38 protein-coding genes and 1 pseudogene are annotated in these 45,082 nt (G+C 70.8%); 14 read left to right on the top strand and 25 right to left on the bottom strand.

The window, feature by feature from the left end; all coding sequences use genetic code 11:
- Positions 1-40 precede the first annotated feature (40 nt).
- From ligA to ACIA1L_RS00165, 7 genes are all read right to left on the bottom strand, one after another.
- A complete protein-coding gene (gene ligA, locus ACIA1L_RS00195) occupies positions 41-2,269 on the bottom strand; it encodes an NAD-dependent DNA ligase LigA (RefSeq protein WP_396070002.1) in 2,229 nt (742 codons plus the stop codon).
- Positions 2,270-2,378: 109 nt separating this feature from the next.
- The gene (locus tag ACIA1L_RS00190) at positions 2,379-2,732 is read right to left on the bottom strand and encodes a VOC family protein (protein WP_396070000.1); all 354 of its coding nucleotides are present in this window, start codon (positions 2,730-2,732) and stop codon (positions 2,379-2,381) included.
- Between the two features lie 99 nt (positions 2,733-2,831).
- Positions 2,832-3,854, bottom strand: coding sequence for a methionine synthase (locus tag ACIA1L_RS00185; protein ID WP_396070959.1), 1,023 nt, complete (start codon positions 3,852-3,854; stop codon positions 2,832-2,834).
- Entirely contained in the window at positions 3,823-5,001 is a 1,179-nt protein-coding gene (gene mnmA, locus ACIA1L_RS00180; protein ID WP_396069999.1) for a tRNA 2-thiouridine(34) synthase MnmA, read from the bottom strand. Before mnmA ends, ACIA1L_RS00185 begins: the two co-directional genes overlap by 32 nt.
- 139 nt (positions 5,002-5,140) lie before the next feature.
- Complete coding sequence (locus ACIA1L_RS00175; RefSeq protein ID WP_396069997.1) at positions 5,141-6,322, bottom strand: cysteine desulfurase family protein; 1,182 nt, start codon at positions 6,320-6,322, stop codon at positions 5,141-5,143.
- A 122-nt stretch (positions 6,323-6,444) separates the two neighbouring features.
- Positions 6,445-7,395 carry an electron transfer flavoprotein subunit alpha/FixB family protein gene (locus tag ACIA1L_RS00170; protein WP_396069995.1) on the bottom strand — a complete coding sequence of 317 codons (951 nt, stop codon included), beginning with the start codon at positions 7,393-7,395 and terminating at the stop codon, positions 6,445-6,447.
- A gap of 14 nt (positions 7,396-7,409) precedes the next feature.
- Positions 7,410-8,189, bottom strand: coding sequence for an electron transfer flavoprotein subunit beta/FixA family protein (locus ACIA1L_RS00165; RefSeq protein WP_396069993.1), 780 nt, complete (start codon positions 8,187-8,189; stop codon positions 7,410-7,412).
- A 436-nt stretch (positions 8,190-8,625) separates the two neighbouring features.
- Here ACIA1L_RS00165 and ACIA1L_RS00160 point away from each other — a divergent pair, with 436 nt between their 5' ends.
- Genes ACIA1L_RS00160 through ACIA1L_RS00150 form a run of 3 tightly spaced genes read left to right on the top strand, consistent with a single transcriptional unit; the run spans position 8,626 to position 9,708 of the window.
- Complete coding sequence (locus ACIA1L_RS00160) at positions 8,626-8,967, top strand: YidH family protein (protein ID WP_396070958.1); 342 nt, start codon at positions 8,626-8,628, stop codon at positions 8,965-8,967.
- Positions 8,964-9,314, top strand: coding sequence for a DUF202 domain-containing protein (locus ACIA1L_RS00155; protein ID WP_396069991.1), 351 nt, complete (start codon positions 8,964-8,966; stop codon positions 9,312-9,314). Before ACIA1L_RS00160 ends, ACIA1L_RS00155 begins: the two co-directional genes overlap by 4 nt.
- A gap of 55 nt (positions 9,315-9,369) precedes the next feature.
- Positions 9,370-9,708 carry a PLDc N-terminal domain-containing protein gene (locus ACIA1L_RS00150; RefSeq protein WP_396069990.1) on the top strand — a complete coding sequence of 113 codons (339 nt, stop codon included), beginning with the start codon at positions 9,370-9,372 and terminating at the stop codon, positions 9,706-9,708.
- 5 nt (positions 9,709-9,713) lie between these two features.
- On the opposite strand, the gene ACIA1L_RS00145 is transcribed toward ACIA1L_RS00150, so the two are convergent.
- The 4 genes from ACIA1L_RS00145 to ACIA1L_RS00130 form a co-directional block, all read right to left on the bottom strand.
- Positions 9,714-11,336, bottom strand: coding sequence for an acetolactate synthase (locus ACIA1L_RS00145; RefSeq protein ID WP_396069989.1), 1,623 nt, complete (start codon positions 11,334-11,336; stop codon positions 9,714-9,716).
- Positions 11,337-11,404: 68 nt separating this feature from the next.
- Positions 11,405-12,895 carry an Hsp70 family protein gene (locus ACIA1L_RS00140; protein WP_396069987.1) on the bottom strand — a complete coding sequence of 497 codons (1,491 nt, stop codon included), beginning with the start codon at positions 12,893-12,895 and terminating at the stop codon, positions 11,405-11,407.
- Between the two features lie 27 nt (positions 12,896-12,922).
- Positions 12,923-13,504, bottom strand: a complete 582-nt coding sequence (locus ACIA1L_RS00135) for a hypothetical protein (protein WP_396069984.1) — start codon at positions 13,502-13,504, stop codon at positions 12,923-12,925.
- 98 nt (positions 13,505-13,602) lie between these two features.
- Positions 13,603-14,376, bottom strand: a complete 774-nt coding sequence (locus tag ACIA1L_RS00130) for an enoyl-CoA hydratase/isomerase family protein (protein WP_396069982.1) — start codon at positions 14,374-14,376, stop codon at positions 13,603-13,605.
- Positions 14,377-14,465: 89 nt separating this feature from the next.
- Between ACIA1L_RS00130 and ACIA1L_RS00125 the strand changes: the two genes are divergently transcribed.
- From ACIA1L_RS00125 to ACIA1L_RS00110, 4 genes are read left to right on the top strand one after another with little or no spacing between them, the layout of a single operon-like run.
- The gene (locus tag ACIA1L_RS00125) at positions 14,466-14,930 is read left to right on the top strand and encodes a DUF6232 family protein (protein WP_396069979.1); all 465 of its coding nucleotides are present in this window, start codon (positions 14,466-14,468) and stop codon (positions 14,928-14,930) included.
- Complete coding sequence (locus ACIA1L_RS00120) at positions 14,927-15,286, top strand: hypothetical protein (RefSeq protein WP_396069976.1); 360 nt, start codon at positions 14,927-14,929, stop codon at positions 15,284-15,286. Before ACIA1L_RS00125 ends, ACIA1L_RS00120 begins: the two co-directional genes overlap by 4 nt.
- Positions 15,287-15,325: 39 nt before the next feature.
- A complete protein-coding gene (locus ACIA1L_RS00115) occupies positions 15,326-15,868 on the top strand; it encodes a PAS domain-containing protein (protein ID WP_396069973.1) in 543 nt (180 codons plus the stop codon).
- Positions 15,865-16,752 carry a methyl-accepting chemotaxis protein gene (locus tag ACIA1L_RS00110; RefSeq protein WP_396069971.1) on the top strand — a complete coding sequence of 296 codons (888 nt, stop codon included), beginning with the start codon at positions 15,865-15,867 and terminating at the stop codon, positions 16,750-16,752. Before ACIA1L_RS00115 ends, ACIA1L_RS00110 begins: the two co-directional genes overlap by 4 nt.
- On the opposite strand, the gene ACIA1L_RS00105 is transcribed toward ACIA1L_RS00110, so the two are convergent.
- Genes ACIA1L_RS00105 through ACIA1L_RS00095 form a run of 3 tightly spaced genes read right to left on the bottom strand, consistent with a single transcriptional unit; the run spans position 16,743 to position 19,717 of the window.
- Positions 16,743-17,681 (bottom strand): ribokinase, encoded by a 939-nt coding sequence (locus tag ACIA1L_RS00105; protein ID WP_396069968.1) that lies wholly within the window; start codon positions 17,679-17,681, stop codon positions 16,743-16,745. The genes ACIA1L_RS00110 and ACIA1L_RS00105 overlap by 10 nt on opposite strands.
- A complete protein-coding gene (locus ACIA1L_RS00100; RefSeq protein ID WP_396070957.1) occupies positions 17,653-18,498 on the bottom strand; it encodes an ABC transporter ATP-binding protein in 846 nt (281 codons plus the stop codon). The genes ACIA1L_RS00105 and ACIA1L_RS00100 overlap by 29 nt, the downstream gene beginning before the upstream one ends.
- A 37-nt stretch (positions 18,499-18,535) precedes the next feature.
- On the bottom strand, positions 18,536-19,717 hold the full coding sequence (locus ACIA1L_RS00095; RefSeq protein ID WP_396069965.1) for an ROK family protein: 1,182 nt from the start codon (positions 19,715-19,717) through the stop codon (positions 18,536-18,538).
- A gap of 178 nt (positions 19,718-19,895) precedes the next feature.
- Between ACIA1L_RS00095 and ACIA1L_RS00090 the strand changes: the two genes are divergently transcribed.
- The 4 genes from ACIA1L_RS00090 to ACIA1L_RS00075 all read left to right on the top strand — a co-directional run bounded on the left by ACIA1L_RS00090 (position 19,896) and on the right by ACIA1L_RS00075 (position 23,318).
- Entirely contained in the window at positions 19,896-21,416 is a 1,521-nt protein-coding gene (locus ACIA1L_RS00090; protein WP_396069964.1) for a glycoside hydrolase family 3 protein, read from the top strand.
- 69 nt (positions 21,417-21,485) lie between these two features.
- Positions 21,486-22,193: a hypothetical protein gene (locus ACIA1L_RS00085; RefSeq protein WP_396069963.1), complete on the top strand. Its 708-nt coding sequence runs from the start codon at positions 21,486-21,488 to the stop codon at positions 22,191-22,193.
- The gene (locus ACIA1L_RS00080; protein WP_396069961.1) at positions 22,190-22,615 is read left to right on the top strand and encodes a thiol-disulfide oxidoreductase DCC family protein; all 426 of its coding nucleotides are present in this window, start codon (positions 22,190-22,192) and stop codon (positions 22,613-22,615) included. Before ACIA1L_RS00085 ends, ACIA1L_RS00080 begins: the two co-directional genes overlap by 4 nt.
- Positions 22,596-23,318 carry a TetR family transcriptional regulator gene (locus ACIA1L_RS00075; RefSeq protein WP_396069960.1) on the top strand — a complete coding sequence of 241 codons (723 nt, stop codon included), beginning with the start codon at positions 22,596-22,598 and terminating at the stop codon, positions 23,316-23,318. The genes ACIA1L_RS00080 and ACIA1L_RS00075 overlap by 20 nt, the downstream gene beginning before the upstream one ends.
- A gap of 322 nt (positions 23,319-23,640) precedes the next feature.
- Here the strand turns inward: ACIA1L_RS00075 and ACIA1L_RS00070 are convergent, their stop codons facing one another.
- The 4 genes from ACIA1L_RS00070 to ACIA1L_RS00055 are packed head-to-tail and all read right to left on the bottom strand — an operon-like array spanning position 23,641 to position 27,815.
- Positions 23,641-25,785 (bottom strand): heavy metal translocating P-type ATPase, encoded by a 2,145-nt coding sequence (locus ACIA1L_RS00070; RefSeq protein ID WP_396069959.1) that lies wholly within the window; start codon positions 25,783-25,785, stop codon positions 23,641-23,643.
- 34 nt (positions 25,786-25,819) lie between these two features.
- Positions 25,820-26,806 (bottom strand): hypothetical protein, encoded by a 987-nt coding sequence (locus ACIA1L_RS00065; RefSeq protein ID WP_396069958.1) that lies wholly within the window; start codon positions 26,804-26,806, stop codon positions 25,820-25,822.
- The gene (locus tag ACIA1L_RS00060; protein ID WP_396069956.1) at positions 26,806-27,369 is read right to left on the bottom strand and encodes a SigE family RNA polymerase sigma factor; all 564 of its coding nucleotides are present in this window, start codon (positions 27,367-27,369) and stop codon (positions 26,806-26,808) included. Before ACIA1L_RS00060 ends, ACIA1L_RS00065 begins: the two co-directional genes overlap by 1 nt.
- A complete protein-coding gene (locus ACIA1L_RS00055) occupies positions 27,366-27,815 on the bottom strand; it encodes a GNAT family N-acetyltransferase (protein WP_396069954.1) in 450 nt (149 codons plus the stop codon). Before ACIA1L_RS00055 ends, ACIA1L_RS00060 begins: the two co-directional genes overlap by 4 nt.
- Positions 27,816-27,939: 124 nt before the next feature.
- Here ACIA1L_RS00055 and ACIA1L_RS00050 point away from each other — a divergent pair, with 124 nt between their 5' ends.
- Positions 27,940-28,725, top strand: a complete 786-nt coding sequence (locus ACIA1L_RS00050; RefSeq protein WP_396069952.1) for an alpha/beta fold hydrolase — start codon at positions 27,940-27,942, stop codon at positions 28,723-28,725.
- Between the two features lie 36 nt (positions 28,726-28,761).
- Here ACIA1L_RS00050 and ACIA1L_RS00045 read toward each other — a convergent pair whose 3' ends face one another.
- Entirely contained in the window at positions 28,762-33,726 is a 4,965-nt protein-coding gene (locus tag ACIA1L_RS00045) for an NAD-glutamate dehydrogenase (RefSeq protein WP_396069950.1), read from the bottom strand.
- Positions 33,727-33,939: 213 nt separating this feature from the next.
- Between ACIA1L_RS00045 and ACIA1L_RS00040 the strand changes: the two genes are divergently transcribed.
- Complete coding sequence (locus ACIA1L_RS00040) at positions 33,940-35,865, top strand: penicillin-binding transpeptidase domain-containing protein (RefSeq protein ID WP_396069948.1); 1,926 nt, start codon at positions 33,940-33,942, stop codon at positions 35,863-35,865.
- Positions 35,866-36,794: 929 nt separating this feature from the next.
- On the opposite strand, the pseudogene ACIA1L_RS00035 reads toward ACIA1L_RS00040, so the two are convergent.
- The 3 genes and pseudogenes from ACIA1L_RS00035 to ACIA1L_RS00025 all read right to left on the bottom strand — a co-directional run.
- A pseudogene (locus ACIA1L_RS00035) lies at positions 36,795-37,665 on the bottom strand (arginase family protein); the annotation flags it as partial.
- An 18-nt stretch (positions 37,666-37,683) separates the two neighbouring features.
- Entirely contained in the window at positions 37,684-38,625 is a 942-nt protein-coding gene (locus ACIA1L_RS00030) for a tetratricopeptide repeat protein (protein WP_396069945.1), read from the bottom strand.
- Positions 38,626-38,743: 118 nt separating this feature from the next.
- Positions 38,744-40,417 carry a methylmalonyl-CoA mutase gene (locus ACIA1L_RS00025; RefSeq protein ID WP_396069944.1) on the bottom strand — a complete coding sequence of 558 codons (1,674 nt, stop codon included), beginning with the start codon at positions 40,415-40,417 and terminating at the stop codon, positions 38,744-38,746.
- A 70-nt stretch (positions 40,418-40,487) separates the two neighbouring features.
- Here ACIA1L_RS00025 and ACIA1L_RS00020 point away from each other — a divergent pair, with 70 nt between their 5' ends.
- Positions 40,488-41,117 (top strand): Pr6Pr family membrane protein, encoded by a 630-nt coding sequence (locus ACIA1L_RS00020; RefSeq protein ID WP_396070956.1) that lies wholly within the window; start codon positions 40,488-40,490, stop codon positions 41,115-41,117.
- Here the strand turns inward: ACIA1L_RS00020 and ACIA1L_RS00015 are convergent.
- The 3 genes from ACIA1L_RS00015 to meaB all read right to left on the bottom strand — a co-directional run bounded on the left by ACIA1L_RS00015 (position 41,110) and on the right by meaB (position 44,968).
- A complete protein-coding gene (locus ACIA1L_RS00015) occupies positions 41,110-42,219 on the bottom strand; it encodes a sugar ABC transporter substrate-binding protein (protein WP_396069942.1) in 1,110 nt (369 codons plus the stop codon). The two genes, ACIA1L_RS00020 and ACIA1L_RS00015, sit on opposite strands and share 8 nt — an antisense overlap.
- 94 nt (positions 42,220-42,313) lie before the next feature.
- The gene (locus tag ACIA1L_RS00010; RefSeq protein ID WP_396069941.1) at positions 42,314-43,873 is read right to left on the bottom strand and encodes a diguanylate cyclase domain-containing protein; all 1,560 of its coding nucleotides are present in this window, start codon (positions 43,871-43,873) and stop codon (positions 42,314-42,316) included.
- 102 nt (positions 43,874-43,975) lie between these two features.
- On the bottom strand, positions 43,976-44,968 hold the full coding sequence (gene meaB, locus ACIA1L_RS00005) for a methylmalonyl Co-A mutase-associated GTPase MeaB (protein ID WP_396070955.1): 993 nt from the start codon (positions 44,966-44,968) through the stop codon (positions 43,976-43,978).
- Between the last annotated feature and the right edge of the window lie 114 nt (positions 44,969-45,082).

The raw sequence follows: 45,082 nt of genomic DNA, 5'->3' as shown, positions 1-45,082 counted from the left end.
CAGAGTGCCGGCTGGCACGGCCAGCCACCCCATCGGCCGGCTACTCCTTTGGCGGCTCCTCGGCCATCTCCGCCACAGCGCGAGCTGCCTCCGGCCCATCGGTCAACAGCACCGCGAAGCCTGCCTCGTCGAGCACCGGCACCTTGAGCTGCAAAGCCTTGTCGTACTTGCTGCCGGGGTTGTCGCCCACCACCACGAAGCCGGTCTTCTTCGAGACCGAGCCGCTCACCTTGCCGCCGCGTGAGGTGACCGCCTCGGTTGCCGCATCCCGCGAATGGGAGGCGAGTGTGCCGGTCACCACCACGGACACGCCTTCCAGCGGACGCGGACCGTCCTCCGTACGCTCATCGGCCATCTGCACCCCGGCCGAACGCCACTTGGCGATGATCTCGCGATGCCAGTCGACGGCGAACCACTCGCGCAGGCTTTCTGCGATGGTCGGGCCGACACCCTCCACAGCGGACAATTCCGCCAGCCGGTCCTCGGCGACCGCCGCTTCGATGGCCTCGATGGAGCCGAAGTCCCGGGCCAGCGCCTCGGCTGCGGTCGGACCAACGTGCCGGATCGAGAGGGCGACCAGCACTCGCCACAGCGGCCGCCGCTTTGCCTCGACCAGGTTCTCCAGCAGCTTGGCAGCGTTGCTGCCGAGAGAGCCGTCCTTGTTGACGAAGAAGGGCGCCCGGGTCAGGTCTTCGGCGGTGATGTGGAACAGGTCGCCTTCGTCCGTGATGATCTGCGATTCGAGCAGGGCCTGACCGGACTTGTAGCCGAGCACCTCGATGTCGAACGCCTTGCGGCTGCCCAGGTGGAACAACCGTTCCCGCAGCTGCGAGGGGCAGGACCGGGAGTTGGGGCAGCGGATGTCGATGTCGCTTTCCTTGGCGGGAGCGAGCGCCGTGCCGCACGCGGGGCATTCCGTCGGCATGACGAACGGCCGTGCGTCGGCCGGCCGCAGGTCCATCACCGGGCCCAGCACCTCGGGGATGACGTCGCCGGCTTTGCGCAACACGACGGTGTCACCGATCCACACACCCTTGCGCTCGACCTCGCGCGCGTTGTGCAGGGTGGCGAGCGCGACGGTCGACCCGGCCACGTGCACGGGCTCGAGCACCGCGAACGGCGTCACGCGCCCGGTGCGGCCGACGTTGACGTCGATGTCGAGCAGCTTGGTGGTGACTTCCTCCGGTGGGTATTTGAAGGCGATGGCCCAGCGGGGTGCCCGGCTGGTCGAGCCCAGCCGGCCTTGAATCGCCACCGAGTCCACCTTGATGACCACCCCGTCGATCTCGTGCTCGACGTCGTGGCGGTGCTCGGCGTAGTAGGCGATGAACTCTCGCATGCCCGCCAGGTCGTCGACGAGTTTCCACCGGTCGCTGGTCGGCAGTCCCCAGTCCTTCAGGGCTTCGTAGGCGTGGGATTGCGAGGTGGGGGTGAATCCCTGACGGGCGCCGATCCCGTGCACGACCATCCGCAGGCCGCGGGTGGCGGTGATGCGCGGATCCTTCTGCCGCAGGCTGCCCGCGGCGGCGTTGCGCGGGTTGGCGAAGGGTGCCTTGCCCTGCTCGACCAGTGCGGCGTTGAGGTCGGCGAAGGCGGAGCCGGGGAAGTAGATCTCGCCGCGCACCTCGAGCAGGTCCGGTGGGTTGTCGCCGGCCAGCCGCTCGGGGATCTCCCGGATAGTGCGGACGTTCGGCGTGACGTCTTCGCCGGTGCGCCCGTCGCCGCGCGTGGCGCCGCGGACGAGTCGGCCTTTCTCATAGGTGAGGTTGATGGCGAGGCCGTCGACCTTCAGCTCGCAGATCAGCTCGACCGGCCCGCCGGCGTCGCGCACGGTCCGCTCGGCCCACGCGCCCAGCTCGGCGTCGTCGAAGACGTTGTCGAGCGACATCATCCGCTCGGCGTGCTCGACCGGGGTGAACTGGGTGGAGAAGGTCCCGCCCACGTTCTGCGTCGGCGAATCCGGCGTTCGCAGTGCGGGAAACTCGTCCTCGATCGCGGTCAGCTCGCGCAGCAGCGTGTCGAACTCGGCGTCCGACACGGTGGGCGCGTCCAGCACGTAGTAGCGGTACTGGTGGTTGCTGATCTCTTCGCTCAGCTCGGCGTGCCGGGCACTGGCCTCGGGTGTCGGCTCGGCGCCGGCGGCAGCGACCTGCGCGGCGGTCGGCGGCGCACCGGTGCTGCCGCCGCCCTCGGCGCTGGCCTCCTCAGCGGCGGCAAGCTCTGCGGCGTCGGCCGCCGACTCTGCGTTCGGGGACTGCTTCTCGGGCACCGGGACCTCCGTGTTCGGCGTTCAGGAGGCACGTTAGCCGGACCCCCTGACAAATCCCGCCGACCCGCACGGCAACAGTCGCCACCCCGGGCACGCAAACCGGAAATCGCTACCAGACCAGGCAGAACGGGTGCCCGACCGGGTCGGCGTACACGCGGAACTTCTCCCCGCCGCCGTCGAGCCGCTTGGCACCCGCCGCCAGCACCCGCTTCTCTGCCTTGTCGACGTCGTCGACCCGAACGTCGAGGTGGAACTGCTGCGGGCGGTCATGGTCGGGCCACTGCGGCGGAAGCAGGTCGGTCGCCTGTTGGAAGGCGATGCTCGGGCCGTCGGAGTCGGTGCGGATCTGCACCCAGTCGTCGTCGTCCTGCACCACGTGCATGCCGAGCAGTTCGGTGTAGAACCGGGCCAGGGCGCGCGGATCAGGGCAGTCGATGACGACGGTGTCGAGACGTCCAATCATGTCTCGCATAGTGCCCGGCCACTGCTTCCGTCGAACCTCGAATGATCAGACTTTCCGCCCATCGACGGACAACGACCACGCGATCCGCCGGCGTCCGTCTCACACTTCGGCGAGTCGCCGTCCCGCGTCGCGGCAGGCTTTCAGCACGGTACGCAGGTATTCCGGGGTGGCGCCGGCGAGCCCGCAGGCCGGGGTGACCACCACCTGCTCCGGTAGGCGGGCGGCGGGGAATCCGAGCTTGCGCCACAGGGTGCGTACCCGATCGGCGATCTGGGCCGACGTCGGCGCGCGACCCGCGGACGGCGGCAGCGTGGGCACGGCCCCGGCGAAGAGGCCGATCCCGGCCTCGATCGCCTCGCCCAACGGATCGAGATCTTGCAGCAGCGCAAGGTCGAGCGCCACGGCGGCGGCCCCCGCATCCCGCAGGAGCGGCAACGGTACGCCCGGAGCACAGCTGTGCACGACCACCGGCACACCAGCCGCCTCGATCACCGTGCGCAACGCGCTGGCGGCGTCGGGGCCGTCGACGGCTTTGTAGGCACTCAGACCACTCTCGGTCGGCACCTGCCCGGCGAGCACCGCCGACAGCGACGGCTCGTCGAGTTGCAGCACCACGGTCGCGCCGGGCAGCCGCTTGCTGACGTCGGCGACGTGGCGACGCAGCCCTTCGGCCAGCGAATCGGTCACGTCCCGGACCGCACCAGGATCACGCAGCAGCCGGCCGCCGATGGGCAGTTCGAGGCTCGCAGCGAGCGTCCATGGTCCCGCGGCCTGCACCTTGACTGTGCCGGTGAAGCCGTCAGCGCGCTCGGTGAGCTGGTCGAGATCCCGCTCCAGCAGGTCGGCGGTGCGTCGCAGGTCCCGGCCGGCTCGTGGGGCGATCTGCCACCGTCCGGCGTAGAGCTGGACCGGCAGCTCGACGAGGAACCCGGTCCCGCGGCCGATCAGATCGGCGCCGGGGCCGCGTCCCGGCAGCTCGGCGAGGTGCGGCAGCTCGGGCAGCTCGCCGACGATCAGCCGCTGCGCCTCGGTGACATCGGTGCCGGGCAACGACCCGATTCCGGTCGCCGCACCCGCCGGCCAGGGAAAATCAGGCAACGGGAGCCGCCGACCCAGCCTCATCACCGCGACCACCGACCGAAACGCCCGGCTCCCGAGGCTCGACCGCCGACCCAGTGTCGGTGCCCGACGAGGAGTCGGCATGACCGGCGGTGATGGTTGCTGAGCCGAGGACGATGTCTCCGTCCGGGTCCGGCTGGTACGCCACGATCGCTTGGCCGGCTGCCACGCCGCGGGCCGGAGTGCGCAGCCGTGCGATGAAGCCCGCGTCGTCGACGGCAACCTCCGCGCCGACGACCTCGCCGTGGGCGCGGAGCTGGACCTCACACGCCAGCGGTGTGGCTACGCCATGCCAGATGGGGCGCTCCGCGGTCACCGTGCTGACCGCCAGATCCTCGCGCGGACCCACGGTGACGGTGTTGGTCTTCGGTGTGATCGACAGGACATACCGCGGGCGGCCATCGGGGGCCGGGACACGCAGGTCCAATCCCTTGCGCTGGCCGACCGTGTACCCGTAGGCGCCGGCGTGTTGGCCGAGCACCGCGCCGGTGCGGCCGTCGACGATGTCGCCGGGGGTTTCGCCCAGGCGGCCGGCGAGGAAGCCGCGGGTGTCTCCGTCGGCGATGAAGCAGATGTCGTGCGAGTCGGGCTTCTCCGCGACGGCAAGTCCGCGAGCGGCGGCCTCCTCGCGAACCTGCGCCTTTGTCGAGTCGCCGAGCGGGAAGATCGCCCGGTCCAGCTGCGCGCGGGTGAGCACGGCCAGCACGTACGACTGGTCCTTGGCGATGTCGACGCTGCGCCGCAGCAGACCGTCAGCGCCGAGGCGGGCGTGGTGACCGGTCACCACGGCGTCGAAGCCGAGGGCGATCGCCCGGTCCAGCACCGCGGCAAACTTGATCTTCTCGTTGCAGCGCAGGCACGGGTTGGGGGTGCGACCCGCGGCATACTCGGCGACAAAGTCGTCGACCACGTTCTCGTGGAACTGGTCGGCCATGTCCCACACATAGAACGGGATGCCGATGACATCCGCGGCCCGCCGCGCGTCCCGGGAGTCTTCGAGGGTGCAACAGCCCCGCGCCCCGGTCCGGTAGGTCTGGGGATTCCGCGCCAACGCCAGATGCACGCCGGTCACGTCATGGCCGGCATCCTGGGCGCGCGCGGCAGCGACGGCGGAGTCGACACCGCCGGACATTGCTGCAAGCACTCGCACGCCGGCAAGCCTAGCCCGCGCCTCCGACGCTCCCCCACCGCCTTCCAGCAGTGAGACCAGCGCCGCCCGGCAAGACCAGCGCCGCCCGGCAAGACAGCGCCGCCCGGAGCTGTGGGCGGGGCGGCGAGCCGGGTCGCTTTCAGGAGAGGCGTGGAGTTTTCCAGGCTGTGGCCCGTCGAGCCCGGTCGACCGCCCCGGGCAGCGCCGCCAGCAGGGCGTCCAGGTCGGCGTCGGTGGACGGGTGGCCCAGGGTGAAGCGCAGCGACGAGCGGGCCCGGTCGTCGTCCGCGCCCATGGCCAGCAACACGTGCGAGGGCTGCGCCACGCCTGCTGAGCAGGCCGAGCCGGTCGAACACGCGATCCCCTGCGCATCCAGCAACAGCAGCAGCGCGTCGCCCTCACAGCCGGGGAAGGAGAAGTGCGCGTTGGCCGGCAGGCGGTCGACCGGGTCACCGTTGAGGACCGCATCGGGTACGGCGGCGCGGACGCGGCGGACGAGGTCGTCTCTGCGGGCGGCGATCCGGGTTGCGTACTCCTGCTGGCTCTTGACCGCGGCCTCGACCGCGACGGCGAACGCCACCACGCCGGGGGTGTCGAGGGTGCCGGAGCGGACATCGCGTTCCTGGCCGCCGCCGTGCAGGAGCGGGGTGGCGGCGACGTCGCGGCTCAGCAGGAGGGCGCCGACGCCGACCGGCCCGCCCAGCTTGTGTCCGCTGACCGTGAGGGCGGCCGCGCCGCTGGCGGCGAAGTCCACCGGGATTTGTCCGACGGCTTGGACGGCGTCGGTGTGAAAGGGGATGCCGTGGCGGGTGGCAAGGGCCGCGAGGGCGGTCACCGGCTGGACTGTGCCGACCTCGTTGTTCGCCCATTGGACGCTGATCACGCTGATCTCGTCGCCGTGCGCGTCCAGCAGGGCTTCGAGGGTGGCTGGGTCGACGCGGCCGGCGCCGTCGACCGGCAGCCAGTCGACGGTCGCCCCCTCGTGGGTGCCCAGCCATTGCACGGCGTCCAGCACGGCGTGGTGCTCGACCGCCGACGCCACCACGCGGGTACGGCGGGAGTCCGCGGCGCGCCGGGACCAGTAGATGCCCTTGGTCGCCAGGTTGTCGCTTTCGGTCCCTCCGCTGGTGAAGATCACCTCGGAGGGCCGCGTCCCGAGGGCAGCGGCGATGCGTTCGCGGGACTCTTCGACGAGCCGGCGGGCGCCGCGGCCGGCTGCGTGCAGGGACGAGGGGTTGCCGACCTGCCGGGCCGCTGCGACGTACGCGTCGAGCGCCTCGGCGAGCATCGGCGTGGTCGCCGCGTGATCCAGGTAGGCCATCGCAGTGAAGCTTATGCCTTGACCCGTCAACCGATTCGCCGCGCCCGCCCCCAAGGACGCCGGGGGACGACAACGGCCCGTCGACCAACAAGGTCGGCGGGCCGTCGTGGCGGTACGCGGTGTTACTTGCGCTTGCGGATCTCGTCGCCGGCCTGCGGGACGATCTTGAACAGGTCGCCCACCACGCCGAAGTCGGCGAGCTCGAAGATCGGGGCTTCGGGATCCTTGTTGACCGCGACGATCGTCTTCGAGGTCTGCATGCCGGCCCGGTGCTGGATAGCGCCCGAGATGCCGAGGGCGACGTACAGCTGCGGGGAGACCGTCTTGCCGGTCTGGCCGACCTGGAACTGGTGCGGGTAGTAGCCGGAGTCGACCGCCGCGCGGGACGCGCCAACGGCGCCGCCGAGCAGGTCGGCGAGCTCCTCGACCAGCTTGAAGTTGTCGGCGTTGCCGACGCCGCGGCCGCCGGAGACGACGATCGAGGCCTCGGTGAGCTCGGGGCGGGAGCCCTTCTGCTCGGTGACCCGCTCGACGACCTTGGCCAGCTTGTCCGCGTCGGTGACGGCGACGGTGAGCTGCTCCACCTCAGGCGTGGCCGGCGCGGGGGCCGGGGTCAGCGAGTTGGGGCGGATGGTGACGATCGGCAGGCCCTTGGTGACCTTGGACTTGACGATCGCGGAGCCGGCAAAGACCACCTGGGTGGCCGTACCGTCGGCGGCCAGCTCGACCGCGTCGGTGAGCAGGCCGTTGTCCAGCTTGACCGCGAGGCGGCCGGCGATCTCCTTGCCCTCCTGGGTGGAGGCGAGCAGGACGGCGGCGGGCTGGACGCGCTTGACCAGCTCGGCGACGACGGTGGCCTTGGGGGCGACGAGGTAGCCCTCGACGTCCTCGCCCGTGGCGGCGTAGATCTTCTGTGCGCCGTACTCGGAGAGCTTGGCGGTGAAATCGCCCGCGTCGCCGAACACGACCGCCGATACCTCGCCCAGACCGCGGGCGATCGTCAGCATTTCGAGCGTGACCTTCTTGACGCCGGCAGCCTGGGAGGCCTCGACGACGACCAGTACTTCAGCCATGGTGGGACCCCTTCTCAGACGAACTTCTCGGTGGCGAGGTACTCGACGAGCTGCGCGCCGCCGTTGCCCTCGTCGGTGACCTTGGTGCCGGCGCTGCGCGGCGGCCGGGCGGCGAACTCGAGCACGGCCGACGTGGCGCCGGCGGAGCCGACCTCGTCCGCCGAGACGCCCAGGTCGGCAAGCGACAGGGTCTGCACGGGCTTCTTCTTGGCCGCCATGATGCCCTTGAAGGACGGGTAGCGCGGCTCGTTGATGGTGTCCCACACGCTGACGACGGCCGGCGTGGCCGCGGTGACGACCTCGTAGCCCTCGTCGGTCTGGCGCTCGGCGGTGAGCTGCGCGCCGTCGACGGTGAGCTTGCGGGCACCGGTCAGCGCCGCGATGCCGAGCCGCTCGGCGAGCATGTGCGGCATGACCTGGACCCGGCCGTCGGTCGACTCGGAGCCGCAGAGCACCAGGTCGGCGTTCAGCGTGCCGAGGGCGGCGGCGAGGACCTTCGAGGTCGCCACGGCGCACGAGCCGTGCAGGGCGTCGTCCTGCACGTGCACGGCCTTGTCGGGACCCATGGAGAGGGCCTTGCGGATGGACTCGGTCGCACCGGCGGGACCCATCGTCAGGACGGTCACCTCGCCACCGTGCGCCTCTTTGATCTTCAGCGCCTCTTCGATGGCGTATTCGTCCATCTCGTTGATGACGTTGTTCGCCGAGCTGCGCTCGACGGTGTTGTCGCTCGCGCTCAGGGTGCGCTCGGCACCGGAGTCGGGCACCTGCTTGACCAGTACGACGATGTTCATCGCGCTTCGACGACCCTCCTGTTTATGGACGCACGCCATGCAGCCGGTTTCGCGTTTCCTCCGAATGTTACCCGCCGGTAGCTTGTGGTTCCCCGCCACCGAGAGTGACTCACCTCACCCGCGGCGATTCCAAGATCGCTACAGTCGAGTCGAGGAGGTATTGCGACATGTCCGGACAGAGCACTCCTTCTGCGAGCGGGCCGGCCCCGCTCGAAGACCATCCTCCCCCACCGCATGCCCCGACCGGGCCGGAGGGAGCATGGTGCAGCTGCGGCAAGCCCCGCGAAGCCTGCCTCAGTATGGAGATCCGCCGATTGTGGCAGGACTTGAGCCATGAGATGGCGCACTCCGGACCGCCCGCCGGAGGCATTCTGCACCGATCAGGTCAATAATCGACGGCGTGCTTGTTCAGTGGTTCGACCCCCAGCGGACCCCGATGGCCGGCGAGAAACCGGATTACCGCTTCTCCCTGGCTAACGAGCGCACCTTCCTGGCCTGGATTCGTACCGCGCTGGCGCTGCTCGCCGGCGGTCTGGCTTGCGCCCAGTTCCTGCCACCGCTGCCCATCACCCACCTGCGGGAGATCATCGCGGTGGCGTTGCTGCTGCTCGGCGGGGTGGTCGCGGTCCGTGCCGTCGACCACTGGGCGCGTACGGAAAAAGCCATGCGCCTCGGCACCGACCTGCCCCGGTCTCGCTTCCCCGCCATCCTGGCCCTGATCGTCGCGGTCGGCGCAGTGCTCCTGGTCATCGCCGTCCTCATCAAGGCCTGGCGGTGACCGAGCCGGGAGACCGACGCCCGGCGACCGACCCCGCAGCTCAGCCGGAGAAAGACCCGGGAGCCGCCGCGGAACGCACCCGGCTTGCCTGGCGGCGTACCGGGATGTCCGCCGCTGCCGTCGCGCTGCTGGCCGCACGGCCGGCCTTCGCGCCCAGCGCGCGACCCGCAGTGATCTTGATCGCAGGGATCATGCTGGCCGGCTGGGCGGCCCTGGTCGCCCTCGGCTATCGGCGGGCACACGGACTGCGCCGGTGGCCGCCGCAACCGGGCCGCCGCACGGTGCTCTGCTATGCGCTGCTCACCGTCGCATGCTCCCTGCTGGGCACGGTTCTCGTCCTGTTGTGAGGACCGCTCGGCCCAGACCGTCGCCGTTCCCAGCAAGGCGCGTCATCATTGCTTCATGGTCCGGGTGTTCGTCTTCCTCGCTGCGGTGCAACTCGTCCTGCTCGTGCTCGCGCTGATCAGTGCGCTATCGGCCGATCGGGTCCGCGCCATGCCGCGCATCCTGTGGGTCCTCGTGATCCTGCTCGTGCCGCTGCTCGGCCCGCTCGCCTACTTCATCTGGGGCCGCCCGCTGCCGCCGCCGCGCGAGGGCGGGCCGGTGCGCCGCGCCCGGCCCCGCCCGATGTCGCCCGACGACGACCCCGACTTCCTGCGCTCGATGGACACCGAGCAGTCCCGCCGCGAACGGGAGCTGCTGGACCAGTGGGAACGCGACCTGAAGAAGAACGAGGAGTAGCGGCCCTAAGCCAGGTTGGACGACCGCGGGTACGCGTCCGCCGGGTCGGTGAGCACATTCACCAGATACGGCACGCCGGCAGCGAACGCCCGCTTCAGCGCCGGCCCGAGATCGCCCGACTTCTCCACGGTCTCACCGGCCCCGCCCAGCGCCGTCACGACGTCGTCGTAACGCAGGCCGGGTTGTAGGTCGGCCGCTACGTCGTAGCCGTACATGGCCTGCATGGGGTGCTTCTCCAGGCCCCAGATGCCGTTGTTGCCGACCACGATCACCACGGGCAGCTGCTGGCGGACCAGAGACTCGGCGTCCATCAGTGAGAAGCCAGCCGCGCCGTCGCCCATGAGCACGCAGATCTGCCGGTCCGGGTACGTGACGCGGGCGCCCATCGCGTAACCCATGCCGGTGCCGAGGCAGCCGTACGGGCCGGGGTCGAGCCAGGTGCCGGGCTGGGCGGGCTCGAGGTAGCGGCCCGCGTACGAGACGAAGTCGCCGCCGTCGCCGATGGTGACCGCGTCGGGGGCGAGGACTTTGCGGAGTTCGCCGTACACGCGGGCGGGTTTGATGGGGTCGCTTTCGGCGGCCATGGCTTCGGCGTCGCGGGCCTTGCCGGCGTCCTCGGCGGCGCGCAGGCCGCTGATCCACTCGCTGTGGTCGGCGCGGTCGCCGGTGTGGTCGGCGATGGCGGTGAGGATGCGCCGCAGGTCACCGGCGGGCGAGACGGCGGCCTGGACGTGGGTGGCGCGCTGGCTGGGCGCGTCGACGATGTGGATGACTTGGGCCGGGTCGAACTCGCCGAAGTTGAGCCGGAAGTCGAGCGGCGTGCCGATGACCGCGACGACGTCGGCGCCGCCCAGCGCGGGGCGGCGGGCCTTGGCGAAGGCGAGCGGGTGGCCGGGCGGCAGCGCGCCGCGGCCCATGCCGTTGGTGAAGACGGGGATCTGCAACGCTTCGGCGGCGGCGCGCAGCTCGGCGACCGCGTCGCCGCCCCACACGTCGGAGCCGGCGATGATGACCGGGCGCTCGGCCGCGGCGAGCAGGGCGGCAGCGCGGGCGACCTCGTCGGGGTCCGGCTCGATTGTCGGGATCTCGGGGTCGCCCGGCTGCGTGGCGTCGCCCGTGGAGAAGAGCACCTCCAGCGGCAGGTCGAGGAAGGACGGACCGCGGTGGGCGGTCAGCGCGGCGGTGAGCGCCCGCCCGATCTCGGCCGGGACCTGGTCGGTGCCGGGCACGGTGGCGGCGTACTTGGTGACCGGGGCGACCAGCGGGATGTGGTCGATCTCCTGCAGGCTGCCCGAGCCCCAGCGGAACGCCGGTGCCCGGCCGCCCAGGACGAGGACCGGCGAGGCGTTGAAGAACGCGCTGGTCAGGCCGGAGATGCCATTGGTGACGCCGGGGCCGGCGGTCAGCACCGCGAGGCCGGGACGGCGCTGCAACTTGGCGACCGCCTCGGCCGCGAAGACCGCGGACTGCTCGTGCCGCACGTCATAGAGCGGAAAACCGGCCTTGTGGGCGGCGTCGTAGATCGGGAAGACGTGACCGCCGGAGAGCGTGAACATCTCCGTGATTCCGTACGCCCGCAGCGCCGCCAGCGCCAGGTCCCCGCCGTGTCCCTCGATCATGTCCGCCATGCCCGCCTCCGACGTGTCCGAGTCCTGCCGAGCACGCTACCGGCCGGAGCGCCGAACGTGAACGAGACTCACCCCAGCAGGCGACGCAGATCCTCGATCAAAGTGGGCACGCTTCGATCGATCGGCACCTCTGCCGCGACGCTGAAGGCGACGACCAGCGCGGCCGCCGGCACGGCGACCAGCACGATCACACTGAGCGCCACCTGCACTCGCCGTAGAGCGCGGCGTGCGCGGCGGACTACGGGCAGTGGCTCGGCAGCGGGCGGGACGGAAATCGGCATCGGCGGAGCCGGCACGGTCGCGTCCGGGTCGATCTGCCAATGCTGCGTCGCGTCGGGCCACGGGTCCACGGCCACCGGCAGCGGCCCGGTCGTGCTCGGTGCGGGCGGATCGGCCGGGGTGGCGGCCGGCACGGAGGAAGTCGACACGAACTTCAGCTCCGAGGTGGGACCGGGTGCCGCGGGTTCCGAGGCCAACACCGCCGCCTGGGCCAGGATGCTCCCCTCGGCCACCACCAGCTCCGGCTGCTCGATCACCACGGGCGCTTCGCCCAACTCACGGTGCAGCAGCGTCGCCACCAGCGGGATGCGGCTGGCTCCGCCGACCAGGAAAACCCCGGCGAGCCGACCTGCCGGCAGATCCGCCCAGCGCAACAGGTCCCGGGTCACCCGGACGGTCTGGTCGAGGATCGGGCGGGCCAGCTGCTCGAGCTCTTCGCGGGTCACGTGCAGTTCGAGGTCGAGCAGCGGGACCATCACGTCCGCGGACTGGGTGCGGGAGAGCCGTTCCTTGGCGATGCGGACGTCGTCCCACAACTGCCGTTGCGCGCGGCGCTCCTCCAGCGTCGAGGGCTCGGTGAGCCGCTTCCAGGCCTCGGCGTCGCGCTCGGCGCAGATGACGCCGAGGTGCTCGACAACGGCCGCGTCCACGTCCAGCCCGCCGATGTCGTCGCGGCCGTCCACGGCCAGCACCTCGAACCCTTCGGCGGTCCGCTTGACCACGCTGGCGTCGAACGTGCCGGCGCCGAAGTCGTGCACCACCACCACCGAGCCGATGGGCACATCACGGCCCAGCACCTCGGCGAAGTACGTGGCGGCGGCGACCGGTTCAGCGACCAGCCGGGCACCCGCCAACCCTGCGCGCGCGGCGGCCTCGGCGAGCAGGCCGCGCCGGTTCGCGCCCCAGGTCGCCGGGCAGGTCAAGGTCAGCCGCGGCCGGTACGGCCCGACGGCCCGGTGCCACTCCTCGGCGACGCGCACCAGCACTCCGGCGATGAGGTCGACGACCGGCACCTCTCCCTCGCCCAGCAGCACCGTGTCGTCGTCGATCCGGCGCTTGGGGTTGGGTTCGAAACGGGCCGGATCGCGCCGGGCACTGTGCACGGCGTCCCGGCCAACCAGCAGGAGGCCGCTGGGCTCGGCGTAGACCGCGGAGGGCAGCAGCGGGGATCCGTCGACGAGGATGGGCCGGGCCCGCCCGTCCGGCCAGCGGGCCACCGCGACCGTGTTCGAGGTGCCGAAGTCGACGCCGAGCGAGTGCCGACCCTGGTCGATGGACATGCGCGTCAGTGTAGGCGCTCGGCGGTATCAGTCGATCAAGACCGAGGTCGGGTCGATCGGCTGCCAGCGCAGCTCACCGCCGCGCTCGCGGAGGCAGCGTACGGCCCGGCCGCCACGGGTCCGGCCGGTCGCGTCCTCTTCCTCGCAGGGCTGCCCGATGCGCGGCGTCGGGCGACGTCCGTCCTCCGGTGGCCGGGAGGGCAGCGGGGGCGGCATCGGCGGGGCGGGCGGTTCGGTGCTGGGGTCCGCCGCCGGGGTCGTCGTGGGGAGGGCGGTCCACTTCGGGGACGGCACGATCCGCACCGGCCCGGACGGTGCGGATGAGGTGGATGGCGCAGGGGGTGCGGGAAGGCCGTTCCGCGACAGCTGAGTCCCGGCTCGCCCGTGTGCGCTACGGGCGGACTCGCCGGGAGCCGGCTGGGTGACCTTGGGTGCCGGGATCGGCGCGTCGACGAGCGGCCCAGCGGCGCGCTGCTGCGTGCGCGGCGCGTCCTCCTCGTACGTGAGAAAGCCGAGCACGGCGCAGAGCAGGGCTTGTCCGGTGAGGAGCCCCACCGCGACGGTCACAGTGCGGCGTACCGATGTCCCCCGCACCGCCGGCATCGTCACAGAGGGGAACTTTATGGCAACGCATCGATATCCGCGAGATCTGTTCGGGTGGTTCCGGTGCGCTCGGGCAACGGAACCACCCGAATATCCCGCCGGTCTTAGCGGCCGGTGAAGCCGGGCTTGCGCTTCTCCACGAACGCTGTGGTGCCCTCGATCCGGTCGTCGGTCGCGAAGAGCCCGGCGAACAGGTGGCTCTCCAGCGCGAGACCGGAAGCGAGGTCCATGCTCAGACCGCCGTCGATGGCCTGCTTGGCGGCACGCAGGGCCATGGCCGGACCGTTGACGAACGGCCGCACCAGTTCCACCGCGGCGGTGTAGACGTCAGCGGCCGGCACGACCCGGTCGGCGAGGCCGATCCGCAGTGCCTCCTCGGCGTCGACCATCCGGCCGGAGAAGATCAGGTCCTTGGCCTTGGCCGGGCCGACCAGGCGGGCGAGCCGCTGGGTGCCGCCCGCGCCCGGAATGATGCCCAGCTTGATCTCCGGCTGGCCCAGCTTCGCGTCGTCGGCGACGACCCGCCAGTCACAGGCCAGCGCCAGCTCGCAGCCGCCGCCCAGCGCGTAACCGGTGATCGCGGCCACCACGGGCTTGGGAATGCGCGCGACGGCGTCGAATGCGCCGGTCAACGCGGCCGCGCGTACGGTCATTTCCTGGTAGGTCGTGGTGGTGAACTCGGTGATGTCCGCGCCCGCGGCGAACACCTTCTCCCCGCCGTACACGATCACCGCGCGGACGTCGTCGGACGCGGTGGCCTGCTGCGCGGCCTCGCGCAACTCCTCCTGGACCTGCGTGTTGAGGGCGTTCATCGGCGGCCGCTGAAGACGGATCGTGCCGATGCCGTCGCCGATCTCCAGCTTCACGAACTCACTCACCCGGACAGCCTCCTGATCGATCGTTCACGTGCGGACAGCGTAAGGCGTCCGCCACTGGGTAAGTACCATTGCACGCACAGGGAGGGGCGATGGTCACCTACTACCGGGACCGCGAGGTGCTCGTCACGTCGAGCGGCATCCGGATCGGCGGGCATGACTACCGGCTGCACGACTTCGCGCAGGTGTGGCACGAGCGCGGCCGCCGGCAGTGGGGTGCCGTAGCCGGCCGGGGCGCCATCGGCATCGCGATCCTCGCACCCGTGGTCATCGGCGCGTTCGGCGTGCTCCTTGCGCTGGTCATCGACGCCTCGACGAGCACCACCATCGCGCTGGCCGGCGGCGGCATCCTCGTCGGCCTGGCCGCCGCGCCGCTCGCCGACGTCCTGCTCGAGTTCATGGACCGCTCCTATGACCGCGGCAGTCGGCGGATGGAGATCTGGGCGGACGTGCGCGGCCACCGGACCATGCTGTTGCGTACGGAGAACGCGCAGCGCTTCGGCCAGATCTACCGGGCACTGCAACGCGCCCTCGACCACGAACCGGCCCCGCGGTGAGTTCCGCCCGCGCCCTCGCCGGCCTGCTCGCGACCACCGGCGTCCTGCACTTCGCCGCGCCGAAGCCGTTCGACAGCATCGTCCCGCGCGCGCTGCCGGGCCGCCCGCGCACCTGGACCTACCTGAGCGGCGTCGCCGAGTTGGCCGTCGCCGCCGCGGTCGCCCATCCGAAGACTCGCCGCCTGGGTGGCCTGGCCGCGGCCGGGTTGTTCGCCGCTGTCTTCCCCGCCAACGTCAAGATGGCCTACGACTGGCGGCACGCGCCCGCCGGCCGGCGGGCGATCGCTTACGGGCGGCTGCCGCTGCAGGTGCCGCTCGTGCTGTGGGGTCTGCGCGTCGCCTCTTCCGCCGAATAGCCCCGCGGCGCCCTGGCGACCAGGGACGATACGACCATCATGAAGGCCACCCAGGTACGCCCCACGGGCGTCGAACGCACGCTCGGCGACGACGAACTGATCGTGACGAAGACCGATCAGCGGGGCGTCATCACGTACGTCAACGACACGTTCCTGCGCTTGTCGGCGCTGAGCGAGGCGGAGGCCCTGGGCCAGCCGCACAACCTCATCCGGCACCCCGACATGCCCCGGGCCGTCTTCAAGCTGCTGTGGGACACGTTGGCCGAGGGGCAGGAGGTCTTCGCGTACGTCGTGAACCTGGCCGCGGACGGCGCGCACTACTGGGTCCTCGCCCACGTGACCCCGTCGTACGGCGTGGGCGGGGCGCTCACCGGCTACCACTCGTTCCGGCGCCGCCCCGAACCGGCCGCTGTCAGCGCGATCACCGGTGTCTACGCCGAACTGCGCGCGGAAGAGCAGCGGCACGCCGACTCACCCACCGCGCTCCAGGCATCGTGGGACCTGTTCCAGCGGATGCTCGCGGGGCGGGGGCAGACGTACGACGAGTTCGTGTGGGAGCTCACCAACGAGGCCCGCTCATGAACCCGGACACGTTGCGCCTCATCACCGACGTCTGTCGGCGCGCCGCGGCCGGGGACTTCGAGGCCCGGCTCCCGCCGCTGGGCGACTCCACCGAGGAACGCGAAGCTCGGAACGCGGTCAACGCCGTCCTCGACGTCACCGACGCGTTCATCCGAGAATCCGGGGCGTCGCTCGCCGCGGCCGCCGAGGGGCGTTTCCACCGCCGTTTTCTCACCCCGGGCATGCAGGGCGCCTACCGGCGTGCGGCGGTCCAGATCTCCCAGTCGAACGACGAGCTGAGTCAGGCGGCGGCCCGGCTGCACGAGGCCAGCCAGTCCCGGTCGGCGCTCGCCGATCAGCTGGAGTCGGCCGTACTCACCGTGTCCGAGCAGGTCGCCACGGCGGCGACGGAGATGGGCGCCTCCACCAACGGCCTGGCCGACTTCGCCCGCGATGCGGTCTCGGAGGCCGAGCGCGGCGTCGAGACGGTCAATTCGTTGCAGACCGCCTCCGAGCAGATTCGCACAGCCGTCGACCTGATCAATTCGGTCGCCTCGCAGACCCGACTGCTCGCCCTCAACGCGACGATCGAAGCGGCCCGTGCGGGCGAGGCCGGGCGCGGCTTCAGCGTGGTGGCGGGCGAGGTGAAGAACCTTGCCAACGAGACCAGCGACTCGTCGGCGGAAATCCTCGGCCAGGTCACCACCGTGCAGGAGGCGACGGCCGACGCGGTCCGGGTGCTGGAGACGGTGACCGGCAGCATCCGTGAGATGAGCGGCCTCATCGACGGCATCACCATCGCCATCGACGGCAGCCACGATTCCGGCTCGGCGGGCCTCAGCCGCCTCGCCGAGGTGCTGCGCAACGAGGTCCAAACCTTCGTGACCGTGGCCCGTCAGGCCTGACTTTCGGCCAGCGCGTCGATGTCGGCCCGGGCGGGCAACGATCCGGAAGCTCCTACCGTACGCGCGCAGGCAGCACCCGCGGCGTTCGCCCACCGCACGGCGTCGACCAGGTCCCGACCCTCTCCCCAGGCAACGGCCAGTGCGCCGGTGAAGGCGTCCCCGGCCGCGGTGCTGTCCACGGCTTCCACCTCGTACGCGGGGATCGTCTCGTCGCGGCCGTCCCGGTCGGCGTAGCGCGCACCCTCGGCACCCAGCGTGAGCACCACGCGGGGTGCGACCGTGAGCAGCCCGGCCAGGTCCGGCTCGGTGGTGCCGGTGATGGCGGCCGCCTCCGACTCGTTCACGACGAGCAGGTCGACGAGTTCCACCAACTCGGCCGGCAGTTCCCGGGCCGGAGCCGCGTTCAGGATGACCCGGGTGCCGCCGGAGCGGGCGGCGCGAGCTGCCGCCACCACGGTGTCCGGCGGGATTTCCTGCTGGCAGAGCAGCACGTCACCGTCGGCGATCACGGCGACCTCGGCGGCGCTCAGCCCCGCGAAGGTGCTGTTGGCGCCGGGATTCACCAGGATGGCGTTCTCACCCGCCCGGTCCACCATGATCACTGCGACGCCCGACGAGCCGTAGCTGGTCCGCAGGTGCGTGGTGTCCACACCGGAGGCGTTCAATCGGGCTTTGATGGTGACGCCGAACGCGTCGGACCCGATCGCCCCCAACAGTGTGCAGGTGGCGCCCGCCCGGGCGGCGGCGATGGCCTGGTTCGCACCTTTGCCGCCCGGCGTCATCACGAAGTCGTCGCCCAGCACGGTCTCGCCCGGCCGCGGCAGCCGCCCGGCGAACCCCACGAGGTCCATGTTGGCGCTTCCGGCGACCACAATCCGCGGCGGCGTCGACACGGCGGCCTCAGGCGGCGCGGGCGGTGAAGCGGCCACCTGAGCGCTGCACCACGAGCGGCAGACCAAACGTCTTCGACAGGTTGTCCGCGGTCAGCGTCTCCCCCAGCAGCCCGGCGGCCACGATCGAGCCTTCGCGCAGCAGCATCGCGTGCGTGAACCCGGGTGGAATCTCCTCCACGTGGTGCGTGACCAGCACCATCGCGGGTGCGTCCGGGTCTTCGGCGAGCTCGGTCAGCCGGGCCAGCAGATCCTCGCGACCGCCCAGGTCCAGACCCGCCGTGGGCTCGTCCAGCAGCATCAGCTCGGGGTCGGTCATCAACGCCCGGGCGATCTGGGTCCGCTTGCGCTCCCCCTCGGACAGGGTGCCGAACTCCCGGTCGAGCAGCGCACCCATGCCGAGCTGGTCCAGCAGCGCCCGCGCCCGCCGCTCGTCCTGCGGGTCGTAGCTCTCCCGCCAGCGCCCGACCACCGACCACGCGGCCGTGACGACCACGTCCAGCACCCGTTCCTCGGGCGGCACCCGGTCGGCGAGCTGCCCGGTGGTGATGCCCACCCGGGTCCGCAGCTCGCTAACATCCGTGCGTCCCAGCCGTTCGCCGAGCACCCATGCTGTGCCTCGGGACGGGTGCATCCGGGCTGACGCCAGATTGAGCAATGTGGTCTTCCCGGCGCCGTTGGGCCCCAGGATCACCCACCGCTCATCCAGCTCGACCTGCCAGGAAACGTTACGCAGCAGATGGTTCCCGCCGCGGATGACGCCCACCCGGTCGAAGGAGATGACGGTGTCCTCGTCAGGGGCTGTGATGGTCTCCGGCTCGAGCACGCACCCATCCAACCACGCACCGCCACCGATCCCCGACGCCAGGCCGGGCCGATCACCCACCCCGGGGTCAGCGGTCGGTCGTGGAACCGAAGATCTCGTCGCGGACGGCGTCCAGGGCGGTGCGGAGGGCGCCGTGCAGGACGGGTTCGGCGGCGACCTCGCTGACGACCACCTGCGGGGCGACCAGGGTGATCGAAGCGACCTCGGCCGCAACCCGCTCGGCGAGGGCAGTGCCACCGGCCTGACTCACCTCGCCGGCCAGAACGACCAGGGGCGGATCGAGGACAACGCAGGTGGCCGCGACGCCGAGGGCGAGACGGCGGGCCAGCTCGTCCAGGACCGGCGCACCGGCTGGCCCGGCTTCGACGGCGGCGCGGACGACATCGGCGGACTCGGCGCCGGTGAAGCCGTGCTCCTTGCCGATCGCCTTGGCGGCATCCGCGGCGACCAGGGTCTGGAAGGCGCCCTTCACCCCGCGCTTGGAGGCGTTGTGCGGCACCTCGGCACCCGCCACGGGCAAGTAACCGATCTCCCCGGCGGCACCGGTGCTGCCCTGGTGCAGGCGGCCACCGATGACCGTGGCGAGGCCGACGCCGCGCCCCACCCAGATGAGCACGAAGTCGTCGACGTCCTTGGCCGCGCCCGTGTGCTGCTCGGCGACGGCGGCCAGGTTGACGTCGTTGCCGAACACCACCGGGACGCTGAGGTCCTTGCGCAGCTCGGCCAGCAGGCCACGGTGCCAGCGGGGCAGGTCGAAGGCGAACGAGACCTCGCTGGTCTTCGGGTCGACCAGGCCGGGGGTGCCGAGCACCACGCGGCGGATCGAGGTGAGGTCGGTGCCAGCGCCGGCGGCGGCCTGCTGCACGGCGGCGTGCACCGCGCGTACCGGATCGTCGCTGTCCTGGGTTGATCTTTCGCTGCGGCCCACGATCTCGCCGGTGATGTCGGCGCAGGCGGCCACGACCCGGTCCGGCAGGACCTCGACGCCGATGACGTGGGCGCTGCCGGGCGCGACCGCATAGAGCTGGGCGTTCGGTCCCCGGCCGCCGGCCTGCTCGCCCACGCGCTGGACCAGGCCGCGCTCCTCCAGCCGTTCGACCAGCTGCGAAGCGGTGACCTTGCTCAACCCGGTCAGCTCACCGAGTTGGGCGCGGGTGAGCGGCCCCCTCGAGAGCAGCAGCTCGAGTGCTGCGCGATCGTTCAGCGCGCGCAGCAGCCGGGGGGTGCCCGGAAGGCGGGTGGCAGCCATGAACTTCCCCTACTATTCGCGATGTTCCCTGGTGCTTGCGTAGCCGCAGCGTAACGGTCAGCAAAGACGCCGCATCTTCGGCTGGTCCGATAGACGTTCAGCGATCATGGCAGCTCACTCCGGCGCAGGACAGGCCGCCTCGCCGGCCACCTCCCCCGGCAGCCGGCGGAAGGACACCATGACAATCGATCCCGGACTGCGTCAGCTCGCCCTCGGCACCTTGCTCGCCGGGTTCGCCGGCCCGTCGATGCCGCCCTGGGCCCGCGACCTCCTCGCCGACGGACTGGCCGGCTTCACGCTGTTCGCCACGAACGTGACCGACCGGCTCCCCGCGCTCACCGCCGACCTGCGCGCGGCCCGGCCGGACGTCATCCTCGCCATCGACGAGGAAGGCGGCGACGTGACCCGGCTCGCGCATCGCACCGGCAGCCCGTACCCGGGAAATGCCGCCCTCGGCGCAGTCGACGACCCGGACCTCACCCGAGGGGTCTACGCGGCCATCGGCGCGGACCTGTCGGCCGTCGGGATCACCCTCAACCTGGCCCCGGTCGTCGACGTCAACACCGAAACCGACAACCCCGTCATCGGTACGCGCTCCTTCGGCGCCCACCCCGCCCAGGTCGCCCGACACACGGCCGCGGCCATCGACGGCCTCCAGTCCGCAGCAGTGGCGGCGTGCGCGAAACACTTCCCCGGCCATGGCGCCACGCGTACGGACTCACACCTCGGGCTGCCAACCGTCGACGTGCCCCTGGCGGTGCTGCAGGACCGTGACCTGCCACCGTTCGCTGCGGCGGTGTCTGCGGGGGTGCAGGCGATCATGACCGCACACATCCGGGTACCCGCGCTGACGGGCACGGCACCCGCCACTTTCAGCCGCGCCGCCTTGCACGACCTGTTACGCGGCGAGTACGGCTTCACGGGCACGGTGGTCACCGACGCACTGGAGATGGCGGGAGCCTGTGCGGCTGCCGGTGGGATCGGGGCGGCGGCGGTGCTGGCGCTGGACGCGGGCGCCGATTTGCTGTGCCTGGGCGCGCGGGTCGACGCCGGATTGGTCGATCTGGTCGTGGCGGAGATCGCCGACGCCGTTACCGAGGGACGCCTCGACCGACGGCGGCTGGAGGACGCCGCAGGCCGTACTGCCGCACTCGCCGCCTGGGCTCCGCACGCCGACCCCGCCGCAACGGCAGCAGACTCCTCAGCGAGCGCACTCTCCGCGGGCGGGTCTTCGGCGGTCGGGCTTTCAGCGGGCAGGCTTTCGACGGTCGGTGCCGAGGCGGCCCGGCGGGCGGTACGGGTGGAGGGCGTGGTGACCGGCCTGGCGGGACCGCTGGTGATCCGGGTCGGTTCGGCGCATTCGATCGCCGAGGGCCGGCTGCCGTGGGGGCTGGCGCCGCACCTGGCCGGTGTGGAGGAGATCCCGGTCGTCGCAGCGGAGGTGTCGGCCGCGGAGATCGCCGGGTGGGCGGGCGCACGACCGGTCGTGGTGGTGGGCCGGCATCTCCATCGGGCCGAGGCGACTCGGGGCCTGGTGGAAGCACTCGCGGCGCGCTGTGCCGTCGTCGTGGTGGAGCTGGGTTGGCCGTCGTCGTGGCGGCCGGCCGGGGCGCAAGCGTTTGTCGTCACCTTCGGGGCCAGCCTGGCTAATGGTCGGGCGGCTGCCGAGGTGCTGGAGTGTGGTCCAGCTCTCCCTTGAACACGTTCAAGAATCGGCCTAGGGTGAGGCCAGCACCAGTTGAACGTGTTCAAAGAATGCGAGAAGGCCATGGATCACAAGATCTGGATGTACCTCGTCTACCTCGCCATCAGCATCGGGCTGACGGTCTGGGTGGCGACGACACTGACCCGCAACGGCTTGGTTTTCCTCGAGGACGTCTTCCAGGACACCCGGCTTGCCCAAGCGGTCAACCACCTGCTCGTCATGGGGTTCTACCTGCTGAACCTCGGCTACGTCGCAGTGGCTATGGCATCCGGCGGGAGCCTGACCACCGTCGCCAGCGCCCTGGAGAAGCTGTCCACGAAACTCGGACTGGTCCTGCTGGTGCTGGGCCTGCTGCACGTGCTCAACGTCTTCTTCCTCGGCCGGTACCGGCGCGGGCGCCTCCGCCAGCAGCAAACCCAGCCGCCGCTGCTTCCGGCCGGCCGCCTCCCCGCCTTCCCTGCCGGCGGCCCAGGCCTGCCGGCCACCCAGCACCAGCAGCAGGCCGCAGCCCAGCAATACGCCGCAGCCCAGATGGCCGCCGGACGCTTGGGAGCCCACCCTGTCCAGCACCCCGCCACGCCAGCCGGACCAGTAGCGCCCAGCCAGGCCGGACCAGCAGCGCCGGGACACAGCGGACCGGGAACGCCCAGCCAAGCCGGACCGGAAGCGCCGCGACAAGCCGGACCGGGGACGCCGGGCCAGCCTGGAGCAGGGACGCCGGGCCAGCCTGGAGCAGGAACGCCGGACGGCTGGATGGACGGGCGAGCGTGACCAGCACCAGCGATCCGGCCGGCGACGTCGGCGGCCGGATCACCGCGCTCACCGTGCTCTACGACGAGGGCTGCCCGATCTGCCGGGCGGCGCACCGATGGCTGGCGAACCGGGCTCAGCTCGTACCGTTGCGGTTCGTGCCGGCCGGGTCGACGACGGCCCGGGAGAGCTTTCCGGGCCTGGACCACTCGGCAACCTTGCGCGATCTGACGGTCGTCGCCGACAACGGCCTGGTGTACATCGCCGACGGTGCATGGCTGGCCTGCCTCTGGGCGTTGGCCGACTACCGGGGCATGGCGGAGCGGTTGAGTACGCCAGCACTGCTCCCCACCGCACGGCGGTTCATCGCCGCAGCGTCAGCCGTCCGCAGATCGACGCGCGGAGAAGACTACGGTGACGTGTGTGACGACAGCTGCCGCTGATGAGCCGAACGCCGGCACCGCCGCCCCGGACGAGCGACCGCGGCGGGCTCGGGGGGAACAGACGCGGCAGCTCATTCTCGAGACGGCACTGCGACTGTTCCGGGAACGGGGCTACACCGAGACCACCATGCGGGCCATCGCCAAAGAGGCTGGGGTCGCGGTCGGGAACGCGTACTACTACTTCGATTCCAAGGAACACCTGATCCAGGGGTTCTATGACCGGAATCAGGCCGCGCACCGGGTGGCTGCGGCGCCGATGCTGGCGCGCGAGAAGGATTTCGCCCCACGGTTGCGAGGGGTGCTGCATGCGGGGATCGACGTCAACGAGCCGTACCACTCGTTTGCGGGGACGTTCTTCAAGACCGCGGCGGAGCCGTCGTCGCCGTTGAGCCCGTTCTCGAAGGAGTCGTCGCCGGCGCGGGAGGCCGCGGTATCGATCTTCCGGGATGTGGTGGAGGGCTCGTCCGCCAAGCTCGATCCGGAGCTGCGCAAGGAGCTGCCCGAGCTGCTCTGGCTCGGGTGGATGGGCGTCGTGCTGTTCTGGGTGTACGACCGCTCCCCGGACCGGCGCCGCACGCGTCGGCTGATCGACGGGATCGTGCCGTTGATCGACCGGCTCGTCGGGCTCTCCCGGCTGCGGGTGCTCCGCCCGGCGCTGCGGCAGGTTCTGGGTCTCATCGCGACCCTCCGCGACGACGACTGACCGCGCGCCGCCACTGTCCGCACAAGCTGTCGACATCACCCAAAGTGATCGCGCTTGGTGCTGGTGGGACGCATGTCGATCATTGGGAAGCGAGGCATCGGATCTGTCGCCGGTCGGGACGGACCGAACGGCTGATTCATGCACGCAGCGCTTCCGCAGCCGGGCGATCATCACGTAGCGTCATGTCCGCAGGTGGATCTGGGGAATGCCGCCGCGGATCGCCGGACTTCGGGACCAGTCCGGCAGCAGTTCGCGGTGGTACAGATGGTGAGCCGGGCGCCCCGCTGGTTTCGGGAGCGACCGCCGGGAGATAGCGCCCGGCTCACACTGCCTGCGTACGCCACGGCTGGAAGCGCCGCAGACGCAGACTGTTCCCCACCACGAAGATCGAGCTCAGCGCCATCGCCGCGCCCGCGATCATCGGGTTGAGCAGGCCCATCGCCGCCAACGGGAGCGCTGCCACGTTGTAGGCGAAGGCCCAGAACAGGTTGCCGCGAATAATCTGCACCGTGCGGCGGGACAGCCGGACGGCGTCGACCGCGGCGATCAGATCGTCGCGCATCAGGGTGAGGTCGGAGGCTTCGACAGCCACGTCCGCGCCCGCGCCCATCGCCACGCCGAGGTCGGCCTGGGCCAGCGCCGCCGCGTCGTTCACGCCGTCGCCGACCATGGCGACCGAGCGGCCTTCCGCCTGCAGCCGGCGGACGGCGTCGACCTTGCCTGCGGGGAGGACACCGGCGATCACCCGGGTGACGCCCACCTCCGCGGCGACCCGTTCCGCCACCGGCTGGGCATCGCCGGTGACGATGACCGGTTCGAGGCCGAGCCCGCGCAGAGCCGTGATCGCCGCGGCGCTGGTCGGGCGTACGGGATCGGCCAGAGCGAGCCGTCCACGCAGCGTGCCGTCGACGCGCACCTCGACCCACGTCTCAGCGGTCGCGCCCTGGCCCCGGGCGATCTCCACCAGCGCCCCCGCCACCGTGCCGCGGACGCCGACTCCCGGCGTGGCCTGAAAATCTGTCACCGGCGGCACCGGACCGTGCTCGGCTGCGGCTCGTGCGATGGCGCGCCCCAGCGGGTGTTCCGACGCGGCCTCGACAGCGCCCGCCAGTCGGAGCAGCTCCTCGGCGGACGTGCCCGGCTCCGGCACAAGCTGCCCGACCGTCATCGCACCGGTGGTGACCGTGCCGGTCTTGTCCAGCAGGATCGTGTCCACCCGGCGGGTCGACTCGAGCGCTTCCACGCCCCGGATCAGGACGCCGAGCTGGGCGCCGCGGCCGGTGCCGACCAACAGGGCCGTCGGCGTGGCCAGGCCGAGGGCACACGGACAGGCGATGATGAGTACGGCCACCGCAGCCGTGAACGCCGCCGCCGTCGAATGCCCCGCTCCCAGCCAGAAGCCCAGCGTTGCGGCAGCAAGGGCGATCACCACGGGCACGAAGACGCCAGAAATGCGGTCGGCGAGGCGCTGCACCGCGGCCTTGCCGTCCTGTGCCTGCTCGACGAGCCGGGCCATCTGCGCGAGCTGCGTGTCCGCACCGACCCGGGTGGCGCGGACGATGAGGCGGCCGCCGGCGTTGACCGTGCCGCCGGTGACCGCAGCTCCGGCGGCGACCTCGACCGGGACGGACTCGCCGGTGATCAGGCTCTGGTCGATGGCGGAGGTCCCGTCGACGACCTGCCCGTCGGTGGCGACCTTCTCGCCGGGGCGTACCTGGAAAAGGTCGCCGACCGCGAGCTGGTCGACCGGGATCTCGCGGCCGTCCGGCAGGGTGACCGACCGCGCGCCTAGCTCAAGCAGCGACCGCAGCGCGTCACCGGCCCGGCGCTTGGCACGGGCTTCGGCATAGCGACCGGCCAGCAGGAACGTGGTGACGCCGGCAGCAGCTTCGAGATAGATCGCGTCGCCGTCGCTGCCGGCCCGCAGCGCGAACGGATGCGTCATGCCGGGCATGCCGGCGTCGCCGAGGAACAGCGCCCACAGCGACCAACAGAAGGCCGCGATCGTGCCGAGCGAGACGAGGGTGTCCATGCTGGCGGCGCCGTGCCGGAGGTTGACCGCGGCGGAGCGGTGGAACGGCAGGCCGCCGTAGACCACGACGGGGGCGGCGAGGGTCAACGACAGCCACTGCCAGTAGTCGAACTGCCAGGCGGGCACCATCGCCAGCACCACGACGGGCAGGGTCAGCACCGTGGAGACGAGGAGCCGGGTGCGCAGCGGATCGGCCGGCGGCGCGACGACGGCTTCGGGCTCGGGCTGCGGCTCGGCGGCGGTGTAGCCGGTTTTCTCCACCACGGCGATGAGATCGGCGGCGGTGAGGCCGGGTGGGACGGTGGCGCGGGCCTTCTCCGTCGCGTAGTTGACCGTGGCGGTGACGCCGTCGAGCCGATTGAGCTTCTTCTCGATGCGGTTGGCGCAGGCGGCACAGGTCATGCCGCCGATGTCGAGCTCGATCTGCCGGATCATACCGACAGCTTATACCCCCTGGGGGTACGCGCGATCAGTCCTCGTCGCCGGCGAGCAGGTCGTAGCCCAGCGAACTCAGCTCGGCGGCGTCGATCGGCGCCGGCGGCACCTGAGCCTGCCCGTACCGGGAGATCGTGATGGCGAGCGGTGCCGCCGGCGCCAACTCGGGCGAATCCGGCTGGTCCACCCGCAGCGTGCTGAGGCGCCCCGCATCGTCGAGGGTGGCGCGATAGGCCAGGGACCGCACCTGCGGACCGAAATAGGCGAAGTCGGCCTCCAGCAACCTCAGCCGCTCGTCCACGCGGGTGGCATCCAGCGTGCCCGTGATGGTGTGGCCGGACTGCTCAGCGGTCACGACCGCGTTGACCAGCGCGTCCACGCCCGTGATGTCGGGTCGGTCGGTGGACGGCGCCGCGGCCAGCTGGTCCAGGCTGCTCTGCTGCTCGCTGGCCGCGGCGCTGGTCAGCCGAACGGCATCCACCCGCAGCCACCGCGAGCCGTCCAGCTCGGTGAAGACTCCCTCCAGCTTGCGCAGCTCGGCATCGCTGACGCCCTCCCGCCGAGACCGCGCCAAATAGCTGGTCCGCCGCGCATTCAACCCACCCGACGGCAGCAGGTAGGTCGTGGCATCGATCCGCATCGTCGACTGCCTGCCCACATACTCGACCACATAACTGTCGCCGTGCACCTCGCCGCGAGTCACGTCGGCGAGCCCCCGCGCGCCGCTGCGAGTGAAGGCGTAGTTGCCCTCCCGCAGCCCGTCCACCGAGCGTTCCAACTGCCGGTGCGCGTCATGCTCCTCGCTGACAGCCGCGATGCTGTTCACCGGCATCCGATCCAGGTTCACCGCGGCGATCCCGCTGGTCACCGCTAGAACGGCCGTCACGGTGCCCGCAGCGCCGGCCCAACGCCGGCGGGCACGCTGCCGCTGCGCCGCTTGCAACACCCCCGCGGCCGACAGCGGCTCGGCGGTGCGCGCCAGGTCCTGCATGGCGATCCGCACATCATTCGGAGTACGCATCAGCACTGCACCTGCACAGCGGTGGTCAGGGTCGCGCTGACCAGGAACGAACTGGGCCGGCACCCCTCGTCGTCGAGGGCGACCCGCATCTTGCGCAGAGCGCGATGACAGGTCGACTTCACGGTGCCGAGGCTCACCCCGAGCGTCTCGGCCACCTGCCGTTCGGTCTGGTCGTCGAAGTAGCGCAACACCACCACGGCACGCTCCCGGGGAGTCAGGGCGGCGAGGGCGCTCAGCAGCGCCCCCCGATCCTCGAAGCCGCTGTCGGCGATCGGCCGGTCGGGCAACACGTCGACGGGACGTTCATGGCGCTTGTGCGCGGCCCGCCACCAGTCGGTGACCGCGTTCGTCACCGCGCGGCGCACATAGCCGTACGGGTCGTCGTGCTCGATCCGCCGCCACCGCTGGTACGCCCGCACGAGCACACTCTGCACGATGTCGCGCGCCTGCTCCCGATGCCCACACAGCAGCTCGGCGTGCGCGATCAGCCGGGCAGACCGGGCCGCAACGAAAGCGGTGAACGTCTCGTCGGCGTCGGCGTCCCGGCCCCGGCTGATCCTCATGTCCTCCTAGACGAAACCGGGCCCGCAATGGTTGGCAGCGACTTGTGGAAATGATGCTTCGCCGTGCCGCCCGGCATGCCCGGCGTCCGCCCGACCTCCCGATATCCGTGTCGAAGATAGAACCCGGGAGCTTGGAACGACATCGTAGCCACCACGACCCGGTCGCCGCCGCGCCGCTTGATCTCCGCCTCGGCCGCGGCCAACAGCCGTGCGCCGATGCCTTTGCCGCGCTGTTCCTCGGCCAGCCAGAGCGAGGTGATCCCGCCGCAGCCACCCCAGGTGTAGCCGGTGATGCCGCCCACGAGTGCGCCGTCCTCATCGGTGGCTCGGATCGAGAAGGGCAGCTCGTCGTCGGCGTCGATGGCTGCACTATTGATCTTGTCTAGCTCGTCGGAGAGTCGTTTCTCCAGCTCGGGATCGTCCGTGCCGACAGGTGCGATGGTCATAGCTGCATCCTCCCGCCCTGCCTCGGGCTCGGCATCCAGACGGGTCGTCCCTCAGCCGGTTTGGCCTGACCCGGCGCACCGGCGCCTACATTGGCGAGAGGTGCTGAGATCTTCGAGGAGTGCGATGCGGGCGACAGCGATCGACACGACGGTGGCAGAGGCGGTCGACGAGGGGCTGGGCGCCCCGCTACTCGTGCTGCACGGCGGCATGGGCGACAGTGCTTCCTGGACGCCGGTCACCAACCTGCTGCTCGACCGTTTCCGGGCCGTACGGCTACACCGCCGCCAGTACCGGCTCGATCTGCCCCGACCGGTCACCATGGCGGACGAGGTGGATCACGTCGCGGCCATCGCCGCCGAGCTGGACCGTCCGGTGCTGGTCGGGCATTCCTCGGGCGCCGTGCTCGCCCTCGAAGCGATGGTCGCCGACCCGACCTGCTACTCCGGGGCCGTGCTCTACGAGCCTCCGGTCGTCCTGGGCGACCCGCTCGGCGGCGACCTGCTCATCCCCGCCCGGGCGGCCCTGGCCGCGGGCAAGCCGGGAAAGGCGCTGACGATTTTCCTGCGCGATGTGGTCGGGCTGTCCTCAGCCGCGGCGGCAGCGGGCGGTTTCGTCGTCGGCCACAGCCGTTACCGGGACCGGGTGGTCCGGCAGCTCGACGACAACGACGCGATCGACGCGCTGGGCTACCGACTCGGCGAATACGCACAGCTGGACCTGCCGATGCTGCTGATCGGCGGGGACCGGTCGCCGCGGCACCTGGCGGATCGGCTGGACGCGCTGGAACAGGCACTGCCCCGAACCCGACGGCTGCTGATGCACGGCCAGGGCCACAGCGCCGAACGTCAGGCCCCGGACCGCTTGGCGATCGCCATCGAGACCTTCATGCGCGAGGAACTGGGCCACTGATAAGCCCCCGGCGCGACTCGCACCGGGGGCCTCCAGTCAGCTAGCGGCTGACGTCTTCACCAGCGTACGGATCTGGCGCAGCAGCACCGACAACGCGGCAAGGTCCGCCGGGGACTCGTCCACGTTGCCCATCGCGTTACCGGCGCGGGCGATCGAGGCCGCGTTGACCTGCTCCCACTCCGAGACCCGGTCCTCGGCCTGCGCGTCGGCCGGCGTGGATTGCAGGACCTCCGCGGTCAGGCCGGCGAGCGCGGCGTACAGGTCGTACCGCAGCGCCATGCGGGCCAGGGTCTGCCAGCGGTCGCCCCGGGGCAGCCGGGAGATGTGCGACAACAGGCGGTCGATCTGGAAGCGTTCCGAGAGGACGAAGTAGACGTCCGCCACCTCCATCGCGTCCCGGTCGGTCGCCTTGGCGGTCTCCAGGATGTCCAGGACACCGAAGCCGTAGACCACCCGGGCCACCTTGTGCGCAAGGTCCGCCGGGATGCCCTTCTCCATCAGCGTTTCGACGTGCGCCTCAATCGAGCGACGCTCGCCACCCACGACGACCTCAGGCAGCTGCGGCACGAGCCGGCCGACGCCGGGCTGCAGCCGTTCGATCTCGCCGGCCACGTCGATCGGCGACCGCCGGTTGCTGACCAGCCAGCGAACCGCCCGGTCGAGCAGGCGCCGGGTCTCCAGGTAGACAGCGGTCTGCGCGGAGGTGGGCACCTCGTTGTCGAGCCGCTCCGCCGCAGCCCACAGCTCCGGCATGCCGTAGACGTCGCGGATCACCACGTATGCCCGGATGACGTCCGCAGCCGACGCGCCGCTCTCCTCCATCGCCCGGAAGACGAAGGACGTGCCGCCACGGTTCACGACCTCGTTGACCAGGGCGGTGGAGATGATCTCCCGGCGCAGCCGGTGTCCGGCCATCCGAGCCGCGAACCGCTCGCGCAAGGGCGTCGGGAAATACCGGGCGAGAACCCCGTTCGTCCACTCCTCGTCCACGATGCCGTCGGCGAGCACCTGGCGTTCCAACGAGATCTTCACGTACGCCAGGAGCACCGCGAACTCCGGCGGGGTCAACCCCTCGCCGGCCTCGTGCCGCAGCGCGAGCTCCTTGTCGGTGGGCAGCGCCTCCAGCTCCCGGTTGAGCTGGCCGGCCTGCTCCATCGCGGTGAGCATCCGGCGGTGCACCGGCAGCAACGAGTGCGCCTGCTGCCGGGCGTTGCCCAGCGCGGTGGCCTGCTCATAGTTGTCCCGCAGGACCAGCATGGCGACCTCGTCGGTCATCGCCGCCAGCAGCTCGTCGCGTTCCGGGATGGTCATTTCGCCGTCGGTCACCGCGGCGCCGAGCAGGATCTTGATGTTGACCTCGTGGTCGGAGCAGTCCACGCCGGCCGTGTTGTCGATGAAGTCGGTGAAGATCCGGCCGCCGGTGGTGCTGCCGGCCTCGTCGACCGGGCCGCCGCTGCGGGCGTACTCGATCCGGCCACGCTGGGTGAGTCCCAGGTTGCCGCCCTCGCCGACCACCTTGGCCCGCACGTCCCGGCCGTTGATCCGAATGGCGTCGTTGGCCTTGTCGCCGACGTCGGCGTGGGTCTCCGAGAACGCCTTGACGTAGGTGCCGATGCCGCCGTTCCACAGCAGATCCACCGGCGCCGCGAGGATGGCCCGCATCAGCTCGCCCGGGCTGACCGCCGCGGCATCGCCGAGGTCGAGCGCCGCCCGGATCTGCGGAGACACCGGGATGGACTTCGCCGTCCGCGGATAGACCCCGCCGCCCGCGCTGATCAGCGACGAGTCGTAGTCGGCCCAGGAGGACCGGGGCAGGTCGAACAGGCGCTGCCGCTCGGCGAAGGACACCGCCGCGTTCGGCGTCGGGTCCAGGAAGATGTGCCGGTGGTCGAACGCCGCCACCAGCCGGATGTGCTCGCTGAGCAGCATGCCGTTGCCGAAGACGTCGCCGGACATGTCGCCGACGCCGACCACGGTGAAGTCCTGCGTCTGGGTGTCGGTGCCCAGGTCACGGAAGTGCTTCTTGACCGACTCCCAGGCACCGCGGGCGGTAATGCCCATCTTTTTGTGGTCATAGCCGGCAGACCCGCCCGAGGCGAACGCGTCACCCAGCCAGAAGTCCTTGCTGACCGAGATCTCGTTCGCCAGGTCGGAGAACGTCGCGGTGCCCTTGTCGGCCGCCACCACCAGGTAGGGGTCGTCCGGGTCGTGCCGGACCACGTCCCGCGGCGGGATGATCTTGCCGCTCAGGATGTTGTCCGTGACGTCGAGCAGCGCGCCGATGAACAGCCGGTAGCAGGCCACCGCCTCGTCCCGGTCGCCCGGCTTCTGCTTCAACACGAAGCCGCCCTTGGCACCCACCGGCACGATCACCGCGTTCTTCACCATCTGCGCCTTGACCAGGCCCAGCACCTCGGTGCGGAAGTCCTCACGCCGGTCCGACCAGCGCAGACCACCACGCGCCACCGCGCCGAAGCGCAGGTGCACGCCCTCGAACCGCGGCGAATAGACGAAAATCTCGAACTTCGGCCGCGGCTGCGGCAGATCCGGAATCGCCTGCGGGTCCAGCTTGAACGCGACGTAGGTCTTGGGTCGCGCATCGGCGCCGCGCTGGAAGAAGCTGGTCCGCAGGGTCGCCTGCATGAGCGTCAGGTACGACCGCAGAATCCGATCCTGGTCGAGACTGTCCACCCCGTCCAGCAGGCCGGTGATCTGCTCCACCAGCTCATCCGAGCGGCGCGCCCGCTCCTCCTCACCGATCTCCAGATTCGGCGCGAAGCGCACCTCGAACAGCCGCACCAGCAGCCGGGTGATCTCCGGGTAGGCGATGAAGGTCGACTCCACATAGCGCTGCGAGAAGACCGCGCCGGTCTGCCGCTGATACTTCGCGTACGCCCGGAGGACCACGACCTGCCGCCACGTCAGACCGGCGCGCAGGACCAGCTCGTTGAACCCGTCCACCTCCGCCTCGTTCTGCCAGGCGGCGGCGAACGCGTTCTCCACCTGCGGGCGCACCTCGGACAGCTCGCGGTGCGCGGACGGCGGGAGCAGCCCGAAGTCGTACAGGTAGACGGTGCCGTCGGGGCGGCGTACCTCGTACGGCCGCTCGTCGACGACCTGCACGCCGAGCGAGTGCAGCACCGGCAGGACGGCGGAGAGCATCATCGGCTCGCCGTACCGGAAGACCTTGAACCGGATGTCGTGGTTGTCGGGCTCGGTGCTGCCGTCCCGGGCGACCCGGCGCTTGCGGTACAGGTGCATTTCCAGCTGGCCGGCCTCTTCGAGCAGCTCCAGCTTGGCGATGTCCTGGACCGCCTCGTGCGGCGTGTGGTCGTCCTTGTAGCTGTCCGGGAAGGCGGCCGCGTAGCGCTGGAACAGCACCTTCGCCTGCTCCTCGCCCAGCTTGCGCTCGAGCACCAGGGAGAAGTCGTCGTCCCACATGCGAGTCGCGTCGGCCAGCTTCTCGGCCAGCGAGTTCGGGTCCACGACGCCCGGCGGGTCGGCCGGGTCGGTCCGCACGATGAAGTGCACGCGGGCCAGCATCCGCTCGGTGACCCGGGTCGTGTAGTCCACTCCGACGCCGTTGAGGTCGCGCAGCAGGATCTCCTGCATCGCCTGCCGGTTGCCGGTGGTGAACCGGTCGCGGGGCAGGTAGATCAGGCAGGAGATGAAGCGGCCGTACCCGTCTCGGCGCAGGAAAAGTCGCAGCTGCCGACGCCCGGCCATGCGCAGCACGCCGATCACGGCCTCATAGAGGTCGTCGGTCTTGATCTGGAAAAGCTCGTCCCGCGGGTACGTCTCCAGTATCTGCAACAGGTCCTTGCCGGAGTGCCCGCGCGGCGACAGGCCGGACCGGTCGAGCACCTCCATGACCTTGCGGCGCACCACCGGCAGTTCCCGCACGCTGGTGCGGTAGGCGGAGCTGGAGAACAGGCCGAGGAACCGGCGCTCGCCGCACACCTCGCCGTGGTCGTTGAAGACCTTGACACTGATGTAGTCGAGGTAGGCCGAGCGGTGCACGGTAGCCCGCGAGTTGGCCTTGGTGATGACCAGCAGACGCTTCTCCAGCGCGCGCTGGTGTGCCTCGGGAGCCATCGAGGACAGCTTGCGCGGCGTGCTCTGGTCGGTGCGCAGGATGCCCAGGCCGGAGCCCTGCACCGCCTTCAGCATGTCGCCGTCGAGCTGGTACTCGCGGTAGCCGAGGAAGGTGAAGTGGTCGTGGGCGAGCCACTTCAGCAGCTCGATGGAGTCGGTGACGTCCTTGTCGGGCACTGGCAGCTTGTGCTCCGAACCGCGGGCAGCGGCCAGCTCGTCGGCGATGACGAGGGCCCGCTGCCGCATCCGCGGCCAGTCCTCGACAGCGTCGCGGACGTCAGTGAGGATGCGGCGCACCTCGTTGTGCAGCTGCTCCCGGGCCTCGACGGTGCGCACCGGATCGATCTCGACCCGGATCCAGCTCTCGACGAGGTCGCCGTCGATCGCGTCGTCCGGCTCGACCTCCGCCTCGGCCTGCGCCAGGGCGCCCAACGGCTCCCGGCGCACGACGATCAGCGGATGCACCAGCAGGTGCACCTGGAGCTGGTGGGCGGTGAGCAGCGCGGTCACCGAGTCGACCAGGAACGGCATGTCGTCGGTGACGATCGAGATGACCGTGTGCGGCTGCGCCTCGCAGGGTGCGCTGATATCGAGCTTCAGCTCCCCGGGCAGCCGGGTGGCGGCCAGCTCGCGGTGCCGTGCGGCGGCCTCGAACATTTCCTCGGGGGTATAGCCGACCAGTTCCTCATCCGGCGCGAACCGCCAGTAGCGGCCCACCAGCGCCGCGGCGGCGTGGTCCTCGCCTGCGATCGCGACGGCCTGGGCGACCAGCCGCTCGGCGTTGGGCAACGGCTCATCAAGCTCGTCGTCAGACGTGCCCAGCCGGCCGGTCAGGGCCAGTCCCGGCCCGGGACCGAAATCCAGCTCGGGATCGGACTCGGTGGCTGCTTCGTCGGTATCTGTCATCGCGGTCGGCTCCCCTCACCCACCACACTGTGGGTTCGACGTGTCGGGAACAGCCTAGAGCCTGGCTCCGACGGCCTCGGCGCACCCGGGGTCCTCCAGGCGACGATCCGACAACGAATTCACACATCTCATGCAGTACGGTCCACCGGCCCACTCGTCGAGCCGCTAGCGTTCCGTACGTTTGTAGGATTTGTACCCCGACAGGAGCGCATCATGCACTCGAGCGGACGCGCTCGCCGAGCAGCCGCCGCACTGGTCTGCCTCGCCCTGGCCGCCACCGGCACCACCGCATGCTCGGGCCCGGACGGTCCCGAGCAGACGCTCGATGCGTTCCTCGACGGCTGGCGTGGCGGCGACCTCAGCAAGGTCGGCTTCGTGACCGCGGCCGGCGGCCGGATCTCCGCAGAAGAAACCTACGGCCAGATCCAGGCCCTCGCCGGAGATCTCGCGAAGTCGTCACTGTTGCTGTCAAAACAGGGCGATCCGGCGGAGACCGGGGACATCGCTTCGGGACCCATCAAGCTCGATTGGACGCTGCCCGGCGGCGCCTCCTGGTCCTACCAGAGCACCGTACGGCTGACCAAGGCCGGTTCCGACGGCTGGCGGGTCGTGTGGGAGCCGGCAATCGTGCACAGTGAGCTCACCGACGGCGACCGCCTCGAGCTGCGCCGCAAGGCCGCCGACCGGGCCGACATTCAAGGGCCGGACGGCAAGCCAATCGTGACGCAGCGCCCGATTACGGTCATCGGCGTCAGCCCCGAACAAATCCCCGACCGGGACAAACTCCTGAAAGAGCTCGCCGCCGAGCTGCGGAAGATCGACGTCGAGCTTGATCTCAAGGACCTGACCGCGCGCATCGAAGGCTCCAAGCCCGACGCATTCGTCGACGTGATCACGCTGCGTGAGGCCGACTTCGCCAAGGTCCGCACCCGGGTTCTCGCCCTCGAAGGCACCCTGACGCGCGAGGATGTCAGCGAGCTGGCGCCCAGCCGCGCCTTCGCCCGGGCCTCACTCGGCACGGTCAGTGCCGCCACCCGCGACGACCTCGACGCCAACCCGCAAACCCTCGCGCAGGGCGACCAGGTCGGCCACGGCGGACTCCAGCAGCGCTACGACACCCAGCTGCGCGGCACCCCGGGCCAGTCCGTGGTGATCGCCCGCAAGACGCCAGACGACAAGGTCGTGGACGCGCAGATCTTCAGCATCGAACCGATCGCCGGGAAGCCGATCAGGACCACGCTCGACATCCGCACCCAGGAAGCCGCCGACCGGGCCATCGCCGGAGTCAAACAACCCAGCGCGCTCGTGGCGATCCGGATCAGCGACTCCGCGGTGGTCGCGGTAGCCAACGGGCCGAACGGCGGCGGCGCCGACACCGCCCTGACCGGCCAGGTCCCGCCCGGCTCGACCTGGAAGATGGTTTCCGCCCTGGGCCTGCTCGACAAGAAGGCGATCACCCTCGACGGCCGAGTCGACTGCCCCAAAACCAAGACGGTGAACGGCCGCAAGTTCAAGAATGCGCACGACATGGCGCTGGGCTCGGTGCCGTTCCGGACAGACTTCGCCCAGTCGTGCAACACCGCTTTCGTCAACCTCGCCCCGCAGCTCGGCGCCGACGGCCTCCAAGACGCGGCGGCGAAGCTCGGGCTCGGCGCCAAGTGGGACCTGGGCGCCGATTCGTTCAGCGGCAAAGTCTCCCCGGCTGACAGCCCCACCGAGCTGGCCGCAGCATCGTTCGGCCAGGGCGCGACCGCGGTCAGCCCGGTCGCCTTGGCCGGCGCAGCCGCAACGGTCGCCCGCGGCCAGTTCAAGCAGCCCCGCCTCGTCCTCGACCCGGCGCCGCCGAACGCGCTTCCGGACGGCAGCCCGCTCGCCGCGACCTCAGTGGAACCGCTCCGCACGGTCATGCGCGAAGTCATCACCAAGGGCACCGCCACCGCGCTGCGGACCATGCCCGGCGGCCCGGTGCACGGCAAGACGGGTACGGCCGAATTCGCGAACGGCTCCGAAGAAACCCACGCCTGGTTCATCGGCTGGCAGGACGACCTGGCCTTCGCAGTGTTGGTCGAGAAAGGCGGCTCCGGCGAAGGCACCGCAGTCCCCATCGTCAAGGACTTCCTGAACAGCCTCCGGAAATAGCTGCCGTCAGGCGCGGGTCTCCGGCTCAAGCTCGAACGCAGGTCGCTGCGCCGGCAGGGAGAAATCCTCCACCTGCCGGGGCCGCAGCATTCCCGGCATGGTCGCGGGCAACGGCGCAGAGTCCAACCGCGGCGCGACCCCGAGCGGCCGCAACGCCGGCTCGTCCACACCGCCGGCTTCGTCCACACCGCCGGCTTCGTCCACACCGCCGACTTCGTCCACAGCGCTGGCTTCGTCCACAACGCTGGCTTCGTCCACAGCCCCAAATGACACCGGCTCGGCAGCGTGCGGCAGCTCAGCGCTGCTCGCCGAGACGAGGGAGGGCACCGGCTTGCCGTCAAGCGCCAGCTCGGCATGGGAAACCGCCTCGGCGTCGGACACCGGCTCGGCATCGAGCAGCGGTTCGTCCTCCACCAGCTCAGCGTCCACTGGCCGATCATCGCTCTCGTCCACGGCGATGCTGCCGACCGGCAGGGCGGAGCTACCGCCGACCGGCAGGGCGGAGCTACCGCCGACCGGCAGGGCGGAGCTACCGCCGACCGGCAGGCTGGAGCTCCCACCGACCGGCAGGCTGGAGCTACCGCTGACCGGCAATGCGGAGCTAACGCTGGCCGGCAGTTCGGTGCTGTCGACCGGCAGGGCGGAGGCTGGCTCGTGGCGGTCTTCGGTCGAGAGGGCCGGAAGATCGGCACGGGAAGCGAGCGAGCCGGCGGCTTGCAGATCAGCGCTGGCGGGGAGCGACCCCACGGCGGAAAGACCAGCGAGCGAGCCGACAGCGGAACCATCAACACGAGAGCCAGCGGGGCGATCGGCGCGGGCGGCGAGGGTGCCGGGTGCGCCGGGGGCCAGGAGGTCGGCGCGGGCGGCGATCAGGTCCGGGCGGGCGTCGACCGCGTGTGCCGACTGCAGGCCTGCCACGATCGCCGCGGTGATCTCCTCCGCGTACGCACCGTCGGGGTCGTAGTCGGGGTCGAAGACCGTGATTTCCACGCCGAGGCAGTGCGGCGACTCGACGAGGCCGGCCAGCAGGAGTTCCAGTTCGGGGAAGGCGATGCCGCCCGGCTCGGGGGCGTCCACGGCGGGCATGACGGCCGGGTCGAGGACGTCCACGTCGAGGTGCACCCAGTAGCCGGCGCAGTCCACGAGCTGGTCGCGGGCCCATTGGGCACTGCGGGCGGCACCCTCGGCGCGCAGGGTGGGCACGGGCCGGGTGACGATGCCGGCGGCCTGCAGGTCGAGGCGGTATTCGTCCTGGGCGCGGATGCCCAGCACGACGACGTCGATGTCGCGGTAGTACGGTCGGCGGCCCTCCATGGCGGCCAGGTCGGCTTGGCCGCGGCCGGTGACCAGGGCCAGGTCTTCGCCGGCGGCGGCGCCCACGTAGGAGGCGTTGCCGGGGTGGCGGAAGTCGGAGTGGCCGTCGACGAAGACCAGGCCGATCCGGCCACCGACGGCTTCGCCGAGCCGGTGCATCGCGAGGGCGGAGCCGAGGACGATCGAGCAGTCGCCGCCGAGGACGACGGGGAACTCGCCTTCGTCGATGATGGCGCCGATGCGGTCGGCGAGCCGCCGGGAGTAGCGGGCGATTTCCGCGGCGTGGCAGACGCCGTCGCCGGGGACCCAGTCGCCCGGGTCGTAGCGCGGCGGGGTCAGGCAGCCGGCGTCGCGGGCGTGCAGGCGGCGCAACAGGCCCTGGTCGCGCAGGGCTCCAGGCGCTTTGGCGCAGCCCGGCACCGACGTCGCGGTCGGCGGGCGCAGACCGAGATTGGACGGTGCGTCGAGTACGGCGATGCGGCGCATGGAGCCCTCCGTACTTACCTAGAAGAGCGCGCGGGCGAGGGAGCGGCGGGCGTTCGCGACCGCGGGATCGTCCGGCCCGGCGACGGCGAAGAGTGACAGCAGGTGCTTACGGACGAGGTCCCGGTCGTCGCCGGCGGACCGCTTGACGGCGGCGACCAGCCGCTCGTACGCCTCGGGGGCCTGTCCGCTGAGGACTTCGATGTCGGCGGCGAGCTGTTGCGCTTCCAAGTCGTCGGGGTCGGCTTCGGCGCGGGCCAGCACCGACTCGGCGTCCACTCCGGTGACCCGGCGGTAGAGCTCGACCTGGGCGAGGCCAGCTTCGGCGGCGTGGTCCTGCGGGGACTCGGCGAGGATCTTCTTGTAGGCCGCTTCGGCCGCGTCGAGGTCGCCGGTCATCAGGGCGTCGTCGGCCGCGTCCATCCGCGGGTCCTCGTGCGGGGCGACCTGGACGCCGCCGGCCTTGAGCACGGCGTCGACGTAGCGGCGGATCTCCACTTCGGGGATGACGCCGGTGAAGCCTTCGACGAGCTGCCCGCCGACCAGGGCGACCACCATGGGGATGCCCTGGACGCGCAGGGCCTGAGCGAGCCGCGGGTTGGCGTCCACGTCGACCTTGCCGAGCACCCAGCTGCCGCCGCCTTCGGCGGCGAGCTTCTCCAGGATCGGCGAGAGCTGCTTGCACGGCTCGCACCAGTTGGCCCAGAAGTCGAGGATGACCGGAGTCGTCATCGACAACTCCAGCACCGTCGTCTGGAAGTTCGCTTCAGTCACGTCGATCACCGTGCTGGGCGCACCGCCACCGAAGGCGGGCGTCGGCGCTCCGGCGGGCCCGGCGGGTTTCGCGGGGGCCGCACCGGCAGCGGTGGGACCGGCGGGCGCGGGCTTGTTCGCAGGCCGCAGCGCGCCGAGGTCGACCGCGCCGCGGGTGAAGATCGACGGAGTGGTCCGTGGGTCGCTCATGGTTACCTAGTCTCGCACGCACCGGCCGGTGTCCGCCGCGCCGCCGGGCAGGCGATATCGGACGTCACACGACAAGGCCCGGGATGCCTTCGCGGGCGCCCCGGGCCGGTGCTGCCGATCAGAAGCGGGCGGGCTCCCGGTAGATGCCCCACTCCTGCTTGAGGACGCCGCAGATCTCGCCCAGGGTGGCCTCGGCCCGGGCCGCGTCGAGCATGGCGGGGATCATGTTCTCGCCGGTACGCGCCACGTCCACGAGATGCGTGAGCGCCTGCTGGACGCGTACGGAATCGCGGTCGGTCTTGCGGGCACCCAGCTGGCGCTTCTGCTCGACCTCGACCTCGTGGGAGACCCGCATGATTTCCAGGTCCTTGGCGATCGTGGTGGTGTGCGCGTTGACGCCGACGATGCGCTTCTCGTTCTTCTCGAGGGACTGCTGGTGGGCGAACGCCGCCTCGGCGATGTTCGCGGTGAACCAGCCGTCCTCGATGCCGCGCAGGATGCCCTGGGTCATCGAGCCGTCCTCGCCGAGGTCGCGGATCCGGGCGAAGATCTCCTCCGCCTCGGCCTCGATCCGGTCGGTGAGCGCCTCGACATACCAGGAGCCGCCCAGCGGGTCGGCCACATTGGTCACGCCGGTCTCTTCCATCAGCACCTGCTGGGTGCGCAGGGCGATCTCGGCGGACTCGTCGGTGGGCAGCGCGAGGGTTTCGTCGAGGGCGTTGGTGTGCAGCGAGTTGGTGCCGCCGAGGATGGCGGAGAGGGCTTCGACGGCGGTCCGCACCACGTTGTTGACCGGCTGCTGCGCGGTGAGCGACACGCCGGCGGTCTGGGTGTGGAACTTGAGCCAGAGGGCTTTCTCGCTGGTGGCGCCGTACTCGTCGCGCAGGTGCCGGGCCCAGATGCGGCGGGCGGCGCGGAACTTGGCGATCTCTTCGAAGAAGTCGACGTGCGCGTCGAAGAAGAAGCTCAGGCCGGGCGCGAACTGGTTGACGTCGAGGCCGCGGCTGAGGCCCAGCTCGACGTAGCCCAGGCCGTCGGCCAGCGTGTACGCCAGCTCCTGCGCGGCGGTCGCCCCGGCTTCCCGGATGTGGTAGCCGGAGACGGACAGCGGCTTGTACTTGGGGATCTCGCGGGCGCAGTATTCCATGAGGTCGCCGATGAGCCGCAGGTGCGGTTCGGGCGCGAAGAGCCATTCCTTCTGCGCGATGTATTCCTTGAAGATGTCGGTCTGCAGCGTGCCGTCGAGCTTGCTGAGGTCGGCGCCCTGCCGCTCGGCGGCGACGAGATACATGCAGAAGACCGGGACGGCCGGGCCGGAGATCGTCATGCTGGTCGTGACGTCCTGCAGCGTGATGCCGTCGAACAGCACGTCCATGTCGGCGGCCGAGTCGATGGCGACGCCGCAGTGGCCGACCTCGCCGAGCGATTCGGGCTCGTCGGAGTCGCGGCCCATCAGGGTGGGCATGTCGAACGCGACGCTGAGCCCGCCGCCACCGGCGGCCAGGATCATCTTGTAGCGCTCGTTGGTCTGCTGGGCGTTACCGAACCCCGCGAACTGCCGGATGGTCCAGGTCCGTCCGCGGTATCCGGTCGGATAGAGCCCCCGGGTGTACGGGAACTCGCCGGGCCAGCCGATCCGTTCGAAGTCGGTAACGGTGTCCCCGGGCGCGGGCCCGTAGACCGGGTCGACACTCACCCCGGAGAGCGTGGTGAAGTCGGCGTCCCGTTTGCGGGAGTCGTCGTAGCGCTTCTGCCAGCGCTCGCGACCGGCGGCGATGTCGGCTGCGTCCATGGCGCCCATCGTAGGCGCAAAGCTGAACGATCGCTAAGCCCCACCGATGATCTAGTGTGCCCCCGTGAAGATGCTGCGGATATTGGCCGTGATCGCCGTCGTGACGGGGGTGGTGCTGGACGCCACGGGGACCTCGACCCTGACCGGACTGCTCCCCTATTTCACGATCCAGAGCAATGTCCTGTACGGCATCTTCGCCGCGTATGCGCTGTTCCAGGGCCGGAACACGAACCCGGTCCTCAAGGGCGCGGTCACTCTCTATGTGGCGATCACCGGCCTGGTGTTCCACCTGGTGCTGGACAACCCGGCCAGCGGTTTCGCGAACGCGCCGGTCGACCGTACGCCGGGCGAGGCCGTGGCGAACCAACTGCTGCACACGGTGGTGCCGCTGATCGCCGTGGCGGACTGGCTACTGTTCGACGAGCACCGCCGGTTCAAGGTGCGCTACGCCGCCTGGTGGTTGGCGTTCCCGCTGTACTACCTGGTGTTCGCCATGATCCGCGGGCTGATCACCGACACGTACCCGTACCCGTTCCTGGACGTGCACGACCTGGGTTATGCCGGGGTGGCGGTGAGCGCGGTGTTCTTCGCTGTGGCGTTCTGGCTGCTGGGCCTGTCGTTCGTGGGCCTAGACCGGCTCGCCCACCGGGTCACCGGCGGGCGGCGGGCCGAAGCCGACGACCGCGTCTCGACTACTTGATGCCGTTCTTCTTGCAGAGGGGGGCGAACTGGCCGGTGCAGACTGCCGACTTCTCGACGAAACCGTCGGCGATGACGGTCTCGACGTCGCCGGCGAAGATCGCCACCGGCTTTTCCAGCACCGCCGGGATGTAGGCGCCGGACTCGGGGTCCTTGACGCTCGTACCGCCGAGCTCGGGCTTCTTGCCGTTGTAGAGCTGGATGGCCAGCTCCGCCGCCGCGCCGGCTTCCTTCTTGATCGACTTGTAGACCGTCATGCACTGGTCGCCGGCGAGAACGTTCTGCAGGCCCTGCACGGTGGCGTCCTGGCCGGTGACCGGCACCTTGCCGTTCATCCCGTCCTGGCGCAGCACCGAGATCGCCGAGTTGGCGAGGCCGTCGTTGGCGGCCAGTACGCCCTGGATCTCGCGGCCGGTCTGGAACCACATCTCCCGGAAGATCATCTCGCCGGTCCGGTTGTTCCAGTCGTCGACCGGCTGGCCCGGGCCCTTGATGAACTCGCCGCTGTCGAACTTCGACTGGAAGACTTTTTCGGCGCCCTCGCGGAACTGCGTGGCGTTGTGGTCGGTGGGGGCGCCGTGCAGTGCGGCCACGGTGGGAGTCTTGGCCTTCCGCTCGGCCAGGCAGCGGGTGAGGCCCTCGGCCTGCAGCCGGCCGACCGCCTCGTTGTCGAAGCTGACGTAGTAGTCGGCGCCGCCGTCGAGGGTCATCCGGTCGTAGTCGATGGTTTTGATGCCTTCGGCCCGGGCCTTGTCGAGGACGGCCTTGCCGGTCGGGGCGTCCAGGCTGACGGTCATCAGCACGGTGACACCGCCGTCGATCATCTCGTCGGCGATCCGCTGGAACTGCGCCTTGTCGCCCTGGGCGTTGCGAATGTCGACCGGCACGCCGGCCTTGTCGAATGCGGCCTTCAACAGCTTCGGGTCGTCGGTTCCCCACCGCTGCGAGGTGGTGGTGTCGGGGAGGATCACGCCCACCTTGCCGCTGCCCGGCGCTTTGGTGGCACCGTCCGAGCCCTTGTCCCCCTCAGCGGTCGAGCAGCCGGCCACGCCGGCGACGGCGAGCAGGCCGAGGGTGGCAATCACGGACAGTTTCCTACGCATTGCTATTTCCTCCCAGGTCAGCGGGGGGCAAGGCTACCAGGCGTCACAGAGAGTGATATCAAACGGCGAGACGGGCAAGCTTCGGCGTCGAGCGCTACGCGCGGTCGCTGTCCAGCAGCGCCCGGCGACGATCCTTGGCGGCGTACATCGCCATGTCGGCCTCGTGCAGCAGGCTGTCCGGGTGGTGCAGGCCATGCCGCCCGGTCGCCATGCCGATACTCGCGCGCAGCGGCACGCTCACCGACCCGAGCCGGACCTCGCCGCTCAGCGCCCGCGCCAGGATGTCGTGCACCTCACCCCGGCGGTCGGCCGACACCTCATCCATCAGTACGGCGAACTCGTCGCCACCCAACCGCGCGACCGTGTCCCCGTCCCGCACGCAGGCCCGCAGCCGCCGACCCACCTCGATCAACAGCTGGTCGCCGGTGGCGTGCCCGTGCGCGTCGTTGACCGGCTTGAAGTCGTCCAGGTCGATGAGGAACACGGTGGCCGAACCCGCGGCGAGCGAGTCGTGCAGACGCCGCATGAACAGGCCCCGGTTGGCGAGTTTGGTCAGCCCGTCATGGAAAGCGAGCTGGGTCAGCTGTGCGGTCAGCTCGTCCCGCTCCCGCAACAGCTCGGCGACGTGCCGGAAGGCGGCCACCTGCCGGCCGACCACCAGCGCCGTGGTGACCAAGGCGCCGACCGCCACCACCCAGGTCCGCGGATCCAACCCGTGCACCGCCAGCACCACGCCAGCCAGCGCCCACACCGCCGCCATCGCGCCGTACGGCAGCAGGCTGTACGGCCGCTTCGACACCCGCTCCGCCACGGGTAGCGCCGCCCGGACCCGCCGCTCCTGCAGCCGTACGCCGATGGCGACCAGGCCGCTCGCCAGCACGTTCGCCGCGAACAGCCACGACATCGTGGGCTGCTCGACATACATGGTCAGCGGTACGGCCTGCAGCACGGCCTGCAGGATCGCGGCGAGACCGCCGAGGATGGCCGCCGACCGGATGAACGGCGACTGCCCACCCAGGACGATCTTGATCACCGCGAAGATGAGCACGAGGAAGATGCCCGGCTGCACCGCGAGCATGACCGCGGCCCGCAGATACCAGGCCGTGTCGTGTTCACCGGACGGCAGGTCGGTGAGCCAGAGCCCGAAGGTGAACGCCGCCGCCATCACCGTGGCGACGTCGACGCGGAGCCGCAGCTTCTCCGCCGCGCCCATCTCACCCAGCGGATAGCGCAGAATCCCGATGACGATGAGGCCCATCGCGATGCCGATCGACAGCATCTGCGTGCCCGTACCCGCCGCGGCCTCCGGCGCCAGCGGATCCTGCACGACCGCCACCAACTGGCAGATGTCGCCCAGCACCAGGACGCCACCGGCGACCGCGAACAGCTTCCACATGCTCTGACCGGCGCGGCCGCGCGCGGCTTCGGCCTTACCCGCGCCCGGGGGCGGGGCGGCGTAGACCGAGACCCGCCACGACGAACGGGCCAACGCCAGATGGGCGACCAGGAGGATGAACCAGAAGACGTGCACCTGACCGACGAGCGGCGCAAGATCTGGCCCGAGGCCGAGCGTCGCACCGAGGATGAGGACGAGGAGTCCGGTCACCACCGGGTCGGCGCGCCACATCGGCCGCGCTGCCCCTTGCTGACTCATGACTGACCTCTTCCGGCTCCACTAGCGCCGGGTAGGCGAGAGTGTTGGCTCTCCCCATCGGCCACGCAGTGGTGGACTTGAGGAGAGTCCGCCAGCGAAAGGTCAGCGGCGGTCGTCCAGCTCAGCGAGCAGGGCATCAGCTGCCGCGTACGGGTCCAGCACCCCGTCCGCCACCTGGGCGGCCAGTTTGCTGAGCGCCGTACCGTCACGCAGGGAGCCCATCCGGGCACGCAGAGCGCCGAGCGCGATGGCCTCGACCTCGACGGCGGCCCGCCGCTCATGGTTGAGCCGCAAGGTGCCGGACTGCACCAGCCAGTCGCGGTGCTTGGCGATGGCGGCGACCACGTCGTCGATGCCCTCGCTCTTCACCGCGGTCGCCCGCACCACCTGCGGACGCCAGTCGCCCGGGCCACGTTCGCCCAGGCCGAGCATGCCTTGAATGTCGCGGTACGTGGCGTCGGCGCCGGGCCGGTCCGCCTTGTTGACCACAAAGACGTCGGCGATCTCGAGGATGCCGGCCTTGACCGCCTGGATGGCGTCGCCCATGCCCGGGGCGAGCAGCACCAGCGTGGTGTCGGCCAGCGAGACGATCTCCACCTCGGCCTGGCCGACCCCGACCGTCTCGACCAGCACCACGTCGCAGCCGGCGCCTTCGAGCACCCGGACCGCCTGCGGTGTGGCCGCGGACAGCCCGCCGAGCTGGCCGCGGGTGGACATCGAGCGGATGTAGACGCCCGGGTCCGTGAAGTGCTCCTGCATCCGGACCCGGTCGCCGAGAATCGCGCCGCCGGTGAACGGGCTCGACGGGTCGATCGCCAGCACGCCCACCCGGTGCCCGGCCTGCCGCAGTGCGCGGACCAGCTCGTTCGTCGTGGTGGACTTACCCACGCCGGGCGAGCCGGTGAGCCCGATGATCTGCGCCCGGCCCGCGTACGGCGCGAGTGCCGCGGCGACCTCGGCCAGCTTGGGGTCGCCGTTCTCGACCATGCTGATCAGCCTGGCGACCGCGCGCGGATCACCGTCGCGGGCACTAGCGACCAGCGTCGGCACGTCTCTTGACCGGGCTTTCCGGTTTCCCGACGCGGTTGCGCCCAGCCGGGGGTGGGGGGGGGGGGGGGGGGGGGGGGCCGCCCCGGCGGCCCCCCCCCCCCCCCCCCCGGCGGGCCGCCATAGGTAAAAGGGGGGCCCACACCCACCCCCCCCCCCCCC

The organism is Actinoplanes sp. NPDC051859 (genome assembly GCF_044452725.1).
Lineage (GTDB): Bacteria > Actinomycetota > Actinomycetes > Mycobacteriales > Micromonosporaceae > Actinoplanes.
Note: the sequence above shows the minus strand (reverse complement) of the source record. Positions and strands in the feature narration are given on the sequence as shown.

Excerpts from the sequence above, each read along its gene's own strand:
- ACIA1L_RS00070 (WP_396069959.1), bottom strand. The coding sequence starts at position 25,785 with ATGATCCGGCAGATCGAGCTCGACATCGGCGGCATGACCTGTGCCGCC.
- ACIA1L_RS00015 (WP_396069942.1), bottom strand. The coding sequence starts at position 42,219 with ATGCGTAGGAAACTGTCCGTGATTGCCACCCTCGGCCTGCTCGCCGTC.
- ACIA1L_RS00140 (WP_396069987.1), bottom strand. The coding sequence starts at position 12,895 with ATGTCCATCGACCAGGGTCGGCACTCGCTCGGCGTCGACTTCGGCACC.
- ACIA1L_RS00030 (WP_396069945.1), bottom strand. The coding sequence starts at position 38,625 with ATGAGCGACCCACGGACCACTCCGTCGATCTTCACCCGCGGCGCGGTC.
- ACIA1L_RS00010 (WP_396069941.1), bottom strand. The coding sequence starts at position 43,873 with ATGAGTCAGCAAGGGGCAGCGCGGCCGATGTGGCGCGCCGACCCGGTG.
- ACIA1L_RS00185 (WP_396070959.1), bottom strand. The coding sequence starts at position 3,854 with ATGAGGCTGGGTCGGCGGCTCCCGTTGCCTGATTTTCCCTGGCCGGCG.
- ACIA1L_RS00125 (WP_396069979.1), top strand. The coding sequence starts at position 14,466 with ATGGTCACCTACTACCGGGACCGCGAGGTGCTCGTCACGTCGAGCGGC.
- ACIA1L_RS00020 (WP_396070956.1), top strand. The coding sequence starts at position 40,488 with ATGCTGCGGATATTGGCCGTGATCGCCGTCGTGACGGGGGTGGTGCTG.
- ACIA1L_RS00110 (WP_396069971.1), top strand. The coding sequence starts at position 15,865 with ATGAACCCGGACACGTTGCGCCTCATCACCGACGTCTGTCGGCGCGCC.
- ACIA1L_RS00170 (WP_396069995.1), bottom strand. The coding sequence starts at position 7,395 with ATGGCTGAAGTACTGGTCGTCGTCGAGGCCTCCCAGGCTGCCGGCGTC.
- ACIA1L_RS00160 (WP_396070958.1), top strand. The coding sequence starts at position 8,626 with ATGGCCGGCGAGAAACCGGATTACCGCTTCTCCCTGGCTAACGAGCGC.
- ACIA1L_RS00175 (WP_396069997.1), bottom strand. The coding sequence starts at position 6,322 with ATGGCCTACCTGGATCACGCGGCGACCACGCCGATGCTCGCCGAGGCG.
- ACIA1L_RS00145 (WP_396069989.1), bottom strand. The coding sequence starts at position 11,336 with ATGGCGGACATGATCGAGGGACACGGCGGGGACCTGGCGCTGGCGGCG.
- ACIA1L_RS00165 (WP_396069993.1), bottom strand. The coding sequence starts at position 8,189 with ATGAACATCGTCGTACTGGTCAAGCAGGTGCCCGACTCCGGTGCCGAG.
- ACIA1L_RS00025 (WP_396069944.1), bottom strand. The coding sequence starts at position 40,417 with ATGGACGCAGCCGACATCGCCGCCGGTCGCGAGCGCTGGCAGAAGCGC.
- ACIA1L_RS00190 (WP_396070000.1), bottom strand. The coding sequence starts at position 2,732 with ATGATTGGACGTCTCGACACCGTCGTCATCGACTGCCCTGATCCGCGC.
- ACIA1L_RS00095 (WP_396069965.1), bottom strand. The coding sequence starts at position 19,717 with ATGGCTGCCACCCGCCTTCCGGGCACCCCCCGGCTGCTGCGCGCGCTG.
- ACIA1L_RS00055 (WP_396069954.1), bottom strand. The coding sequence starts at position 27,815 with ATGACCATCGCACCTGTCGGCACGGACGATCCCGAGCTGGAGAAACGA.
- ACIA1L_RS00090 (WP_396069964.1), top strand. The coding sequence starts at position 19,896 with ATGACAATCGATCCCGGACTGCGTCAGCTCGCCCTCGGCACCTTGCTC.
- ACIA1L_RS00085 (WP_396069963.1), top strand. The coding sequence starts at position 21,486 with ATGGATCACAAGATCTGGATGTACCTCGTCTACCTCGCCATCAGCATC.
- ACIA1L_RS00115 (WP_396069973.1), top strand. The coding sequence starts at position 15,326 with ATGAAGGCCACCCAGGTACGCCCCACGGGCGTCGAACGCACGCTCGGC.
- ACIA1L_RS00150 (WP_396069990.1), top strand. The coding sequence starts at position 9,370 with ATGGTCCGGGTGTTCGTCTTCCTCGCTGCGGTGCAACTCGTCCTGCTC.
- ACIA1L_RS00040 (WP_396069948.1), top strand. The coding sequence starts at position 33,940 with ATGCACTCGAGCGGACGCGCTCGCCGAGCAGCCGCCGCACTGGTCTGC.
- ACIA1L_RS00045 (WP_396069950.1), bottom strand. The coding sequence starts at position 33,726 with ATGACAGATACCGACGAAGCAGCCACCGAGTCCGATCCCGAGCTGGAT.
- ACIA1L_RS00065 (WP_396069958.1), bottom strand. The coding sequence starts at position 26,806 with ATGCGTACTCCGAATGATGTGCGGATCGCCATGCAGGACCTGGCGCGC.
- ACIA1L_RS00050 (WP_396069952.1), top strand. The coding sequence starts at position 27,940 with ATGCGGGCGACAGCGATCGACACGACGGTGGCAGAGGCGGTCGACGAG.
- ACIA1L_RS00060 (WP_396069956.1), bottom strand. The coding sequence starts at position 27,369 with ATGAGGATCAGCCGGGGCCGGGACGCCGACGCCGACGAGACGTTCACC.